General features: G+C 62.9%; 57 protein-coding genes and 1 pseudogene. 51 read left to right on the top strand and 7 right to left on the bottom strand.

Translation table 11 applies throughout. The features are described 5' to 3' along the window. The 5 genes and pseudogenes from IT540_RS14840 to IT540_RS14860 form a co-directional block, all read left to right on the top strand. Positions 1-452 (top strand): annotated as a pseudogene (locus IT540_RS14840) (hypothetical protein); the annotation flags it as partial. A 111-nt stretch (positions 453-563) separates the two neighbouring features. Then, a complete protein-coding gene (locus tag IT540_RS14845) occupies positions 564-971 on the top strand; it encodes a cytochrome c (RefSeq protein ID WP_291179474.1) in 408 nt (135 codons plus the stop codon). A 305-nt stretch (positions 972-1,276) separates the two neighbouring features. Then, positions 1,277-2,617 carry an amidohydrolase family protein gene (locus IT540_RS14850; RefSeq protein ID WP_291179477.1) on the top strand — a complete coding sequence of 447 codons (1,341 nt, stop codon included), beginning with the start codon at positions 1,277-1,279 and terminating at the stop codon, positions 2,615-2,617. A 115-nt stretch (positions 2,618-2,732) separates the two neighbouring features. After that, positions 2,733-3,137, top strand: coding sequence for a DUF6152 family protein (locus tag IT540_RS14855; RefSeq protein ID WP_291179480.1), 405 nt, complete (start codon positions 2,733-2,735; stop codon positions 3,135-3,137). Positions 3,138-3,152: 15 nt separating this feature from the next. Next, entirely contained in the window at positions 3,153-3,623 is a 471-nt protein-coding gene (locus IT540_RS14860; RefSeq protein WP_291179483.1) for a DUF6644 family protein, read from the top strand. Between the two features lie 49 nt (positions 3,624-3,672). Here the strand turns inward: IT540_RS14860 and IT540_RS14865 are convergent, their stop codons facing one another. Further along, positions 3,673-4,812: a LuxR C-terminal-related transcriptional regulator gene (locus tag IT540_RS14865; RefSeq protein ID WP_291179486.1), complete on the bottom strand. Its 1,140-nt coding sequence runs from the start codon at positions 4,810-4,812 to the stop codon at positions 3,673-3,675. 182 nt (positions 4,813-4,994) lie between these two features. Here IT540_RS14865 and IT540_RS14870 point away from each other — a divergent pair, with 182 nt between their 5' ends. Further along, positions 4,995-5,396 (top strand): GFA family protein, encoded by a 402-nt coding sequence (locus IT540_RS14870; RefSeq protein ID WP_291179491.1) that lies wholly within the window; start codon positions 4,995-4,997, stop codon positions 5,394-5,396. Positions 5,397-5,418: 22 nt separating this feature from the next. Here IT540_RS14870 and IT540_RS14875 read toward each other — a convergent pair whose 3' ends face one another. Next, positions 5,419-5,853 (bottom strand): hypothetical protein, encoded by a 435-nt coding sequence (locus IT540_RS14875; RefSeq protein ID WP_291179493.1) that lies wholly within the window; start codon positions 5,851-5,853, stop codon positions 5,419-5,421. Positions 5,854-6,305: 452 nt separating this feature from the next. Here IT540_RS14875 and IT540_RS14880 point away from each other — a divergent pair, with 452 nt between their 5' ends. The 10 genes from IT540_RS14880 to IT540_RS14925 all read left to right on the top strand — a co-directional run bounded on the left by IT540_RS14880 (position 6,306) and on the right by IT540_RS14925 (position 12,581). Beyond that, positions 6,306-6,653, top strand: coding sequence for a hypothetical protein (locus tag IT540_RS14880; RefSeq protein ID WP_291179497.1), 348 nt, complete (start codon positions 6,306-6,308; stop codon positions 6,651-6,653). A gap of 113 nt (positions 6,654-6,766) precedes the next feature. Further along, positions 6,767-6,961: a hypothetical protein gene (locus tag IT540_RS14885; protein ID WP_291179500.1), complete on the top strand. Its 195-nt coding sequence runs from the start codon at positions 6,767-6,769 to the stop codon at positions 6,959-6,961. A 267-nt stretch (positions 6,962-7,228) separates the two neighbouring features. Next, positions 7,229-7,636, top strand: coding sequence for a MarR family transcriptional regulator (locus tag IT540_RS14890; RefSeq protein WP_291179503.1), 408 nt, complete (start codon positions 7,229-7,231; stop codon positions 7,634-7,636). 71 nt (positions 7,637-7,707) lie between these two features. Beyond that, entirely contained in the window at positions 7,708-8,904 is a 1,197-nt protein-coding gene (locus tag IT540_RS14895; RefSeq protein WP_291179506.1) for an MFS transporter, read from the top strand. Then, complete coding sequence (locus tag IT540_RS14900) at positions 8,901-9,035, top strand: hypothetical protein (protein ID WP_291179509.1); 135 nt, start codon at positions 8,901-8,903, stop codon at positions 9,033-9,035. Before IT540_RS14895 ends, IT540_RS14900 begins: the two co-directional genes overlap by 4 nt. 190 nt (positions 9,036-9,225) lie before the next feature. Beyond that, the gene (locus tag IT540_RS14905; protein ID WP_291179512.1) at positions 9,226-9,699 is read left to right on the top strand and encodes a VOC family protein; all 474 of its coding nucleotides are present in this window, start codon (positions 9,226-9,228) and stop codon (positions 9,697-9,699) included. Positions 9,700-9,880: 181 nt separating this feature from the next. Next, complete coding sequence (gene mtnB, locus IT540_RS14910) at positions 9,881-10,531, top strand: methylthioribulose 1-phosphate dehydratase (protein ID WP_291179515.1); 651 nt, start codon at positions 9,881-9,883, stop codon at positions 10,529-10,531. Then, positions 10,528-11,076 carry an acireductone dioxygenase gene (locus IT540_RS14915; RefSeq protein ID WP_291179517.1) on the top strand — a complete coding sequence of 183 codons (549 nt, stop codon included), beginning with the start codon at positions 10,528-10,530 and terminating at the stop codon, positions 11,074-11,076. The genes mtnB and IT540_RS14915 overlap by 4 nt, the downstream gene beginning before the upstream one ends. Further along, complete coding sequence (mtnC, locus tag IT540_RS14920) at positions 11,076-11,807, top strand: acireductone synthase (protein ID WP_291179519.1); 732 nt, start codon at positions 11,076-11,078, stop codon at positions 11,805-11,807. The genes IT540_RS14915 and mtnC overlap by 1 nt, the downstream gene beginning before the upstream one ends. A 129-nt stretch (positions 11,808-11,936) precedes the next feature. Beyond that, a complete protein-coding gene (locus IT540_RS14925; RefSeq protein ID WP_291179522.1) occupies positions 11,937-12,581 on the top strand; it encodes a methyltransferase in 645 nt (214 codons plus the stop codon). Here IT540_RS14925 and IT540_RS20845 read toward each other — a convergent pair. Next, a complete protein-coding gene (locus tag IT540_RS20845; RefSeq protein WP_366030001.1) occupies positions 12,485-12,802 on the bottom strand; it encodes an alkaline phosphatase D family protein in 318 nt (105 codons plus the stop codon). The genes IT540_RS14925 and IT540_RS20845 overlap by 97 nt on opposite strands. An 89-nt stretch (positions 12,803-12,891) precedes the next feature. Between IT540_RS20845 and IT540_RS14930 the strand changes: the two genes are divergently transcribed. The 22 genes from IT540_RS14930 (at position 12,892) to IT540_RS15030 (ending at position 30,296) form a co-directional block, all read left to right on the top strand. Continuing rightward, positions 12,892-14,355, top strand: coding sequence for a sigma-54 dependent transcriptional regulator (locus IT540_RS14930; protein WP_291179525.1), 1,464 nt, complete (start codon positions 12,892-12,894; stop codon positions 14,353-14,355). Next, positions 14,342-14,587 carry a hypothetical protein gene (locus IT540_RS14935; RefSeq protein WP_291179528.1) on the top strand — a complete coding sequence of 82 codons (246 nt, stop codon included), beginning with the start codon at positions 14,342-14,344 and terminating at the stop codon, positions 14,585-14,587. Before IT540_RS14930 ends, IT540_RS14935 begins: the two co-directional genes overlap by 14 nt. Before the next feature lie 220 nt (positions 14,588-14,807). Beyond that, positions 14,808-15,770, top strand: a complete 963-nt coding sequence (locus IT540_RS14940; protein ID WP_291179531.1) for a hydrogenase — start codon at positions 14,808-14,810, stop codon at positions 15,768-15,770. Between the two features lie 51 nt (positions 15,771-15,821). Continuing rightward, complete coding sequence (locus IT540_RS14945) at positions 15,822-17,420, top strand: nickel-dependent hydrogenase large subunit (protein WP_291179533.1); 1,599 nt, start codon at positions 15,822-15,824, stop codon at positions 17,418-17,420. A 92-nt stretch (positions 17,421-17,512) separates the two neighbouring features. Beyond that, positions 17,513-17,830, top strand: a complete 318-nt coding sequence (locus IT540_RS14950) for a hypothetical protein (RefSeq protein WP_291179537.1) — start codon at positions 17,513-17,515, stop codon at positions 17,828-17,830. A 27-nt stretch (positions 17,831-17,857) separates the two neighbouring features. Further along, positions 17,858-18,187 carry a hypothetical protein gene (locus IT540_RS14955; protein WP_291179539.1) on the top strand — a complete coding sequence of 110 codons (330 nt, stop codon included), beginning with the start codon at positions 17,858-17,860 and terminating at the stop codon, positions 18,185-18,187. Between the two features lie 32 nt (positions 18,188-18,219). Further along, a complete protein-coding gene (locus tag IT540_RS14960) occupies positions 18,220-18,717 on the top strand; it encodes a hydrogenase maturation protease (protein WP_291179542.1) in 498 nt (165 codons plus the stop codon). Next, a complete protein-coding gene (locus IT540_RS14965) occupies positions 18,714-19,025 on the top strand; it encodes a hypothetical protein (protein ID WP_291179545.1) in 312 nt (103 codons plus the stop codon). The genes IT540_RS14960 and IT540_RS14965 overlap by 4 nt, the downstream gene beginning before the upstream one ends. 109 nt (positions 19,026-19,134) lie before the next feature. Next, positions 19,135-20,163 carry a hypothetical protein gene (locus IT540_RS14970; RefSeq protein ID WP_291179547.1) on the top strand — a complete coding sequence of 343 codons (1,029 nt, stop codon included), beginning with the start codon at positions 19,135-19,137 and terminating at the stop codon, positions 20,161-20,163. Then, positions 20,160-20,369: a hypothetical protein gene (locus IT540_RS14975; protein ID WP_291179550.1), complete on the top strand. Its 210-nt coding sequence runs from the start codon at positions 20,160-20,162 to the stop codon at positions 20,367-20,369. The genes IT540_RS14970 and IT540_RS14975 overlap by 4 nt, the downstream gene beginning before the upstream one ends. Before the next feature lie 11 nt (positions 20,370-20,380). Continuing rightward, positions 20,381-20,605 (top strand): hypothetical protein, encoded by a 225-nt coding sequence (locus tag IT540_RS14980; RefSeq protein WP_291179553.1) that lies wholly within the window; start codon positions 20,381-20,383, stop codon positions 20,603-20,605. 5 nt (positions 20,606-20,610) lie between these two features. Beyond that, positions 20,611-21,507, top strand: a complete 897-nt coding sequence (locus IT540_RS14985) for a NifU family protein (RefSeq protein WP_291179556.1) — start codon at positions 20,611-20,613, stop codon at positions 21,505-21,507. 116 nt (positions 21,508-21,623) lie between these two features. Beyond that, entirely contained in the window at positions 21,624-22,700 is a 1,077-nt protein-coding gene (locus IT540_RS14990) for an NHL repeat-containing protein (protein ID WP_291179559.1), read from the top strand. Further along, positions 22,697-25,171, top strand: coding sequence for a carbamoyltransferase HypF (gene hypF / locus IT540_RS14995; protein WP_291179562.1), 2,475 nt, complete (start codon positions 22,697-22,699; stop codon positions 25,169-25,171). The genes IT540_RS14990 and hypF overlap by 4 nt, the downstream gene beginning before the upstream one ends. Beyond that, positions 25,141-25,422 (top strand): HypC/HybG/HupF family hydrogenase formation chaperone, encoded by a 282-nt coding sequence (locus IT540_RS15000; protein ID WP_291179565.1) that lies wholly within the window; start codon positions 25,141-25,143, stop codon positions 25,420-25,422. Before hypF ends, IT540_RS15000 begins: the two co-directional genes overlap by 31 nt. 11 nt (positions 25,423-25,433) lie before the next feature. Then, a complete protein-coding gene (locus tag IT540_RS15005; protein ID WP_291179568.1) occupies positions 25,434-26,126 on the top strand; it encodes an SIS domain-containing protein in 693 nt (230 codons plus the stop codon). After that, positions 26,123-27,253 carry a hydrogenase formation protein HypD gene (gene hypD, locus IT540_RS15010; RefSeq protein ID WP_291179571.1) on the top strand — a complete coding sequence of 377 codons (1,131 nt, stop codon included), beginning with the start codon at positions 26,123-26,125 and terminating at the stop codon, positions 27,251-27,253. Before IT540_RS15005 ends, hypD begins: the two co-directional genes overlap by 4 nt. Next, entirely contained in the window at positions 27,250-28,317 is a 1,068-nt protein-coding gene (hypE, locus tag IT540_RS15015; protein WP_291179574.1) for a hydrogenase expression/formation protein HypE, read from the top strand. The genes hypD and hypE overlap by 4 nt, the downstream gene beginning before the upstream one ends. A 1-nt stretch (position 28,318) precedes the next feature. Continuing rightward, on the top strand, positions 28,319-28,657 hold the full coding sequence (locus IT540_RS15020; RefSeq protein ID WP_291179577.1) for a hydrogenase maturation nickel metallochaperone HypA: 339 nt from the start codon (positions 28,319-28,321) through the stop codon (positions 28,655-28,657). Positions 28,658-28,771: 114 nt separating this feature from the next. Then, a complete protein-coding gene (locus IT540_RS20850; RefSeq protein ID WP_366029991.1) occupies positions 28,772-28,996 on the top strand; it encodes a hypothetical protein in 225 nt (74 codons plus the stop codon). Then, complete coding sequence (gene hypB / locus IT540_RS15025; RefSeq protein ID WP_366029993.1) at positions 28,942-29,652, top strand: hydrogenase nickel incorporation protein HypB; 711 nt, start codon at positions 28,942-28,944, stop codon at positions 29,650-29,652. Before IT540_RS20850 ends, hypB begins: the two co-directional genes overlap by 55 nt. Before the next feature lie 38 nt (positions 29,653-29,690). Then, entirely contained in the window at positions 29,691-30,296 is a 606-nt protein-coding gene (locus IT540_RS15030) for a HupE/UreJ family protein (RefSeq protein WP_291179582.1), read from the top strand. A gap of 53 nt (positions 30,297-30,349) precedes the next feature. Here the strand turns inward: IT540_RS15030 and IT540_RS15035 are convergent, their stop codons facing one another. Together IT540_RS15035 and nikR are read right to left on the bottom strand one after the other, a co-directional pair. After that, positions 30,350-30,784 (bottom strand): CBS domain-containing protein, encoded by a 435-nt coding sequence (locus IT540_RS15035; protein ID WP_291179585.1) that lies wholly within the window; start codon positions 30,782-30,784, stop codon positions 30,350-30,352. A gap of 278 nt (positions 30,785-31,062) precedes the next feature. Beyond that, the gene (gene nikR / locus IT540_RS15040; RefSeq protein WP_291179588.1) at positions 31,063-31,527 is read right to left on the bottom strand and encodes a nickel-responsive transcriptional regulator NikR; all 465 of its coding nucleotides are present in this window, start codon (positions 31,525-31,527) and stop codon (positions 31,063-31,065) included. A 105-nt stretch (positions 31,528-31,632) separates the two neighbouring features. On the opposite strand from nikR, the gene IT540_RS15045 reads away from it, so the two are divergent. The 13 genes from IT540_RS15045 (at position 31,633) to IT540_RS15105 (ending at position 44,518) form a co-directional block, all read left to right on the top strand. Further along, entirely contained in the window at positions 31,633-33,819 is a 2,187-nt protein-coding gene (locus IT540_RS15045) for a TonB-dependent receptor (RefSeq protein WP_291179591.1), read from the top strand. A gap of 456 nt (positions 33,820-34,275) precedes the next feature. Beyond that, positions 34,276-35,508 (top strand): site-specific integrase, encoded by a 1,233-nt coding sequence (locus tag IT540_RS15050; RefSeq protein ID WP_291179594.1) that lies wholly within the window; start codon positions 34,276-34,278, stop codon positions 35,506-35,508. Beyond that, complete coding sequence (locus IT540_RS15055) at positions 35,505-36,308, top strand: hypothetical protein (RefSeq protein ID WP_291179597.1); 804 nt, start codon at positions 35,505-35,507, stop codon at positions 36,306-36,308. Before IT540_RS15050 ends, IT540_RS15055 begins: the two co-directional genes overlap by 4 nt. A 65-nt stretch (positions 36,309-36,373) precedes the next feature. Continuing rightward, positions 36,374-36,619: an AlpA family transcriptional regulator gene (locus IT540_RS15060; RefSeq protein WP_291179600.1), complete on the top strand. Its 246-nt coding sequence runs from the start codon at positions 36,374-36,376 to the stop codon at positions 36,617-36,619. A gap of 191 nt (positions 36,620-36,810) precedes the next feature. After that, a complete protein-coding gene (locus IT540_RS15065) occupies positions 36,811-37,203 on the top strand; it encodes a RusA family crossover junction endodeoxyribonuclease (RefSeq protein ID WP_291179603.1) in 393 nt (130 codons plus the stop codon). Then, positions 37,200-37,430 (top strand): hypothetical protein, encoded by a 231-nt coding sequence (locus tag IT540_RS15070; RefSeq protein ID WP_291179606.1) that lies wholly within the window; start codon positions 37,200-37,202, stop codon positions 37,428-37,430. The genes IT540_RS15065 and IT540_RS15070 overlap by 4 nt, the downstream gene beginning before the upstream one ends. 65 nt (positions 37,431-37,495) lie before the next feature. Continuing rightward, the gene (locus IT540_RS15075; RefSeq protein ID WP_291179609.1) at positions 37,496-38,722 is read left to right on the top strand and encodes a virulence-associated E family protein; all 1,227 of its coding nucleotides are present in this window, start codon (positions 37,496-37,498) and stop codon (positions 38,720-38,722) included. A gap of 394 nt (positions 38,723-39,116) precedes the next feature. Beyond that, a complete protein-coding gene (locus IT540_RS15080) occupies positions 39,117-39,446 on the top strand; it encodes a hypothetical protein (protein WP_291179612.1) in 330 nt (109 codons plus the stop codon). Then, a complete protein-coding gene (locus tag IT540_RS15085; protein WP_291179615.1) occupies positions 39,443-41,002 on the top strand; it encodes a hypothetical protein in 1,560 nt (519 codons plus the stop codon). Before IT540_RS15080 ends, IT540_RS15085 begins: the two co-directional genes overlap by 4 nt. 51 nt (positions 41,003-41,053) lie before the next feature. Beyond that, complete coding sequence (locus IT540_RS15090; RefSeq protein ID WP_291179618.1) at positions 41,054-41,929, top strand: hypothetical protein; 876 nt, start codon at positions 41,054-41,056, stop codon at positions 41,927-41,929. Between the two features lie 68 nt (positions 41,930-41,997). Then, a complete protein-coding gene (locus IT540_RS15095; protein WP_291179621.1) occupies positions 41,998-42,546 on the top strand; it encodes a hypothetical protein in 549 nt (182 codons plus the stop codon). A gap of 14 nt (positions 42,547-42,560) precedes the next feature. Beyond that, a complete protein-coding gene (locus tag IT540_RS15100) occupies positions 42,561-44,258 on the top strand; it encodes a hypothetical protein (RefSeq protein ID WP_291179624.1) in 1,698 nt (565 codons plus the stop codon). Then, positions 44,258-44,518, top strand: coding sequence for a hypothetical protein (locus IT540_RS15105; RefSeq protein WP_291179627.1), 261 nt, complete (start codon positions 44,258-44,260; stop codon positions 44,516-44,518). Before IT540_RS15100 ends, IT540_RS15105 begins: the two co-directional genes overlap by 1 nt. Positions 44,519-44,728: 210 nt before the next feature. On the opposite strand, the gene IT540_RS15110 is transcribed toward IT540_RS15105, so the two are convergent. Together IT540_RS15110 and IT540_RS15115 are read right to left on the bottom strand one after the other, a co-directional pair. Further along, positions 44,729-45,163: a transcriptional regulator gene (locus IT540_RS15110; protein ID WP_291179630.1), complete on the bottom strand. Its 435-nt coding sequence runs from the start codon at positions 45,161-45,163 to the stop codon at positions 44,729-44,731. 9 nt (positions 45,164-45,172) lie between these two features. Continuing rightward, entirely contained in the window at positions 45,173-45,475 is a 303-nt protein-coding gene (locus IT540_RS15115) for a type II toxin-antitoxin system HigB family toxin (protein ID WP_291179633.1), read from the bottom strand. Between the last annotated feature and the right edge of the window lie 231 nt (positions 45,476-45,706).

The raw sequence follows: 45,706 nt of genomic DNA on the forward strand, positions 1-45,706 counted from the left end.
CGGACGGCCTGCCGCTGTTCAAGCCGCCGTTCTCGACCATCACGGCCATCGACATGAACACCGGCGAGCACAAGTGGCGTGTTCCCGCCGGAAAGGGCCCTATCAACCACCCCGCCGTCAAGGCGGCCGGGCTTGATGCCGTGGGTGCGACGCACCAGAGCTTCATCGTGATCACGGACGACATCGTGTTTACGGCTCCCAACGGTGCCTATGACGTGCTCGGCCTGAACACGCGCGGCAATGCGCTGATCGCGCAGAACAAGGAGAAGCAGGACGAGTCGGCGCTTTACGCGTACGACGCCAAGACCGGCAATCTCCTTGGCGAGATCGAGCTGCCGCTCGGCGTCTTCGGGGCCCTGATGTCCTACACCGTCGACGGCAAGCAGTTCGTCATCGCCCCTGTGGGCGGCGCCGGCACGCCCTCGGAGCTTGTCGCGGTCCAGGTGAACTAGCTACAACTAAGACGCGTTTGGCCCGCCCCGCTCGATGGGGCGGGCCAAACGTCCCCTACAGGCGGTCTCCGATCGCCGATACCGCGTGCATGCAAACGGATCGACGGTGATATGAATCAGCACGACACGCAACGTTCACGAGTGGCCGTCATGGCATTGGCGGTGGTCGCTGCCACGTTTCTAGCTCTTCCGGACCTTGCGAAAGCCGGCGGAGTTCCGCGCAGCGATGAAGCGGAAGCCCCGCCGACGAAGATTGCAGGAACGCCGCCGTTCGATCTCTCGGACCCGAAGAAGATCAAATCCGGCGAGAGCACCTTCAATTCCACGTGCGCCGCGTACTGCCACGGCCAGAACCCGACCCTGTTCGTGGATCGCACGGGACTGACGGAGGAGTACGTCTACAACACCATCCGCGACGGCGGAAAAGGCGCCACCCCGATGCCGCCCTGGGGCGACGTGTTCTCCCACGAGGAGATCTGGGAGCTCGTCGCCTATCTGAAGTCGCTCGGGAAATGGTAGTGCGGGGATGATGCGCGTTGCCACCGCGGGAGCGCGCATTCGACACCGCGCAGCGATCTAACTTGAGTTGAGCGGAACCCCGTCCGCGACACGTTCTGTGACGTTATCCAATCCGAATCCTCTCCCCGAGGACAACTGCGGAGCGGCTCGCAAATTCCCTTCCTCCAACGCGAGCCGCTCCCTCTTTTCTTAACGGATGTTGAGCCTCCGCACGCTGCCGGTCTCGCTCGATGATGGCGTCTGGGCATACGGGTGCGTAAGATGCCGCGTCATTTCCGTTGAGGACATGTCCTGCGAGGTGGAGGATGAGACTGCTCGCTTCTGCACTCATGGTTCTTGCCGGCGCGCCTGCGGCCGCTGAGACCGTGGCACTCACCGGCATCCGCCTGATCGACGGGCGCGGCGGGGCGCCTGTCGAGGATGCGACGATCGTCATATCCGATGGCCGTATCGTCGGCGCGGGGCGTAACGTGGCGGTGCCCGACGGGGCGCGCCGCATTGCGCACGCGGGGCGGACTGTCATCCCGGGCCTCATCACCGCTCACAGCCACGTCGGCCAGGTCGGCGGCGTCGAGATGGGTGCCAAGAACTATACCCGCGAGATCATCACCGCCGAGCTCGCGCAGTTCGGACGCTACGGCGTCACCACCGTGGTTGCGCTCGGCAACAATGGGCCGTTGTTTCAGGGCGTGCGCGCCGATGCCCACGCCGGGAAGTTGGACGGCGCCGATCTCTTTGGCGTCTCGCAAGGCATCGGCGTTCCGAACGGCGCGCCGCCCCAGGCGATGATGAAGGTCGGCCCCGACCAGCTCTTCCGCCCCGCGACGGCCGAGGAGGCGCGCCAGGCCGTGGACAGGATGGCCGCGGCGAAAACCGATCTCGTCAAGATATGGCTCGACAACTTCGGCGGGCTGCTTCCTGTGAAGATGGCGCCGGAGGTCTATCGGGCGGTCATCGACCAATCCCATCGCCATGGACTGCGGGTCGCAGCGCACGTCCACGACCTCGTCGATGCCGAGGCGATCATCGATGCAGGGGCCGACATCATCGCCCACGGCATCCGCGACAAGCCCGTCCCACCGGAGCTGATCGCCAAGATGAAGGAGAAGGGCGTCTGGTATGTCGCGACGCTCGCACTCGACGACGCGACGTTTGCGTGGGCCGATCAGGCACCGTGGACGCTGACGCCGTTCACCCAGGCAGCCCTCTCGCCCGCCGTGGTCGAGCGGACCGATGATGCAGCGTGGAGGGAAAAGGTGCTTGCCGAGCCCCGCACGGCAGCGGCGCGCCGGTCTCTGGCGATGAACCTGCGCAATCTCAAGACGCTTCACGATGCCGGAGTGAGGATCGGGTTCGGCACGGACAGCGGCGCGACGCCCCTGCGCGTCGCCGGCGTGGCCGAGCATCGGGAGCTGGCGCTCATGGTCGAGGCCGGGCTCACGCCCGCTGACGCGCTGATCGTCGCCACGGCCAATACCGCGAAGCTTCTGGAGCTCTCCGATCGCGGAACACTGGAAGCCGGCAAGCGCGCCGATCTGCTCGTTCTCGAGGGCGATCCTTTGGCTGACATTGCGGCCAGCCAGCGCATCGTCGAAGTGTGGACGGCCGGACGGCAAACGGCCGGCCCGTCGGAGGCTGCGCGCTGACCGACGGCGCCGGCGGCTTTTGCATTGAGCGCGGCGATCCTAAGTAGGAGGTTCAGGCGGAGGCGAACGATGAGCTTGGATCGCCTCGCGGGCAATGGGCACAAGGAGGCAAGCAATGAAGAACACGAGCAAGCGGAAGGGTTTTTATGGCCTCGCCGGCCTCCTGGTCGCCGCGGTCGCGCTCCTGTCGACGGCGCCGGCCGTCGCGCATCATGGATGGTCCTGGGCCGTCGACGAGCAAACCGAGCTTACAGGTACGATCCAGGAGATCTCGATGGCGCCCCCGCATCCGACGCTTCGCGTCGCGGATCTCGACGGCACGGTGTGGCAGGTGGACCTCGGCAATCCCGGACAGACCGCCCGTTCCGGGTTCACGGGTGAATCTGCGAAGCCTGGCGATGCCGTCACCGTGCTCGGCAACAGGCACCGCGACGAGACAAAGAAGCACATGAAAGCCGTGCGCATTACGATCGGCGGCATCAACTACGATATGTATCCCGATCGCATTCGCGCCAAGTAGGCTCCGTTGTCGGCTATGCAGGTGCTCGATTGGCTGGCCGCCTGGCCGGGAGCCGTCTGGCTTCAGGGATCTGGCACCGCGTATTTGTTTGTGAACGCGGCCCATATCCTGGGCATCGGTCTGCTGCTCGGCGCCATTCTGCCACTCGACCTGCGCCTAGTCGGAGTGCTGAGATCGTTCCCCATTGCGGTGGTTGGGCCGTTTCTTCTGCGCGTCGCTTCGACGGGCTTGGCGCTCGCGCTGTTGACTGGACTTTGGCTGTTCACAGTCCAGCCAAAGGACTATGTCACGAACGCGGCCTTTCTCAGCAAGCTCGTTCTGCTCGCGTTGGCTCTCGCCAACATCGGCCTGCAGCACTATGGCCGGCACTTCCGTGCAGCCCTTGACGGACAAGCCATCCATCTGAGCGTTCGCATTCTCGCGGCCGTGTCCGCGATCCTCTGGCTCTCGGTTCTTGTGGCCGGCCGTTGGATAGGATTTATCTAGCGGTACCGGCTCCGCACCTCGCTTGATCCATTGCGGTCCACGTGTTTTCTCACGCGGCAGGAGAAAGCACGCTCATGGCAAGACGCACCAGCTCTGCCTGACGCCGGGTTCCGGTCTTCTCGAAAAGGCGCGCTAGGTGAGTCTTGGCTGTCGGAAGTGAAATGCCGAGGGACGCTGCGGTCTCGGCGAGTGTCATGCCCTGGGTGACCAACATCATGACGCGGGCCTCGGCAGGCGTGATGCCGTAGCGGCGAACGAAAAGCTCGGCTGGAAACGGAGACGTGTCGCCGAGTGCGCGCACGAACACCGCGACGCGTGCCTCGAAGCTGCCGCCGAGATCGCGTCGGAGTCCGCTGTCGAGCGGCAGCACCCAGGCTGCGAGATCGGATCCGCGGGCATCGCCTATCGGGATCACGAAGCCGCCGCTGGGAATATCAACGGTCGTCCCGCTCGCGGCCGATTGGATGGCGCGCGCGAGGTCCCGTGCCGCCTCGGGCGCGCGCGCGGAGAGCATGTCGCCATCCCGCCGCAAAGCCGTTGCCGCCTCGAGGTGATGCTGTGCAGCTGCGTTGGCGTGCGCGATGCGCCCCGTGCCATCCGTCAGGATGATGCCCGCACGCATATGATCGAGCGTCGCCGAGAGCGTGTCGCTTTCCAGTGCGCGTACTTCGAGAAGATCGGCGATCATCGCCGCGCGCCTGACGTGCGGCACGAGCAGGCGCAGGACGTCCACGTCGGCGGCGGAGAACCCCCCGAGGTGTTCCTCCCGCAGGATCGCGAGGGAGCCGAACCGCTCCTTGGACTTGGCCAGAAAGGCGAGTGCGGAGTCGCCGTAGCCATAGGCGGACTGAACGGTCTTGTACCAGTCGCCGTGCTGGTATTCCGGGCCGCCAAAGGCGTAAGCCGTAAACGGCTCGTCGACGCCGTAGTACCAGGCAGACGGTAGTATCGGGTTGGCTGAAAAGTTTTCCCGCAAGGCGTCTTCGTGGTCCGGATTGACGTTCCACTGTGCCTTGAGCCTGAACGCGCCCTTGTCGAGAGGGTTTACCGTGACCACCGCGCAGCACCCGTTGACCGTAGCGGCAAGGCGCTCGAGAGCCCCCGTCCATTTTGCAGGCTCGATGGCACTGTCGTAGATCTCCCCGACGAGATCGAGGAGCGCGCTTGGAAAACTCAAATCACTAGCCATGCGAACCCTTGCGAGATCAAGTGAATTGCGTTGCGATTTCAGCAGACGGTCATGGTCTCGGAACAATCGCATGAGATCATGCCAAAAGACGCGCAAAAAACCGAGATAGGATTGTCAGTATACCGAGGCGGCAGCGCGGCCCCTTGCCAGCCCCGAACTCGCAAACCAGCGGAAACTGCTCGATGCTCGAAGGCACATGTCACTGTGGAGCGCTCACCTGGACCTTCGATGGCGAGCCGGAATCCGCCACCGCCTGCAGCTGCACGCTGTGCCGCCGCTATGGAGCCCTGTGGGCCTACGACTACGAGAACGAGAGGATCAAGCTGTCGGGCCAGAGCACCGTTTACACCCGAAAAGAGAAAGCCAAGCCAGCGCTCGAGATCCACTTCTGCCCGACCTGCGGCAGCGTTGCCTGCTGGCGTGGCCTGGGACTGACCGACGACGGCCGGCGCCGCATTGCCGTAAACCTGCGGCTGGCCGAGCCTCATGCCGTGGCCCACATCGTGATCGACCACTTCGATGGTCTCGACACCTTCGACGATCTTCCGCGCGACGGCAAATGTATCGCCGACATGTGGTTTTGAGCGCTTCCGACGCGGCCGCTGGCTATTTCAATGTAATCGCCAGTCCGCTCAGGTCCGCGTTTGCCATCAGGCCGACCTGCCGGCCTGTCAGCTCGAGCACGGCGCCCTTCTGGTTGGTCAGCACGATTGCGCGGGTGCCGGTTCCCACCGCGAGCCCCGCACCCGCCGCGCCGTACACGCCGGCGACGTCCGAAGGCCGGTAGATGTTGCGCACTCTCCCGCGTAGCACGGTCTTTGAGCCACCGAAGACGAGACCGTAGTCCAGTCCGCCGGTCGATAGCGCATAGCGCCTGCCGCGGAAGTGGAGGGTCCCGCTGCCGCCGGAGCCGCCGATGAACCACCCTGCCTTGTAAATCGTAAGCGTCACGCTCCCGCTGTCGGCATGGCTGGCGGCGGACAACCCGACCGACGCAACAAGAGCCGTCAGCGCAGCACAGATGAGCGACGAGATTTTCATGAGGCGTCCCTCCTCGAAAGGTTTAGAGCTGGCGCGGTGACACGGACCGAATCGAACCATGCAGCCCGATTGGGGAAGCAAGATGGTCACGGCGCGTACGCCGGCACCCCTAAGTAAATCAGTAGGCAGTGTCCGCCCCATGCATCGCGATTGGCGGATTGTGCGTTGTCGGAGAGCAACGCCTGCTGGTGATTGTTGTGTCTTTAGCTCCTTGTCGTCCGTTTGAATGATGCGGGATTTTGCAGTTTCGGTTTCGATCGCCCCCAGCACGCGTCCGAGTGTCTAGAGGTAAGAAAAAGTTCGATCTTTCAGCCCCCAACGCCTCGCTGGTTTCTGCCGAAGCCAGCGCGATTTCAGAACGCGATGGCGGGCGAGGTTCTAAGGAGTCCACGTCAGGCGCCGGACGTTGCGAGGGGGTTGGCCGCAGTCGTTGAATGAGTTTGGGAGGTGCAATGGGTATCACGGGGGTGCGGGTTGTGACGTGCGCAGATGTGTCCCGCCGTGACTTTCAGGTGGGCTTGCGCAGTTGCCTCACAGTGGGCCTGTCGCTCGCCTGCGACCAGGTGTTCGAGGATGGCGCGGCTGCGGTAGCGAGGATTGATGAGTTGATGAAGACGCACGGCGCTGATGGCACGCTCGAGATTATCGGCAAGTCTCCGGAGAGCATCGGTGCGTTAAGACCGAACCCCCGCTGCTCGGCGCTGCCGCGCATGGGGGTGGCCGAGATGCGGCTGATGGTGTTCCAAATGCAGTTGTTCCGCGTGATCCAAGACGGCGTGGTGCGCAACACGCCTAGCTGATGCTGGTAGCGGCCAAGCCGCAGGTGACTGCGATGCCGGTGGGAAATCGGCCGCGTCTCGTTTTTTGGGGTCCAGCTTTATTGAGCAGCCGTCCGTAGGTGATGGAGGCACGCGTGCCGATCTACAGGATGGAAGTCTTCGGGGCCCCTGATGACCGGCTTCGGGAGCGCCGCAATATCCAGGCATCGGACGACGCGGAAGCGATCCGGATCGCCACCGATATCTACGACACGCTTGCCGCTCGTGCGGCCCTAAGCGGGTACGTCCTGTATGACGGCGAGCGCGTCGTACATGAGGGGAAGAAGTAAAGGGCCTGGGCCAGCATATCGCCAACGCCCGGCTTGCTTACGACGAGCACGTGCCGTCCTCCTCAGCAACGACGCGTCCCAACACAAGAAGCATGCACTCGATCGATCCGCCGGGAACGGCAGCGCAGCCGTCCATGGCGCACCGGCAGCCAGGGCCGGATCTGCTCGACCGCGTCATCGACGGTTTCGATCACCCGCCAGTGCGCAGAGTTGATCGAGGCAAGAATAGGGTATATACCCACATTATCATGTCTGGAGATTGCTGCGATGTTGGAAGTGGAGTGCTATTGCACGCTGGTGCGCCGGTCGGCCCGCGCCCTGACGGAGTTCTACGACATCGCGCTGGCTCCCTCCGGCTTGAGAGTGACGCAATATTCTCTGCTTCGTGCCATCGAACGCCTGGAGAAGCCGTCCTTGACCCTGTTGGCCGAGTCCACCGGACTTGATCGTTCCACACTCGGCCGCAACCTGCGTGTCCTCGAAAAGGCTGGGTTCGTTGTGATTCGTCCCGGTATTGACGAGCGGACCCGCATCGTGGAACTGAAACCCCAGGCGCGACATGCCCTTAAGGTTGCGCGCCCTCTATGGACGAAAGCGCAGACCAAGGTGGCAGCAGCCGTCCCGGCACAAGCCAGGCAGTATCTTCGGACCCTCACCAAAGCCGTCGAGAACTGAGCCCCTGTGAAAGGGCTGCGGAGCAGCCTTTATCCCGTTTAGCGGGTATATGCCCGCAAGGAGGTTGCAGCATGAGTTTGTCGTCCAGGGCAAAGGCCATTCTGATCTGCGGCGCGATGATCATCTCCGTGTCGCTCGGGGTTCGTCATGCCTTCGGCCTTTTCCTTCAACCGATCATTCTTGAACAGGATTGGGGCAGAGAGGTCTTCGCCTTCGCTATCGCGCTGCAGAACCTCGTCTGGGGCATTGCTCAACCCTTTGCAGGGCTCGCGGCAGATCGCCGGGGCGCGGGGCCGGTTATCCTCGTGGGTGGAGTGCTGTTTACATTAGGCGTGAGTCTGATGTCGGTGGCGGAATCCGTTCCGATGTTCGTGATCGCGGCAGGCATCCTAGTTGGTCTGGGGCTGTCGGGGACAACTATGCCGGTGGTCTTCGGAGCGATCAGCCGCTCCATGCCGCCCGAGAAGCGCAGCATGGCCTTCGGGATCGCCATGTCGGTCGGGTCGTTCGGCCAGTTTGTCCTGCTTCCCGGAACTCTTGCACTGATCGACGGCGTCGGCTGGGCGAACGCGCTCTTGCTGCTTTCGGCGCTCTCCGCCGTGATCCTGCCGCTTTCCTTCGCCCTGCATGAAGACCGCAAGGGCCAAGTCGCTAGTTCGGGCCTCCAGGCGGGAGATGCCGCCAGACTGGCACTCGGGGACAGAGGCTTTCAGCTACTGTCCTTCGGGTTCTTCGTATGCGGATTTCATGTTGCCTTCATTGCGACCCATGTTCCTGCCTACCTGCTTGACGTTGGCCTGAGTGCGGCCGTCGGCTCGACCGTCCTCGCCTTGATCGGCCTTTTCAACATTTTTGGCTCGCTCGCCGCGGGTTGGCTGGGCGGGAGATTCCCCAAGCCCCAGGTCCTGTCGTTCCTTTATCTCGGGCGTGCTATGGCGATCGCGGCCTTTGTCCTGCTGCCCACATCACCGGCTTCCGCATATGCGTTTGCGATGTTCATGGGTCTCTTCTGGCTCTCCACGGTTCCGCTGACGAACGGTGTCGTCGCGTCAATGTTCGGGGTCACGAACATGTCGATGCTGGGAGGAATCGTCTTTCTCGCCCATCAGATCGGATCATTTCTGGGAAGCTGGCTTGGCGGTGCGGTATATGACAGGTTCGGAAACTACGACGTCGTTTGGGGCTTTGCCATCGGACTGAGCCTCCTTGCGGCGCTGGTGAACTGGCCAATCAAAGAACGACCGGTCGAATGGCAGGTGGCGGCATGAACGGGGAGGCTCGCTGGGTCGCGGTCGTTGTGGCCTTCGCCTTGGCGTCCGGTCTGCTGATCGCCGCATGGAACGGGTATCGCGCCGCGGCATGGCTCCTCCTGATCGACGCACTGCCCCTGTGCGGCTGAAACGGCAATCGGTCAGACCAAGTCGCGCATGCCATCGCAAACGCGTGACGAGCGCCTGGTACGCGCACCAGGAATCGAACGAACACCGAAAAAATGATGGGGCATGTCGGATAGGCTTCGGCTGCTACGTCCTTGTTGCACGGGATCCCTCTTGATCCAGCCGATCGGCACCTGAGTGAAAGGACAAGCAATGGCCAAGAACACGATCTGCCTTTGGTACGACAAGGACGCCGAGGCTGCTGCCCGCTTCTATGCCGAGACCTTTCCCGACAGTGCGGTCGGCGCCGTCCATCGTGCACCCGGTGACTACCCGTCCGGCAAGGAGGGCGACGTGCTGACGGTGGAGTTCTCGGTCGCCAGGATCCCATGTCTCGGCCTCAACGGCGGGCCGGCTTTCAAGCACAACGAAGCCTTCTCGTTCCAGATCGCCACCGACGATCAGGAAGAGACCGACCGTTACTGGAACGCCATTGTCGGCAATGGCGGCCAGGAGAGCGCGTGCGGCTGGTGCAAGGACAAGTGGGGCATCTCCTGGCAGATCACGCCACGCGTGCTGACCGAGGCGCTGGCCGTGGGCGGCGATGAGGCAAAGCGCGCGTTTGCTGCGATGATGACCATGCGCAAGATCGACGTCGCTGCAATAAAGGCGGCGCGGCGGGGCTAGCCTCTCCGCATCGCCGCACCAATGCAGCGATAACGCCTGCCGTCTTTCGGCGAGCTTAACGCATGGATGTCTGCTTTCTTGTGCAAGGCTGTGTGGGTAGCCACGCGATTTCCTCTAACTGATGCGGCCAGCGCCCCCGACCTTCATCGAACTATCACAAACGCAGTGAACCATTGTCGTCATGACAGTGGCATTGGCTATCAAGAAGACCGATCCCGTTGAGGCTGCCGTGGACGCGGTGATCGCGGCGGGGCGTGCAGCGTCCTGCCGTCATTGGGTGCCGGCCACATCGGGAAATTTTTCCGTCAGAGTTGACGGATCGCGAATCGCGATCACGCGGAGCGGTGTCGACAAAGGCGCACTCACGCGCGCCGACGTCCTTATTCAGGAGCTCGACGGTCCGCTGCTTGCCGGCTCATCGGCTGAGGCAGCCCTGCACGTGCGCCGCTATCAGTATGATCCTGATATCCACGCCGTCTTTCATACGCACGGTCCTGCCTCAACGGTCATCGGACAAGCCCATGCTGCCAGAAGATCGGTGCGGATCCGCGGCTGGGAGCTCCAGAAGGCGCTGGCGGGAGTGACGACGCACGAAGCGACGGTGGACGTTCCCGTGTTCGCCAACGACCAGCATGTCGCGGCCCTTTCGGAACGAGTGGCGCGGCGATTGGCGCGACCCGCGCCCAAGGGATGCCACCGCGCGCCAGGCTATCTCCTTGCCGGTCACGGGCTCTATGCCTGGGGCCGAAGCGCAGACGAAGCCGCCCGGCACCTCGAAGCTCTCGAAGTCCTTTTCAGTCAGATGCTCGCACTCAGGAGTTACCAGCCATGACCCAGCTCATTGTCTATTCCGCGAAAGCCCCCAGCACTATCCTGCTCGACACGACCGACTTCGACGTGATCGCTCGCGAGATCGCGCCGACGGGCGCAAGCATCGAGCGATGGAAAGCGGCAACGCCTCTTTCGGCAGAGGCGACCTCCGAAGAGATTCTTGAGGCCTACAAGCCGCAGCTCGACCGCTTGAAGTCCGAGCGAGGCTATATCAACGCCGACGTCATTCACGTCCGCCCCGGCAATCCGAATTGGCCCGCGCTGCGCCAGAAGTTTCTGAGCGAGCATACGCATGACGAGGACGAGGTGCGCTTCTTCGTCGAGGGAAGCGGCGCGTTCTACCTTCACGTTGGCGAAAAGGTCTACCAGGTGGTGGGCACGGCCGACGATCTGCTGTCCGTCCCGCAGGGCACCAAGCACTGGTTCGACGGCGGCAATGAAGGCAACTTCACCGTGATCCGTCTCTTCAACGATCCGAAGGGTTGGGTTGCCCACTATACCGGAGACAGCATCGCGGACGGCGTCCCCAACTACGAAGCCGCGTAATGGCGCTGGCCGCATCGAAACGCAGGCATGCCAAACCGCGGCCGCTGAGCCTCGAAGGCGAAGCCGTGTTGCTCGACATCGAGGGGACGCTGGGCTCGATCAGTTTCGTTCGCGATGTGCTGTTCGCCTATTCGCGGGAGCGCCTTTCTGCGTTTGTCGAGACCCATCGGGAGGATCCCGTCGTCGGGGATATCCTTGCGCAGGCATCAAGCCTCGCAGGTGGAGGCGACGCCGTCGCTGCGCTGCAACGGTGGCAGGACAGAGACGAGAAGGTCCCGCCGCTGAAAAAGCTGCAGGGGCTCATCTGGGAGGACGGTTACAGCACCGGCGCGTTTCAGAGTCCGATCTTCCCGGACGCCCTCGCTGCGTTGAAGCGCTGGAACTCAGCCGGGTTGCCTCTCTACATCTATTCGTCGGGATCAACGCAAGCCCAGCTCCTGTTCTTTGCTCACAGCACCGCAGGCGATCTTCGTGCTCTGTTCTCCGGCCACTTCGATACCGACGTCGGCGCAAAGACAGAGGCTGCTTCCTATGCGCTCATCGCCGCGCAGATCGGCGTGACGCCGGGCCGTATCATCTTCTTCTCCGACAATGCGAAGGAGCTCGAGGCGGCCCAAAGCGCGGGCCTGCAGGTCCTGCACGTGGTCAAGGAAGATACCCGGCCGGTGCCAGGCTTGCGGAGGATGGAAAATTTCGATCGGGTCGAGATCCGCCGGCAGTCGAGCGCCTGATCGGCGCAATATCGCCTCTTGGCCCGGCTTGACCACAAGCTCCAATGTGCTTCCGGAACGAGCTGACCGTGGCTCGCGTTTAGACCGGTTGAGACGGGGCGTTTCATCTTGCATCCTTGGCACGCCACCATGAGCTATCTATCCCAATTCGTCTTCGTGACAGGTCTTGCATCGTCGCTGATCCTGGTCGTGTTGCTCGGCGTCTCCAGGTTCCAAGGGACGGTGACCATCTGGCCCTGCCCGGACCACAGGTCCTGGCAAGCCCTCACGTTCTGGTCGCTGTTCCGGCTTGCCAACGTCAGCACCATCATCACGCTTGCCGTCTCGTGCGCTCCGGGGCTCTTTCAATCCATTCCGCGCCTCATCGCCCTTGCCATCGGAGCTGCATGCTTCATCTGCTACGTTCTGGCGTGCCTCGAGCTCGGACATAAAAACCTCTACGGCGGCACAGGCGGGCTCAAGACGCAGGGCATCTATCGCCTCAGCCGAAATCCACAGTACGCAACCGCGATACCCGGCTACCTCGCGCTTGCGATCGCGGCGTATTCTGCGTCGGCGCTGACCCTGTCTGCGCTTCTGAGCGTGGCGTTCTGGCTGATGGCCACGCTGGAGGAGAAATGGCTGGACACCGCATATGGTAGCGCGTACGCGCGCTATCGCGGCAGCGTGCCGAGGTTCTACAACGTCGGTCGGTTTCGGGCCGCAGCGCGCCGCACACTGAGCGTCGCCAAGCGCAACGGGATAAGGGCGGTCGCTCTATCCGGCCGAGAATGACAGGCCACGACTGAGCAGGTTCCGACGGCGTCCGAGCTGACCGCCACGTCTTGCGACCATTCGTTCGCATAGTCGTTCTCGACCTCGTGGTCATGCCAGGTCACCAGACACGGGGCAGCCGCGTACAGCGTCTGCAGGTCGGGATCGGTGCGATAGAGGGCGTGGCAGTCGCGATAGCCGATGAGATCTGTCGCGGTCGGACCGTCGGCGTAGCTCCAGATCCCTTCTTGAGCCTCAAAAGAGTACGCCCGTGACTACCAAAGGCACGGCGGATCTGCTAAAGGATTATGCAAATTGGAAACTAGGTTGCATGGAGCGCATCAACACCGTTCTGGTGATCGCACGCCTTGATGCGTCGTGGTCAGCGCTTGTCGGCCTGCTGTCGGAACGGCAGGGATACCGTGCGCTCGCGGCAACGAGCGAGCAGGACGCCCTGCAACTTGCGCACGACGTTCATATTGATCTTGTCATAGCGGAGGAGAGCAATCCGGACTTCGACGGATGTGCCTTGCTGGCGGGTCTGCGGCTGTCCCATCCGGACGTGATACGTGTCCTCGTTCTTTCCAAGAACTCGAAGCTCACCGCCCGCGCGCTGCGAGATGCCTCGGTCTATCAGTATCTTCGCAAGCCGCTTGATCCCGAGCAGGCGGCCCTGTTGGTCGCGCGCGGGCTTGAGACGCGGGAGCTTGCCAGGCGCCACCGTCTCATATCGCGCGAGTTCAAGATGACGGACGAGGGATCGACTTTCTCGGTCCCGCCCGATCTGCGCTTCCTGCAGCAGAGCCAGCGTTTCGAGAAGCTCGTCTATGTCAGCGAGAAGATGGCAACGCTCTGCGATCTCGCAAAGACCGCGGCGAAGACCGATCTGCCCGTTCTCATCCAGGGCGAGACCGGGACTGGCAAGGAGCTCCTGGCGCGCGCCATTCACTACAATTCGTCCCGCAAGACGAGCCCGCTTCTGGTGCAGAACTGTGGCGGCATGAATGACGAGCTTCTGCAGTCGGAGCTTTTCGGCCACCGGCGCGGCGCGTTCACGGGCGCCGTTTCGGATCGGCTGGGCCTGTTCCGTGCCGCGGACGGCGGGACGGTGTTTCTCGACGAGATCTCGGATGTCTCGCCGTCCTTCCAGGTCAGCTTGCTGCGGTTCCTGCAGGAAGGGGAGGTCAAGCCGCTCGGGGCGGACCAGACCACGCAATCGAACGTCCGCGTCATCGCGGCCTCCAACCGCCCGCTGGCGCAGCTCGTCACGCGTGGGGAGTTCCGGCGCGATCTCTACTATCGGCTCAAGGGATTCGAGTTTGAGGTGCCGCCGCTGCGCGAACGCACGGAGGATATCGCCGCCCTTGCCGAATTCTTCGCGGCCAAACACAGCGAGGCAACCGGCCGCAAGATCCTCGGATTGTCGGCCAGCCTTGTCGAGAAGCTATCCCACTACGATTTTCCGGGTAATATCCGCGAGCTCGAGAACGAGATCCGCCGCCTTGTCGTGCTGACCGGCGATGGAGAGTATCTGACGACGCGCCATCTTTCGCCGGCCGTCCAGGCGGCCATGAAGCGCCAGCCGGTCGAGCGCGGCAACGGCTTTATGCCGACGGGCGGAACACTGAAGGATCAAGTCGAGAGCCTCGAGCGCCACTTGGTCGAGAAAACACTGGCCAGGCACAGATGGAACCAGAGCAAGGCCGCCGATGAGCTCGGCCTTTCGCGCGTCGGGCTTGCAAACAAGATCCGCCGCTATGGCCTCAATCAGGAGGAGCCTCGTGACCGGCGATGACAATCACGACGAGCCCGAGCGGGACGCGTCCGTCGTTGCCTTCCCGTTTTCCCGCGTGAGGCCGTCGCAAAGCGCTGCCATGCAGCCGGGCGAGGTCTTCGGCGCATTTGCGAAGACGTTCGGCATGCCGCGTGAGCAGACGACGGGCCATTGGTGCAGCCGCTGCCAGATGATCTGGTATGGATATCTGCTCGAGGTGACGTGCCCGGTGTGCGGCAATCGGCACGGATGAAACCTGAAATTATGCGTATGCAATAAACTGCAAACACGCTTGCCACAGCAAAGATACTTTGCAGGTTTCGGTAAAAACAGTACGTTTATCGTCAATAAATACACGGCCCATAGAATATTGAATTAGCAGCCTCTTTTCGTTTTCTCGCGAACTGGCGCGCGACTTGCTTTCGTTAACGAAACGAAAGCGCTCACAAGCTTTGCGGGTAGGGAGAAAACGAATGGCCAATCTTTTGTGGCTCCAGGGCGGAGCATGCTCGGGCAATACGATGTCGTTCCTCAATGCGGAGGAGCCGAGCGCCTGCGACCTCGTCACGGACTTCGGGATCAACGTGCTCTGGCACCCGTCGCTCGGCATGGAGCTGGGCGAGAATTTGCAGCACATGCTGCGGGGCTTGGTCAGCGGCGAAATCCCACTCGACATCTTCGTTTTCGAGGGCACGGTCGTGAACGCCCCGAACGGCACCGGCGAGTGGAACCGCTTTGCCGGCCGGCCGATGAAGGACTGGGTACGCGACCTCGCTGCCGTGGCCGGGTTCACCGTCGCCGTCGGCGATTGCGCCACCTGGGGCGGCATTCCGGCGACGGCGCCTAACCCGTCCGAAAGCGTCGGCCTTCAATTCCTGAAGCGCGGACACGGCGGTTTCCTCGGCAAGGACTACCAGTCCAAGGCAGGACTCCCCGTGATCAACATTCCGGGCTGCCCCGCGCATCCCGATTGGATCACCCAGATCGTTGTGGCCGTCGCCACGGGCTGCGGAGGCGACCTCTCGCTCGATGATTTCGGTCGGCCGAAGACGTTCTTCACGAGCTTCACGCAGACCGGCTGCACCCGGAACATGCACTTCGCCTACAAGGTCTCGGCGACCGAGTACGGTCAACGCAAGGGCTGCCTGTTCTACGACCTTGGTTGCCGCGGACCCATGACGCACTCGCCGTGCAACCGCATCCTCTGGAACCGCCAGTCGTCGAAGACGCGGGCCGGCATGCCCTGCATGGGCTGCACCGAGCCCGAGTTCCCCTTCTACGACCTTGCGCCCGGCACCGTCTTCAAGACGCAAACCGTCATGGGTGTGCCGAAGGACATGCCCACGGGCGTGGACAAGACGGGCTACGTCAAGCTCACCGCGGCTGCGAAGGCGGCATCTCCGAGATGGGCCGAGGAAGACATCTTCGTCGTCTGATCGTCTGGCCCACCAAAACAAGCTCAGGTCTCTTAGGGAGAGAAACCTCCAATGTCAGCAGCAGTGCAAACACTCGATATTTCGCCCGTCGGACGCGTCGAGGGCGATCTCGACGTTCGCGTCGACATCCAGGACGGCGTCGTCGTCAACGCATGGACCAATGCGGAGCTGTTCCGCGGCTTCGAGATCATCCTGCGCAACAAGGATCCGCAGGCCGGCCTCGTGGTCACGCCGCGCGCCTGCGGCATCTGCGGCGCCTCGCATCTGACATGCGCAGCCTGGGCGCTCGATACGGCATGGAAGACCGAGGTCCCGCGCAACGCGATCCTGGCTCGCAACCTGGGGCAGATCGTGGAGTCGATCCAGAGCCTGCCGCGCCACCACTACGGCCTGTTCATGATCGATTACACGAACAAGAACTATTCCAAGTCCCCGTTCTACGAGGAGGCCGTCAAGCGGTGGGCGCCTTTCACCGGCAAGAACTATGAGGTCGGCGTCACCATCTCCGGCCGTCCCGTCGAGATCTATGCCCTGCTCGGCGGGCAGTGGCCCCATTCGAGCTACATGGTGCCTGGCGGCGTCATGTGCGCCCCGACGCTCACCGACGTGACGCGCGCCTGGTCGATCCTCGAGCACTTCCGCCGCAACTGGTTCGAGCCCATGTGGCTCGGCTGCTCGCTCGAGCGCTACGAGCAGATCCGTTCCTACAACGACTTCCTGGCCTGGCTGGACGAGCGGCCGGAGCACGCCAACTCCGATCTCGGCATGTTCTGGCGCATGTCGAAGGATATCGGCCTCGATAAGTACGGGCGTGGGCACCATAAGTATGTCTCCTGGGGCTACCTGCCGCACGAGGACCGGTACAACAAGCCGACCATCGAGAGCCGCAACGCATCCGTCATCATGAAAAGCGGCGTGTTCGACGGTGCCGCAGGCACGCACAAGCTGATGGATCAATCCTTCACGCGCGAGGACCTGAAGCACGCCTGGTATGACGAACCGCAGGCGCTCCATCCGTTCGACCGCACGACCAAGCCAATCCAGAAGAACGCCGTCGACCACGACGGAAAGTACTCATGGGCATCGGCCGTGCTGCATTCCCAGGACGGGCGCCTCGAGGCCGGGCCGCTGTCCCGCCAGTTGATCGCCGGCGGCAAGCACGGAGAGAGCTGGCAGCACTACGACCCGCTCGTGCTCGACATGTACAACAACATGGGCGGTGCGAGCGTCATGCTTCGCCACTTCGCGCGTATGCACGAGGGCGTGAAGCTCTATCGCGAGGCCGAGCGCATCCTGCGCGAGTTCCGGCTCAAGGACTCCTGGTACATCAAGCCGACCGAGAAGGACGGTCGCGGCTGGGGCGCCACCGAGGCCATCCGCGGCGCGCTTTGCCATTGGATCGAGGTCGAGGGCGGCAAGATCAAGAACTACCAGATCATCGCCCCGACCACATGGAATGTCGGCCCGCGGACATCAGACGGCGCACGCGGCCCGATCGAGGAGGCGTTGATCGGTACACCGATCTCGGATCCTCATGATCCGGTCGAGGTCGGCCACGTCTGCCGCTCTTACGATTCCTGCCTCGTGTGCACGGTCCATGCTTACGACGCCAAGTCCGGCAAGGAGCTTGCACATTTCCGGACAGCCTGATGACAGGCTACCCTTCGCTGCGCCGCCCGGTTGCGAGCGAGTCGGATCGGGGGGCGCGAGACATCGGGTCGCGCCGGAAAGAAAGCAGTGACATGAGCGGCAAGGGCAAGGACGAGGCGCTCCTGCAAAGGATTGCCGACATGATGGCGGCCGGGCTCGAGACGCAGACCGAGCCCTTCCCGGAAACCGAGAAGGAGTTCGGCGAAATCCTTACCGAGTTGCGGCAACTATCTCCTGACGATCTCAGGTCCAAGCTCGTCATCAGCGGCTTCGTCGATCATCCCTACGGACCGGAGCAGCAGCGCTGCTTCGAGTGCATGTACTATCTCGTGCATCGCAAGTGGTGCGACCTGCCGGAGCTTTCCGTGCCGGTGGAGCCCGACTGGTGGTGCCGTCTCTGGAGGATCTGAGTCGCGCGCAAGCTGTCGAGGTGCCTCATGGCCGAAGACGCTCAACTGCAGAACGATGTGCAAGAACGTCAGGAGATCGCCGCTCTTCTCGCCTCGGGGCTCGAGACGGAGGTGTTTCCGCGGGCCGATACCCATGAGGGCGTGCAGGAGATCATCGCGCGACTGAGGCGCGCCGATGGCGACCTCAAGTCCAAGCTCGTCATTGCCGGGTTCACCGACTATCCGGTCGAGCACGGCGGCATCGAGCAGCCGTGCGAGACCTGCATGTACTATCTCGTCCACCGCAGGTACTGCGAGCTTCCGGAACTCGACTGTCCGGTAGAGCCTCAGTGGTCATGCCGGTTGTGGCGCATCTAGCGAGGCAGGCTCATGTCCGGGGCTCGGGTTCAATGATCGCTGTCATCGGGTGTGGAAACGCCAACAGAACGGACGACGCAGCGGGGCTTGAGGTCATCAGGCTCCTCAAGGGATCGGAAGCGCTCCGTCGGCGCCCCGATGTTCAGTTGCTCGATGCCGGGACCGACGGGATGGCCGTCATGTTCGCGGCCCGTGGATGCACGACGCTGATCGTGGTCGATAGCTGTCGGACCGAGGCGGAGGCTGGCGCCATTTTCGAGGTGCCCGGAAGCGAAGTGGAGACGAAACACACGCCCTCCCTCAACTTGCACGATTTTCGCTGGGATCACGCACTCTACGCAGGCCGGCAGATCTACCGCGACGCGTTTCCCAAGGACGTGACGGCTTTTCTCATCGAGGCGCACTCCCTCGAGCTCGGTTGCGAACTTACTGCGGACGTTGCCCGCTCCGTTGCCGTCGTTGCGCAGCGGATCGAGGCTCGCATCATGGCGCGCACGGAGAGCAGACCTTGTCCGGAGACCCGATCATGACCGACGGCTGCGTTCTCGTCGTGCGGCGCGGGGCGCTGCATCTTACGCGTCAAGTCTATGAGCGCTTCTTCGATCGTTTGGACAACGTCGTGCTGCTGCGCGACGGCAGCAATCTCGTGATCCTTCCCGTGCGCCATCAAGCGGCGGGCGGCTATGTGATCAAGCTCCGCTCGGGCTCTGGCGACCGCGCCGTCGTTGCCGCGGACTTCTTCCGAGACAACGGCGTGGATGACGACATCCAGCTCACCCTTTCGGCGGCGTGGGACGAGCAGCGGGCCGCTCTGATCGCAGTGGGCGCATTCGACTGATAACTAAGTTTACATTATGCAATTTTCATAGACAATTTTGATGTAATGCGCTTACTCTATTGCCAATGAACTTTACCGCTCGAAGAAGCGGATCACGGGAGGGTGTGGCGTGGCAATCGGAGTCGAGGAGCAGGTCAACGCCGCTCTCGCTGCTGCCGAAGCAGAGACGGCAAGCCCCGCCGACCGCGCCGAGATGCTGATGGAGATTGCCATCGGCCTGCAGGTGAAGCCCAGGTCTCCCCAAGAGCTGATCGTTGCCGTCGAGCTATACGAGCGCGCGCTCACACTCTGTCCGCCCGAGCAGCCGCTGCTTGCCGCACGCATCCGCGCACGCAAGGCCACGGCCTTGCAGGCATTGCCTGAGGCGGGCACGGATTCGCTCGACAAGGCGCGTGAGGCGCTTGACGAGGCACTTCCCGTCATTCGCACGGACGGCGCGCCCGAGGAGCTGGCCGAGATCGAGATGAACCTCGGCCTCGTGTTGCAAAGCCTTGCCGGCGCCGGGAAGGCGCGCATCACCGACGCCATCTCCGCCTATCAGCGCGCGCTCCGTACCTTTGATCGCGCTCGGTTCCCTAAGGAATACGCGATCCTTCAGAACAATCTCGCAACGGCTTTTCTATCCATCCCCTTTGCCGATGAACGCGCGAAAATGCGCGAGGCCCTCGCCGTTCAGGCCTTCGAAGAGGGGCTTAAGGTCGTCAACCTGATCGACCATCCTGCCGAGTACGCGATGTTGCAGAACAACCTCGGTAACGCGCTTCAGTATGCGTCGTCGAGCCACGCCGTCGAAAACAACGTGCGCGCGCTCGAAGCCTACGACGAGGCGCTGAAGGTGCGTACGCGCGAGGCCATGCCCGTCGCCTATGCAAATACCATCGCCAACAAGGCGAACTGCGTCTGGAATCTTCCTGACGATCCCGAGAATCAGGACGCCGGCAACCGGCAGAACCTCGCAATAGCTGCAAGGCTTTATGCGGAGGCACGCGAGATCTTCAATGCCGCGGGAGAGCAGGAGAAGGCCCGCATTATGGCCGAGGCTATCGACCAGATCAGCCGCGAGAGCCTGTCGGTCGCGCATACGAATCGCACCGGATCAGCGAACGGACACCGCAGAGAAGGAGACCAGGTGCAATGATGGAAGGGGCTCTCTTGGATTCAACGGCGCTCGCGCTCGTCGCCGGCATTGTCGCCGCGTTGCTGGGCGGAACTGTGGGCGGCATCGTGACAGGCGGCAAGGCGTTGGGGACGGAGCTCGCGGCGTTCATGGGTGCCTTCTACGGCGTCGTCGCAGGCACTGTCGGTGTCGTGCTCGGTCTCCTCGCAACCGCGTACATCGGCTAGGGAGACGAACGATGCTTGAGATGGTCAGGAGCTCGGCGAGCCTCTTCTTTCAAGGCAAGCTCTTTGCCGAGCCGTTGAAAGCCTACACGCAGCTTGCGCTCGGCATTCTCATCGCGGCGATCGTCCTCGTCGCGGCCCGCGAGGGCGGCCTCGCTTTGGTTCCCGCCGCCGCTCTCGCGGGGTTCATCGCCGGCGCGCTGCAGCCATATCTCTTCCGCAACCTTCGCTATCGGTAGGTCAGGTGTCCGCGCTCGGGGCCATATCCACTGCGTCCACAGCGCCCGAGAGCGAGCGCAACGATTTCGCTCATCTCGTTGGCGACGTCGAGCGGCTGGAGATGATCTTCGACGGCTGGGATGAGACGGCCCGTGGCGCCGCGCGCGCTTACGGTCTCGCCTTAGAGACGCTCAACGGCGAGGCGTTGCGCCGCCTCGTAGCCGCTCTCAAACGCGACCCCGCAGCGCTCGCAGCCATGAAGCAGGCCGTAACCGACGAGGTCGTCTATGCCGTTATGCGCCGGCACGGCCTTGTCAAGCCGAGCCTCACCGAGCGCGTCGAGGCGGCGCTGGAGAGCATTCGTCCGATGCTCGCCTCTCACGGCGGTGACGTGGAGCTCGTCGGCATCGCGCCGCCCGCCATCGAGGTACGCTTCACGGGATCGTGCGACGGCTGTCCAGCTTCTGCACTCACCTTCCACGCCGGCGTGAAGAAGGCGGTCGAGGAGGCCTGTCCCGAGATCACCGAGATCCTCCAGGTGAAGGGTATGGCTTCCTCGCCAGCCAACGGCGAGACTGTGCGGTTCGTGAGCCCATTCGCGCTCGGAGCGGGCGGACAATGGCACTACGCTGCAAAGCTCTCGGACATACCCGAGGGCGGCATCAAGGCGCTGTGTCTCGAAGGCGAGAAGGTTCTGCTCTCTCGGCGCGGCTCTATCGTGACGTGTTTCCAGAATGCCTGCGCGCATCTCGGGCTGGCGCTCGACGACGGAGACATCGAGGACGGCATCATCACCTGTCCCTATCACGGCTTCCGCTATGACCTTTCGAGCGGCGAATGCCTGACCGCCCCCGCCGTGCAACTTCAACCGCATGCTGTCCGTGTCGTCGGATCGCGTATCGAAGTGAGGTTGCAAGAATAGCGATGCGCGTCTCGTTGAACCCAGTACGCCGGAAAGACAGGGAGCGCACACCGCTCCCCTCCGCGTTGCTGGACGCGAGCGGCGCCCGCATCATTCTCGGCCAGCGGGTTCCTCGAATGGGGCTCGTCGAGCCGATCGCGCCGTCGGATGGAACGCTGTTCGGGCCGCGCGGTGCAGCGCTTGGCGGCGAGGCTGGCCCGCTGTTCGTGTGCGACACGGGCCATCACCGGCTGATGGTCTGGAATGCGGCTCCAGGACACGACGTAACGCCCGCGGATCTCCTCATAGGCCAGCCCGACTTCAGGTCTGAGGGGCGAAATGCTCGCGGCCCTGTGGGAGCGTCGACTCTCAATGTGCCGACCGGCCTCGCCGCGCGGGATGGTGTGCTAGCCGTCGCCGACGCGTGGAACCATCGCGTCCTCATCTGGCACGGGTATCCCACAAGATCGAACCAGCCCGCGGATGTCGTGCTTGGACAAAGCGACTTCGTGAGCAATGCGCCGAACCGCGGCAGCGATGCACCCACCGCCGCCAGCCTCAACTGGTGCTATGGCGTCGCGATCGCGGACGGTGCGCTCTACGTGGCCGACACCGGAAACCGTCGTGTGCTCAAGTGGAACGGCATTCCCGAGGCCAGCGGCACGCCGGCCGATCTCGTGCTCGGGCAGGACGGTTTCGAAACGCGCGACGAGAACGGGGGACGCGTGCCCGGTGCCGCCGGAATGCGCTGGCCCCACGGCGTGGCGACGGACGGTGATCGTCTCTTCGTCGCCGACGCGGGCAACAACCGTATCATGGTTTGGGAGACCCCGCCGGGCCGCAACGGCGCACCATGTGCGTTCGTTCTCGGCCAGCGCCATACGGCAGGCGTCGATCACAACCAGGCGGCCTACTACCCGACTGCTGCATCGCTGAACATGCCCTATGGCGTCGCCGTGCTCGGCCGCAAGCTCGTGGCAGCGGACACTGCCAACTGCCGGATCGTCGGCTATGACCTCGACGGTCTCGCCATGGAGGCGGCGGCGCTCTGGCTCGCGGGTCAATCGACTTTCGAAGACAAGGGCGAGAACCGCTGGGGCGTACAGCAACGCGACAGCCTGTGCTGGCCGTACGGGATTTCGGCCTGTGGCTCGACAGTTGTCGTCGCCGACAGCGGCAACAACCGGGTGCTGATCTGGGAGGCCGCGCCATGACCGCAGCCACTCCTGCTTCCGCTCTCGTTGGCGCCCCCGGAACCCAGGCGCTTCAGATCCGAGTGCGGGGGCGTGTGCAGGGCGTCGGCTTCCGTCCGACAGTCTGGCGTCTGGCGCGCGAGCTGAGTTTGCGCGGAACGGTGCTCAACGATGCCGAGGGCGTGTTGATCCGCGCTGCCGGAGAAACCGCCACGCTTTCGACGTTCATCGCTCGCCTCGAGACCGAGTGTCCGCCTTTGGCGGCGATCGAAAGCATCGATGTGCTCCCCTATGCGGGGCCTGTTCCCGACCATTTCGACATCGTCGAAAGCCAGCATGGCACAGCCGATACCGAGGTGCCGCCGGATGCGGTCGTGTGCGCGGATTGCGCTGCCGAAATCCTCGATCCGTTCTCGCGCCGCTATCGCTATCCGTTCGCGACCTGCACCAATTGCGGTCCGCGCCTCACCATCATCGCCCGTATGCCCTATGACCGCACGGCGACCAGTATGGCGGCCTTCGATCTTTGCCCTGCGTGCGCGGCCGAGTATGGCGATCCGGCCGACCGCCGCTTCCATGCCGAGACGACGGCGTGTCATGTGTGCGGGCCGCGCGCTCGGCTCATCCGTTTCGACGGACGCGCCGTAAGCTTTGATCAGAGCTCGATGCTGGACGACGTCGACGCGACGCTCGGGCTCATTCAGAAAGGCGAGATCGTCGCCATTAAGGGGCTCGGCGGCTATCATCTCGCTTGCGATGCGACACAGGCTGTTGCTGTCGAACGACTGCGTGCCTTGAAGCAGCGTGACCGCAAACCGTTCGCGCTCATGGCGCGTGACCTCGACGTCATCCGCGATTACGCCGCCGTCGGAACGGAAGAGGAAGCGACGCTCACGAGCGCGGCCGGGCCTATCGTTCTGCTTCAGGCCGCGGGCGGCAAGCGCCTTCCCGATGCGATTGCACCGGGTCTTTCCACGCTCGGCTTCATGTTGCCTACGACACCGCTGCACACGCTGCTCCTGCGCCGCATGAGGCGTCCTGTCGTCATGACCTCGGGCAACATCTCGAATACGCCGCAGGTCATCTCAGATGAGGACGCGCGCGAAAGGCTCGGGACGATTGCGCCGTTCGCGCTGGTGCATGACCGTGACATCCTCAACCGCGTGGACGATTCCGTCGTACGGTTCGCGGCTGGCGCGGTCCGCGTTCTGCGGCGCTCACGGGGTTACGCGCCCGCGCCTGTGCGCCTGCCGCGCGGATTCGAGACGGCGCCTGAGCTGCTTGCGCTGGGCGGCGATCTCAAATCGACCTTCTGTTTCGTAAAGTCCGGCAACGCGGTGCTGTCCCAGCACATCGGCGATCTCGACGACGTGCAGACATTCGACGACCTCACGCGCACGATCGCTCTCTTCCGCGAGATGCTTGCAGCATCCCCTGGCATGATCGTGGCGGACCTGCATCCGACCTACCGTAGCACCGCGCTCGCCAGGAAGATGGCCGCAGCCGACGGGATGCCGCTTCTCCACGTTCAACATCATCACGCGCACATTGCGAGTTGCCTTGCCGAAAACGGCCACCCGCTGGATGCGTCTCCCGTGCTCGGGATTCCGCTCGACGGCCTCGGCTACGGATCGGACGGCGAAATCTGGGGTGGCGAGTTCCTGCTGGCTGACTACGTCGGCTTTACGCGGCTCGGAACATTCAAGCCTGTTCCGATGCTGGGTGGCGACAAAGCCTCCCGCGAGCCCTGGCGCAATCTCTATGCACACCTGATGGCCGAGATGGGCTGGTGCAACTTCGCGATGAACTTTGCGGAGCTCGACATCCATCGCGCGCTGGCCGCGAAGCCGCGCAAAATCCTCGACGCAATGCTGGCGGATGGCGTGAACGCGCCCAAGGCATCGTCGTGCGGCCGGCTGTTCGACGCCATGGCGGCCGCCCTCGGGCTCGCGTTCGAGCGGCAAAGTTACGAAGGCGAGGCTGCGGCTCAGCTCGAGGCCACCGTCGACCGGGATGCACTCGACAACGAGGATCGCGCTCTCGACTATCCGTTCACCATCCCGAACCTCAAACAGTCGGGCCTGCCTTACATCGAGCCGCTCGCCGTGTGGAACGCTGTGTTCGGCGACCTCATCCTCAAGACTCCGGCCGGCGTTATCGCTGCCCGACTCCATCGCGGCCTCGCGCGCGTTCTTTGCGCAATGGCCGTCAAGCTCGCCCGGCGCGACAGCGAGACAGGAGCTCGCTTCGACACCGTGGCGCTCTCCGGCGGCTGCTTCCAGAATCGCATTCTTCTGGAGCTGACCGTCCGCCTGCTCGAGGAGCAGGGTTTCTCCGTCCTGACGCAGAAGGTTGTCCCCGCGGGAGATGGGGGACTAGCGCTCGGTCAGGCGGCGATCGCTGCGGCGCAAATCATAAGAAACGGCACGCAAGACATAAGACCAATCGGAGGAAGCAACCCATGTGCCTCGGAATCCCAGGGCGCATCGTAGCCATCGACGATGCGGTGAGAAAGCTGGCTACGGTCGACGTCTCCGGCGTCAAGCGCCAGATCAACGTCGCCTGCATCGTGTCGGAGGACCATCCGGTCGAGGCCTGCGTCGGCGACTGGGTGCTCGTCCACGTCGGATTTGCGATGAGCCGCATCGACGAAGCAGAAGCCGCTGAAACCCTGAAAGTGTTGACCGAGCTTGGCGAGGCGCAGGCCGAGATGGAGGCCATGCGTCTCTCCGGAGCAGCATAGGAGGGCGTGCCATGCCCAATGAGACCGAACTTTCGAGTCTCTATCCGTTTCTACACGGCAAAGCGCAGGATCCGGAAAAGCTCGATGCTGCGCTCTTGCATTCCGTTGCCGAGAAGGCGCGCGAGAGCCGAGACACGAACGCCGCATTCTTCGCCGAGAGCGGGACGACGCTTGTCGCGGCGGCGAAGGCCCTTGCGGATCTCTATCGCCGCGGCGGGCGGCTCTTCTCGATGGGCAATGGCGGGTCGAGCTGCGATGCCTCACACGTTGCCGTCGAGTTCGTGCATCCCATCACGGCCGGCCGGCCGGCGCTCGCCGCGACCAATCTGGTCGCCGACCTCGCCATGATCTCCGCCGTCGGCAACGACGTCGGATTCGAGCACGTCTTCGTGCGCCAGATCATCGCCCAGGGCCGCGCAGGCGACGGCCTCATCGGGATCTCGACGAGCGGCAACTCGACGAACCTCATCGCGGCGTTCGCCAAGGCGAAGGAAATGGGGCTCGTGACTATCGGGCTGGCCGGCGGCGACGGCGGGCGCATGAAAACGTCGGGTGCCGTCGACTACTGCCTCGTGGTGCCGACGCAATCGATCCATCGCACCCAGGAATGCCACGTCACGGCCTACCACATCCTCTGGGATCTCGTTCATACGCTGCTGGCCGACGACCGCGGGTCCGCAGCCAGCAAAGGAGCGGCGGCATGAAATACGTCGAGGAGTTCCGTGACGCCGAGAAGGCGAAAGTGCTGGTCCACGAGATCGACAAGCTGGTCGCCGAGATCGACGTGGCGAAGGAGCGGCCGATCGCGATCATGGAGGTGTGCGGCGGACATACCCATTCGATCTTCCGCTATGGCCTCGAAGGCATGCTGCCGAAGGAGATCGAGCTGGTGCACGGACCCGGCTGCCCGGTCTGCGTGCTTCCGATGGGGCGCGTCGACGATTGCGTTGCCATCGCGGAACGCCCGGAGGTGATTTTCACGACATTCGGCGACGCCATGCGCGTGCCGGGATCGAAGAAAAGCCTGCTGCAGGCCAAGGCCGACGGCGCCGACGTGCGCATGGTCTATTCGCCCATGGACGCGCTCGCGCTTGCCAAGAAGAACCCGGATCGCGAAGTGGTCTTCTTCGCCATCGGCTTCGAGACGACGATCCCGTCGACGGCGCTGACGATCCTGCAAGCCCAGGCCGAGGGCGTCGAGAACTTCTCCGTCTTCTGCAATCACATCACCATCGTACCAACGATCAAGGCCATCCTCGATAGCCCTGACCTGCAACTCGATGGCTTCCTTGGGCCGGGCCACGTTTCCATGGTGATCGGCACGGCGCCTTACGAGTTCATATCGCACCACTATAAGCGGCCGATGGTGGTTGCGGGATTCGAGCCTCTCGATGTCCTGCAGTCGATCTGGATGGTGCTGAAGCAGATCAAGGAGGGCCGGGCCGAGATTGAGAACCAATACGCGCGCATCGTCCCGGACGCAGGCAACAGGGCCGCGCTCACGGCTTTGAGCGAAGTCTACGAGCTGCGCGAGTTCTTCGAGTGGCGGGGCCTTGGATCCATCGATCACTCGGGCGTCCGGATCCGCGCGGCATACCGCGCCTTCGATGCGGAAGCGAAGTTCGCTACCCCCAACATCAAGATCGCCGATCCGAAATCCTGCCAGTGCGGCGAGGTTCTGAAGGGCGTGATCAAGCCCTGGCAGTGCAAGGTGTTCGGGAGCGCGTGCAATCCCGAGACGCCGCTCGGCGCGCTGATGGTGTCGTCGGAAGGCGCCTGCGCGGCCTATTACCAGTACGGCGGTGTCAAGAAGCGCGAGGCCGTGTCGTGAACGTCATGCCCACGCCCCGCCGTCGCAGCTTCGGCCACATCTCGGTCCCGAAGGTCACGCTGGCCCACGGCGGCGGCGGCAAGGCCATGAAGGATCTGATCGACGATGTGTTCGTGTCGACTTTCGACAACGCGGCGCTGGCACCGCTCGAGGATCAGGCGCGCTTCGATCTCTCGGACCTTGCCCGATATGGCGATCGGCTCGCCTTCACGACCGACTCATTCGTCGTCCATCCGCTGTTCTTCCCGGGAGGCGACATCGGCAAGCTCGCGGTGTGCGGCACAGTCAACGATCTGGCCGTAGGTGGAGCGCAACCGCTCTACCTGTCCTGCGCGGCAATCGTGGAGGAGGGCGTCGAGGTCGACCTGCTGCGGCGCGTCGCGGCATCCATGGCGGCGACGGCGCGTGAGGTAGGCGTCGAAATCGTCACCGGCGACACCAAGGTCGTCCAGAGAGGCGCCTGCGACAAGATCTTCCTGACCACCACCGGCATCGGCGTCATCCGGACCGATGTGACACTCGGCGCCGACAGGGCGCGTCCGGGCGATGTCGTGCTTGTCAACGGCGTACTCGGCGATCACGGTGCCGCCATCCTCGGCGCGCGCGGCGACATGGCCCTCGACAGCCCTATCGAGAGCGACTGCGCACCGCTCAATGGCATGATCGATGCGCTCCTCGCTGCGGCTCCGGGAACGCGCGCCATCCGCGACGCGACAAGGGGCGGTGTCGCCACCGTGCTCAATGAGATGGCGCAGGCATCGCAAGTATCCATCGCTATCGATGAGCGCGTGACGCCTCTGCGGCCGGAGGTCCGCGCCTTCTGCGAGATTCTTGGCCTCGATCCTCTCTATCTCGCCAACGAAGGGAAAATCGTCGCCATCGTTCCGCCGGACGAAGCCGACGCCGCGATTCAAGCCCTGCGCTCGCATCCGTTCGGGCAAGAAGCCGCAGTGATTGGAGAAGTAAAAAACGGCGAGCCGGGACGTGTGGTTATGAGCACGGTGTTCGGCGGAACCCGCATCGTCGACATGCTGGTCGGCGACCAACTGCCGAGGATCTGCTGACATGCACGAGCTTGGCATCACGAGAAATGTCGTCGCCATCGCCTCCGAGGCCGCTCAAGGGCGCCGCGTGCTCAAGGTCACGCTCGAGGTCGGACGGTTGTCGGGTGTCATGACGGAAGCCATTCGCTTCTGCTTCGACACTGTGGCTGAGGGCACCGCGCTCGATGGCGCGGAGCTCGAGATTCGCGAAATCGACGCCCAGGCGCGTTGCCTGGCCTGCGGAACCGTCTACGCGATGCCGACGCTTTTCACTGCCTGTGCCTGCGGCAGCCGCGAGTGCGAGCGCCTGGCCGGCGAAGAGCTGAAGATCAAAACCATCGAGCTTGAGGAGGCTGCGTGATGTGCGGAACATGCGGATGTAGCGGCACCAATAGAGTCACGATCACCAATCTCGAGTCCGGCTTGACGGCAACGCTCGACCGAGACGCGCGCGATCATGACCACGAGCATGTGCATGAGGACGGAACACGGCACAGCCATCCGCACCATCATGGCCACCACCATGATCATCATCACGACCATGACCGCCACCACCATACCCACGAGCACGCTGGCCACCATCACCATCATCACCACGCTCATGAGCACACACATGCCGATGGCACGACGCACAGCCACCCGCATGTGCACGGCTACGCCCATGATCACGCGGCCAAAAGCGAGCAAGAGACCATCGTAACTCTCGAAGCCAGGCTTCTCGCGAAAAATGACGCCTTGGCCGAAAGGAACCGTGCGTGGTTCCGAGGTCGCGAGATCCTGGCGCTCAATCTGGTCAGCTCTCCGGGGTCCGGAAAGACGACGTTGCTCGAGCGCGCGATCCGCGATCTGGGGAGCGAGGCTTTCATTGCCGTGATCGAGGGCGATCAGGCCACCGTCAACGACAGCGAGCGGATCCGGGCCGCCGGAGCGCCCTGCGTGCAGGTCAACACCGGCACGGGATGCCATCTCGAAGCGGACATGATCGCGCGCGGGTTGGCGGAGTTGAAGCCGCCCGTCGGATCCATGGTCTTGATCGAGAATGTCGGCAACCTCGTGTGTCCTGCTCTGTTCGATCTCGGCGAGCACGCGAAGGTGGCCATCCTCTCCGTCACCGAAGGCGAGGACAAGCCGCTCAAATACCCGCACATGTTCCAGGCCAGCCGGGCTGTGCTGCTCAACAAGATCGACCTTGTTCCGCACCTCGATTTCGATGTCGAGAAAGCCGTCGAGAACGCCCGCGTCGTGAACCCCGACATTGCCGTGTTCCGGGTATCCGCCCGTACGGGCGAAGGGTTGGCGGCCTGGTACGGCTGGGTTCGCGAGCAGGCTGCGGCCGTGCGCGCAAGCCCGTTCTGAACGCCAACGTCAATCTTCAACTGGGAGGACTTGAACAGATGAAAATAAGGACTTTCGGGCAGTGGCTTGGCGCTGCCACCATAATCGCCATGGCGCTCGCCACGCCCGCCGCCGCGCATGTCGGCGCGGGTGACGCGCACGGGTTCATGCACGGCCTTGCCCCTCCGATCGGTGGCCTAGACCACGTGCTTGCGATGGTCGCCGTCGGCCTCTTGGGCGCGAGCCTCGGTGGACGCGCGATCTGGATGGTGCCGGCGGCGTTCATCGTCATGATGGCGGCCGGTGGCCTATTGGGCATGGCGCACGCGTCGCTGCCCTACGTCGAGCTCGGCATCGCCGCGTCGGTGGTCGTTCTGGGGCTTGCCGTTGCATTGCGCCTGACGATGCCGACAGTCGCCGCCATGGCGCTCGTTGGCTTCTTCGCGATCTTCCACGGGTTCGCCCATGGCGCGGAGATGCCCGCCGATGCCTCGGCGGCCGGCTATGCGTTCGGGTTCATGCTGGCAACGGCCCTCTTGCATGCGATTGGCATCGCATTGGGGCTCGGGATCGGCCGCATTGGCCGGGCCGGGGAGAATGTCAGCCAGGTCGGAGGGGCCGCGTTGTCTCTGGCCGGTGTGGCGCTGATCGGCGGCTGGCTTTAGGGGGTGGATCATCGGGAGCGGCGCAGGAGGAAAGCAGCCTGCGCCGCGACCGGCTAGTCCGTCAGCGTCACCAAGTGCTCGACGGAGCTGTATCGTCGCTCCATTTCGTTCAGGCGATGCTCCATCATGTCGCGTATGCTTACAATGCCGACAAGTTGGGTGCCGTTGACCACCGGGACGTGCCGAATGTGATGTTGCTTCATCAGGCGCATCACCTCCGATAGATGGCACTCAGGCGTGCATGTGACCACGCGGCGCGTCATCAACGCCGACACTGGCAAAAGGTGCAACTCGCCACGGCGCTCGGCCAGGCTGTAGGCAATGTCGCGTTCGGAGATGATGCCGTCTGGCGTTCGGCCGTCGTGGCTGACAACCATCACGCCGACGCGGTGCCGCTGAAGCAAGCGTGCGAGCGTGCCGATTGTTTCATTCGGCTTTACCGTCAGCACATGATTTTCTTTTCCATTGAGAAGATCGCAAACTTTCATCGCGTCTCATCCCTTTCAGATTATATTGCGTCGCATTATTGATGCGGAATTTGCCGGTGCTGCAGAGCGGCTTTTCATTGAAAAGCGAACCTCAAATTGTGGGTCCGGCGCCTTTTATGAAGGCACTCGCCCGCAGTTCCCGCAATCTTGAGATTGTCGCGCGACATCATGTGCATTGACGGCGCGAAAGGAGCAGGGGCGCCGTAGAATGCAAAGGACGGAGTATTTTATTCGGAAGTACGTAATTCTACGTGAGGCGTGCACACATTCGTGCGCGCTCAGCGGACGCGGATGTGCTCGTGCGCATGCGTGTGCCGGTCACCGTGTCTGTGGCGCGTGGTCTCGATCGTTGCCGGGATCATCGTGATCCGCCCATGGCGGGCGCCGCGCTCGGCGATAATCTCGTTTGCAAGCTGCTGGACTGCCTTGGATTTACCTCTTAGAACCGCAACCTCCATGCAGCTCTCATGATCGAGAGAGATACGCATGGTCGCCACCGAAAGATCATGGGCGCGTTGGAAGGCATGCGCGAGTCGTTGGGGCAGGTCGCGCGTTTCCTGGTCGTAGACGTAGACGACGCTCGCGATACAGTCGCCGGAGGACGAGGCTTCGTCCGTTTCCGATATCCCGGCCCGGACGAGGTCTCGAATTATTTCGGATCTGTTTTGATAGCCCCGCGCTTCGGCGAGCTTTTCGATTGCATTGTAAAGTTGATTATCAATCGTGATCGTTATCCGTTGCACGCACGCCTCACTCGCCGAAAACGGCTCACAGTATGAGGATTGGAAATAGACTTCATACTTTATCACGCCTTGACTGAATGAAAAGATCAATTCGGGAGGCGTGTCATGCGTTTTGTTGTGGCGGCTGAGTCTGTTCTCGTAGTCGCGTTGCTTGGCACGGCGGCGCGCGCACAGCAGGTGCAAGAGCTCCCGACCGTAACGGTAACGACAACGCAGCCGAAAGCGACAAAGAAGGCGACGAGTAAAGCGCCGTCAGGACCGCAGGCGCCGCCATCGTCCGCATCAAGCGAAGAGGAAGCGAGCGCGCTCGAGTTCGCGCCGGCCGATGAGTTGGATCCGCGCGCCGCCAAGATCGGTGTCGCACAGGCTGCGAGCCAGGGTTTGGTCACGGCGTCGGAGCTGGCGGCACGGCCGGTCTACAGAACGGGCGAATTGTTCGAGGCCGTGCCAGGATTGATCGTCACGCAGCATAGTGGCGAGGGTAAAGCCAACCAGTACTTTCTGCGCGGCTTCAATCTGGATCACGGAACGGACCTTGCGATCACCATCGACGGCATGCCGGTGAACATGAGGACTCATGGCCATGGCCAGGGCTACGCGGACACCAACTTCATCATTCCTGAGATCGTTCGGGGGCTCGCGTTTCGTAAAGGCCCCTACTTCGCCTCGGAGGGCGATTTCGCGTCGGCTGGCGCCATCCATCTCGATGTGTTCGATATGCCGAAACCTAGCTTCGCCAAGGTCGAGATTGGAGAGTTCGGACATCGACGTGCCGTTGCCGCGGCATCGGCTCCTGTAGGAGTGGACGGGACGCTGATGGTTGCAGGCGAGATCGCACGTTTCGACGGCCCGTGGGAGAACCCCAACGACGTGCACAGGCTTAACGGTGTCGTGCGCTACTCCAATGGATCATACAACAACGGCTTCGCGCTGACGGCGATGGCCTACGAGGGACACTGGAACGCGACCGACCAGATCCCCCTATACGCCGTCGAGTCCGGCATCCTCAATCGCTTCGGCGCCATCGATCCCACGGACGGCGGCACCTCGCACCGCTACAGCCTATCCGGGCGCTGGCACGCAACGGACTCGGACTCCGCAACACGCGTCAATGCCTATCTTGTGAAAAGCGATCTGGCGCTGTTCAACAACTTCACGTACTTCCTCAACGATCCCGCCAACGGCGATCAGTTCCAGCAGGCTGATGACCGCGTGCTCGTGGGCGGTAGCGCAAGCAAGACCTTTTTCTCGAGCGTGGCGGACGGCGTGAAGAGCGCGACGACCATCGGTTTCGACACGCGCTACGACGACATTGATGTTGGATTGTACAATACCAAAGAGCGCAAGCGGCTTTCGACCGTGCGCGAGGACTCGGTCAGGGAGGCGAGCGCCGGTGTCTTCGTCGAGAATACGCTGCGCTGGACGGACTGGTTGCGTACGACCGTCGGCCTTCGCGGAGATCTCTTTCACGTCGATGTGTCGAGCGATCGCATCGAGAACTCGGGGGACGAGACCGATGCGATTCTGAGTCCCAAGGCAGGGCTCGTGCTTGGCCCCTGGGCCAGCACAGAGCTGTACCTGAACGCAGGAACCGGCTTCCATAGCAATGACGCGCGCGGCACGGTGACGACGATAGATCCGGGGAGCACGCCCCCGCAGCCGGTCGATCCGGCGCCCCTGCTGGTGCGCTCGGAAGGTGCCGAGGTTGGGATCAGGACGCAGCCGACGCGCGGCATCACAAGCACGCTTTCGGCGTTCCTTCTCGATTTCGATTCCGAGATCGTTTTCGTTGGCGATGCGGGCACCACGGAGGCCAGCCGGCCGAGTCGCCGTATCGGCGCCGAGTTCACGCTCCAGGCCGAGCTCTTGCCCTGGCTGTTTCTCGACCTCGATGCCGCCTACACACGCGCGCGCTTCAAGGATCACTCTCCCGACGGAAGGCGAATTCCGGGTGCTATCGAAGGCGTCATAACGGCTGGGCTCTCGTTTCAAGACGTCTGGGGCGGCTTCTTCGGCGGCATCAACGTGCGCTACTTCGGACCGCGTCCGCTCATCGAGGACAACAGCGTCCGCTCCGAGTCCAGTACGCCGGTCTCGGCCCGGCTCGGATACAAGTTCGGCGACGGGCTGATCGTTCAGGTGGACGCCTACAACCTCTTCGACGAGACCGCGAGCCAGATCGATTACTTCTACGAGTCGAGCTTCCCGTCCGGAGCGTCGGCGGTCGAAGACATTCATTTCCACCCGCTCGAGCCGAGATCGTTCCGCCTCGCCATAACGAAGGAATGGTGACCGGACCTAACGACTGGCCCGAAAAGGTACCGGCGACCTTTTCGTTGTCGCCAAGCAGCGACCGACTTCACCAGCGACATCGGCTATAGGCTCAACCCAATAGACGCCCCTCTATGCAACCACATGATTAAAATAGATAATCTGCAAGAATAGAGGGCTCAATCTCTGCCCATGGGGCTGTCGGTTGCAGCTGGCGGAAACCCGAGGAGCGAGTGCGAACTTGAGTCCGAAGGGTTCGGGAGCAAAGCTACCCGGCCGCGAGCCCATGCGGAGCGCGAAAAAAATTGGCGGAAGGGGTGTCTAGAAGCACTCCATCCGGCTCCGTCCAGAACGCTCCAACAATGCGCTGATGTACAACGCCGATTCCCGCATTTTCCGTCTGGACGTGTCCGGAACATTCCGGCACCATCCAACTCTGCTTTGTAGGCAGGGTGACGGCTAGAAAGGTGGCGGACGGTGCGGGAATCGAACCGACTCAGCGCGGTGAAGGTCGCCAAGCTCAAGGAGCCGGGCCGCTACGCGGACGGGCATGGCCTCTATCTGCAAGTTTCCCAATGGGGTACCAAGGCGTGGATCTTCCGCTTCATGAAGAACGGCCGCGCCCGGCACATGGGCCTGGGTCCGCTCCACACGCTTACCCTTCAAGAGGCCCGTGAACGCGCCAGGAAGGCGCGCCAGGCCCTTCTCGACGGCATTGACCCCATAGAGGACCGGACAAGCCTCCGCCTTGCGGCACGCGCCGAGGCGGCCAAGCGCATGACGTTTAAGGAGGCGGCAGAGAAGTACATCGCCGCGCACCGGGCGGGCTGGAAGAATGAAAAGCACGCCGATCAGTGGGAGGCGACGCTTTCCACTTACGCCTATCCTGTTATCGGCAACCTATCCGTGGCCGACATCGAGATCGGGCACATTACACGGATCCTCGAGCCGATCTGGACCGAGAAGACTGAGACAGCGAGCCGTGTCCGCGGCCGTATCGAGGCGGTTCTTGATTGGGCGTCCGTTCGCGGTCATCGCACCGGTGAGAATCCGGCCCGCTGGCGCGGCCACCTCGAAAAGATCCTGCCTTCGAAAACCAAGGTGCGCGCGGTTCGACACATGCCGGCCATGCCGTATGCCGAGGTCGGCGCTTTTGTTCGGGAGCTTCGCGACGTGAACTCAATCTCAGCGCAGGCGCTCGAGTTCACGATCCTCACAGCTTGCCGCACGGCCGAGGTGACCGACGCGCGCTGGGACGAAATCGATTTCGCAAAGAAGATCTGGACCGTTCCCGGCGAGCGCACCAAATCCGGTCGGCCGCACCGCGTGCCCCTGTCCCCGCGGGCGATCGAGATCCTCAAGACGGTGCCGCGGATAAAGGGCAATCCGTTCGTGTTCCATGGTGCGCGCGAAGGCCAGCACCTCTCGAACATGGCCATGTTGGAAGCCCTGCGAGAGCGGAGGGACCGAACTTTCACCGTTCACGGCTTCCGATCGACCTTCCGAGATTGGGCGGCCGAGCAGACCAACTTCCCCCGTGAGATCGCGGAGGCTGCTCTCGCTCACGTCCTCGGCGACAAGACCGAGGCTGCGTACCAGCGCGGCGATCTTCTCGAGAAGCGTCGCAAGTTGATGGAGGCCTGGGCGGGGTTCTGCGCACGGCCGGCGCCGATCGCAGGGAACGTCCGCGGGTTGAGGGCGATCCGATGAGCCCGAGCAAGAAAACCCTCGGCTCGGGCATCACCCAGCGAGAGCATGTCACCTATGTACCTGGCGTGCCGCTTCCCGAAGGCGGGTTGCGAAATGTCATCGCGCCGCCGATCGAGGAAGTTTGGGAGGAGTATCGGGTCGCGTGCCAGAAAACACTCCGCCACTTCGGCCTGCCGGACGATCTGCGGCCGGTGCTCTGGCTCGACAAGGAAAAGTGGGAAGAGCTACGCCCGGACCTCCGCGCCGCAGTGGAAGCGGTTTGGGAACATCGTGCTGACAACGGCGCTTGGGCGCTTTTCAACTCGGCGGAAGAATGGAAGCGCGGCACGATAATGAGCGTCGACAATGCGGCGAAGCACGACGAGTTCCTATTGAGTGACAGCCCCGCCGGTTATGCGGCACGCCTTCTTTTTTTGATTGAGGCCGCAACACGGATCCTGAGGGAGCTCGAGAGCATTGTCCCGAGCGGGCAAGAGCTTAGGCCGCTGCGTCTCTGCGAACTCATGCGAACAATAGGCGGGCTGGAAACGGAAATCAGAATAAAGAAGGTTTGGGAGCCGACCGCGCTTGTCCGCGTGGGGCAGCTCAGCGCATTCATCCCCGCCCGCGACGCACATAACCGGCAGCGGCGAAATGCCAGAAGCGAAGAATGGAGAAAGTGGCAGAACGTCGCCGACAAATATTGGAAAAAGCATCCGCAGTGGGGATGTCGCGCGGTCGCCAAGCTCGTAAAGAGTGAATTAGGTTCGGACGCCTCCACGGAGACTATTCGGCGGCGCATAAAGCGTGGGCAAGGCTGATTTGAGATACCCGCCGCATCACTCCACACTTGGCTCTGGATACTACATCCGGAGGACACAGCACCATGGCTCTGGCCATCGTCGACGACACCCCATCGCCTGCCGCGCAGCGTCTGATCCTGCGCCGCGATGTCGAGTACCGCACGGGCCTGCCGAGATCGACACTCTATGAGATGATCAAGGCGGGCCTCTTCCCACGGCCCGTTCAGCTCACGCCCCGCCTGTCAGCCTTCGTCGAGTCTGAGGTGGACGAGTGGATCGCTCAGCGGATCGCCACTCGGGGAGGAGACGAGCGCACAACGCCGTCATGAGGCGGCGTGGGAAGTCGGCCTAGAGACGAGAGACCCCGGAGGAGCGTTTCCGCGCTCGACCAGGGCCTATGTGTGTGGCGTCCGCGTAGAGGCATCTACAGGGACAGATCTATGACACGCCATTTATACCGCGCTTCGCATGCGCGCGCAACGGCGCCATCGGCCCCTGTGCATGGAGTCATCGGGGCACGATGGAGACCGAAGAGGCGGCTATCGCCGCCGGAGTGGGCGCGCATGTAGCGCTGCCTGTACCGCCATCCGTAAACAGGTGCTGGCGGAACGTCCGCGGCGTCGGGCGTGTCCGGACAGCGCGTTACCGCGCATGGGTCGACGAGGCCGGCTGGGAGCTCCTGGGCCAGCACCCGCGCGCCATACCTGGACCAGTCGCCATCACGATACGAGCTGGGCGACCACAACGGCGACGCGATCTCGATAACGTCCTAAAACCGCTTCTGGATCTGCTGGTGGCCACGCACGTCATCCAGGATGACAGCTTTGTCGTGGCACTCAGCGCGGCGTGGGACGATGCCATAGCGTCCGGACGCTGCACGGTGACTGTCGAGTCGATCGGAGGTGCCGCATGAGCGCCCCCGATGCGCGCACCGCGAGGATCCTGACGGCACTAAAGATCCGCATTCTCGGCCTGGAGGAGGAGTACGACGCGCTCGCAGCAGAGATGGATGAACTCGCGGCGCGCATGGACTGGCTGCTCGCTGAGGCCTGGGAGCGACACGATCGGCTGGTCGATATGCGCGCACTCGCGTTCCGCCTCTCAGATCAGAACGATCAGCAGCGGCGAGAGGCGGCATGACAGTCGCCGCGCTGCCCACCCGAAAGAGAAAGTCGCGACCCGGGGCACCCCCTGAGGACGTAGAGTTGTGGCGCAACGGATTGATTGTGGGCCCGACCGGGCCCCGCGCCAACGTCGCAAATGCCATTCACGCCCTCCGCTACTGTCCGCTGTGGGCAGGTGTTCTCGCGTTCGACGAGCACGCCATGCGCACCGTTGCGCTCAAGGCCCCGCCCTGGGATTCCGTTGCCCATGACCATCCGCCGCGCACCTGGACGCCGCGCGACGACGTGCTGGCAACGAAATGGTTTCAGCATGCCAACATCGGCGTCGCTCTGAACATCGCACAGCAGGCGATAGAAACCGTCGCGCAGGACGCAACTTTTCATCCGATCCGCGACTACCTCGGATCGCTCGAGTGGGATCGCAAGCCTCGGGTCGACCGATTCGCCGGCCGCTATCTCGGCGCCGTCGACACCCTCTTTGCCCGCTCGGTCGGGCGCGCATTCCTCGTCTCAGCCGTCGCCCGGGTCTATCGGCCCGGCGCCAAAGCGGATCACATGCTGATCCTCGAGGGGCCCCAAGGGCGCGGCAAGTCCTCCGCCCTCGCCGCCTTGGCCCAGCCCTGGCACTCCGACGAACTGGCGGATCTGGGCAGCAAGGATGCCGCGATGCAGGCCCGCGCCGCATGGCTCATCGAAATCGCCGAGCTCGAGTCGATGAACCGGGCCGACGTCTCAAAAATCAAAGCCTTCCTCTCCCGCACGACAGACCGCTTCAGACCGCCATACGGCTCGCGCATCATCGAGGTGCCGCGCCAGTGCGTGTTCGCCGGTTCGACCAACAGCGATACCTACCTCCGCGACGAAACCGGCGGTCGGCGCTTCTGGCCGATCAAGGTCGGCCGCATTGATCTCAACGCCATCCGGCGCGATCGCGATCAGATCTGGGCGGAAGCCGTGGCGCTATTCAAGGCGGGCGAACGGTGGTGGCTCGAGGGATCAGCGGCCACGCTTGCATCTCACGAGCAGATGGCGCGGCTCATTGACGATCCATGGGACGCCCTGATCGATGACTTTGTGCACACCCGGCAAAACGTCAGCATTCCCGAGATACTGCAAAGTGCCCTGAAACTCGACGAGGCCCGGTGGGATCAAACCAACCGAAATCGCGTCGCTCGCTGCCTGCTCAGCCGCGGATGGGAGCGCTACCAGTTCCGCGCAGAGTCGGGGAAACGCGAGTGGCGCTACAAGCGGGGCGCGTTGCAGTCCGATCTCGATCTTCACTCTCAGTCACCAGTGGAAGACCGGTGACAAGGATGAACCGGTGACAGGAAAAACGTCCGGCAATCAATCACGTCACCAGTGTCACCAGTGTATGGGCACACAAGGAAAGAAGCGTGATCTGTTCTCATAGAAGTTTGCGAAACCGGTGGTGACAAGCGGTGACTGGTGACAAGGGGGCTCTTGGAACACTCGTCGATCATCATTTTTACGCGGTCCACTTGGCAGCGCACTCGACGGATCGAAAACGGAAGATATGTCCGCCAAAGATAAGAAAAAGACAAGCATATATTGACACTTACTGAGAACAGCTCATACTACCATCAATTCTACCTACAAACTTGAGTGACAAAAGTAGCTCATGGACAGACCACGGATATGGCCTGCTAGGCCGCAGGGTAAATCGAAGATCGGGACCGGAAAGGTGATCCTGTCGAATGTCGACGGACGGTCAACGGCGATGCGCCGCTACAAAGAGGTCTTGGCTCAGCTTGTGAGCGATGCCGGCGGCGATCCATCCGAAGCAGTCATGCTGATCATGCGGCGCGCCGCGACGATCGCCGTTTGGTGCGAGCAAGCTGAGGTGGCCATGGCCAACGGGGGCACCCTCGATATTGCCGAGTTCACGACCGCAACGAACGCGCTGCGCCGCCTCTTGATCGACATCGGCCTTGAACGCCGGCCGAAGGACGTCACTCCGACCCTGGATCAGTACCTGCGCGCTAAGGCGGCAGATCGCGAGGTCGCGGCATGAAGACCAAGGTCACCATGCGGCAGGCCCTCGCCGATCCCGCTTTGCTCGGCAAGGTGCTCCAGGGTGATAGCTGGCGGTCCTGGCGCATCGTACTGATCGCGATGATGGGCGAGGCGCTCGAGACCGACGAGATCGAGATCTATCAGCGCATCGCCGGAGGCCGGAAGCATCCGCCGCCAAGGATGGTCGCCGAGCTGTTTGCCATTATCGGCCGGCGAGGCGGCAAGTCGCGAGCGATCGCCGTGCTGGCCACGTACATCGCCTGCCTTTGCGAGCATCCCCGCTTGGTCCGCGGCGAGCCTGGCGTCGTGCTCTGCATCGCTCCCGACCAGCGGCAGGCCGCCGTGGTCTTGGGCTACGTCCGCGCCATCATCGAGGACACCCCGATCTTCGTCGAGCTGCTGGCCAAGGAGCAGACCCAGGACACGGTTCGGCTGACCAACGGCGTTGTGATCCAGGTCCGGGCGGCGAGCTTCCGGCGCCTCCGCGGCGTCACCTGCGTTGCTTGCATCGCCGACGAGGCAGCGTTCTTCTACTCGGACGAGGGCAGCGCGAACGCGGACACCGAGATCCTGGCTGCGGTGCGCCCTACACTCGCGACGACGGGCGGCCCGCTGATCATCATCACCTCACCCCATGCTCGCCGCGGCGAGGTCTGGGAGACGTTCCGGGCCCACTACGGCCCCGATGGCAGCGACGAGATCCTGGTTGTCAAGGGCACGTCGACGGAGTTCAACCCGTCGCTTGACCAGGCGGTGATCGAGCGGGCTTTGCAGAAGGACGAGGCGGCTGCGCGTGCCGAATACATGGCCGAGTTCCGCAGCGACATCGAAGCATTTGTGACGCGCGAGGTTGTCGAGGGGTGTATGTCCTTCGGGGTCCGTGAGCGGCCCCATGTGTCAGGCGTGGCGTACAAGGCATTCGTCGATCCCGCCGGCGGCAGCGGCGGGGACGAGATGACTTTGTGCATCGCGCATGGAGAAAGGAATCGTGTCGTGATCGATGCTGTTCGCGGACGACGACCGCCGTTCTCGCCCGACGACGTCGTCTCCGAGTTCTGCGCGCTCTTGAAGTCCTATGGCATCACGGAAGTAACGGGTGACCGCTGGGGCGGTGAGTTTTGCCGTGAGCCATTCCGCAAGCAGGGCATCGCGTTCAAGCTCGCGGGGCAGGTCCGCTCGGAGCTCTATCGCGATGCGCTGTTGCCGAGATTGAATTCCGGCACCGTCGATCTTCTCGACGATAAACGGACCATTGATCAGATCGTCGGTCTCGAGAGGCGCGTGGCGCGTGGTGGTCGCGAGACGATAGATCATGGCTCCGGCAAATCCTGTCACGACGATCGGGCGAATGCGGTGGCGGGTGCTGTGTCGCTTGTGGTTCGGCCTGTCGTCGAGCAGCCGACAGCGGCATTCGGGACCTATGGCCGCGCTGGTGACGATCCTTGGAGCCAGAGGCGAGCGGCGTGTCATCCGTATGTCGGCCAGACGACCCGCGGTGCCGTTCCTCGCGATGACTTCGCGGAGAGCGAGGGCGGTCAACAGATTGGATGGTGAGCGTTGCGTTGGAGTCCGCGTGCCAGAGTCAGAGCACAAGGAGTGCGAGAGATGCAACAGATTCCAGGGCGCGAAGGACGCGTCACGGTAGACGATAATTTTGTTGGCCTGTGGCGATGGAGCGACAAGAAGGATCCGGTCTTCGCGAAGTTGCGTGAGAGCTACGATGCGGCGCTGAAGGTCGCGAGCGAGTTCGCTGCGAAGCGTGGAGCGTTGGCGCGAGATAAGCGCCTCACCGCGGACGGCCAGGTCGACGAGCTCATGCGGTGGACGAAGGCGAACGCGTTGGGAGCGATCGCGAAGGGCCGCAAGGTGGCCGTGCAGGCGGCGCGGAAAGAGATCGATCAGCGGCGCGAGAAGCTGCAGCTCGAGGGGCCCGACAAGACGGATCTCGCCGGCGTGATGATGCGGCAGGAGATCAGGACCTGGCTCCGCGGCCTCTCGATCGACGAGCGATCGAAGTTGCTCGGTACCGATGTGGATCCGCTGATCGCTCTCGCCGTCGTCGAGGCGCCGGCGCCGCTGTCGGGTGTAAACGAATTCACGCATGACCGGTTGGTCAACAGGGCCATCGACGCACTGCATCCCGGTGAACGCGATGAGATTGCCGAGCTCGAGCAGGCCGTTGAGACGGTAGAGCGGGCGATCGGGGCGGCGAGGTCGGGGATTGTCGCAGGTCTCCGGCTTTCCAACCGGGAGTTCGAGCGCATGCTCGAGGGCGCGCCGCTGGAGGGTATGGAGCCTGTCTATCTGAAAAGGCAAGAGAGCGGCGCAGTGCTTGCGATTTTCAAAGGTCCCAGCGGCATGGCGGAAAGACGGCCTGCGACGAACGAGGATCTCGCGCATGGCCGTTGGATCATCGAGGACGATCCCAGCACGCAGCTGCCGTCGGAATGGCTTGGAATGCATTCGGGCAAAGCGGCGTGATCGTTTCGCGTCGTTGAAGGGCGGTCGGCGGGGCTTAGCCGACCGCCCGTTGGAAATGAGCGGAGCGGATGACACAGAGTTTCTCAGCGCAGATCTCGGCTTGGGCGGCGAAATGCGAGAAGCGAATGCTTGCTGTGTTCCGTGATGCTGCGCAGACAGTTGCGAATGAAGTCCGTCGCCCGGTTGCGGCAGGTGGCAATATGCCGGTGAAAACGGGCAACCTAAGACGGTCGCTGATGGCATCAACGAGCGCGATGCCACTTGTTCGAACCGGCGACGATCAGGTGTTTTCTGACAACGAGGAGCAAATCAACCTCGTAATCGCAGGCGCAAACATCGGCCAGACCATCTACCTCGGCTTCCAGGCCAATTACGCCAGGCACATGGAGTACGGAACTCAGCCCCATGTCATCGAGCCGCGGAACGCGGAAGCACTTCGTTGGTACGCGGGCGGAGCGAGCGTGTTTGCGAAGCGGGTCCAGCATCCGGGTACGCAGCCTTTCGCTTTCGTCAGGAAGACAGCGCAGAACTGGCCACAGATAGTCGCGGAATCTGCGCAGCGGATGCAGCGTCGCGTCGAGGCGCGTGAAGCATTCCGTTCCATGAAATTGGAATAGGGGAAGGCAGGAACATGTCCGACATCGCACAGTTGGGATTCGAAATCCGCAGCCAAGAGCTCGAGGAAGGCACGAAAGCGCTCGAACGTCTTAAAGCCGCAGCAGCGCGCGCCGAAGCCGCCGTGATGGGCCTGGCGACCGGAGCGCAGAACGCAGCGAAGCGGGTTAGCTCGTCATTGAGCGATGCCTATCGGAAAGCTGAGCAGGTCGCCTCGTCGGCGTTCGGAGGCATTCAGAACGCGGCAGCCCGCGCGGCGAGCGCGATGCAAGGCGTTTTCGATACGGCATGGAAATACATGCGATATGCTGCGATGGGCGCAATCGCTGCAATCGGCGTCGGCCTTGCGGCCGCGGCGCGTAACGTGCAACCAATTCAGGGGGAGGTTGCGAAGCTCACCGACTACCTGGGCGTGGCTTGGGATACATTCGTCGCAGCGGCCGAGCCTGCATTGCGCAGCGTGGTGAAATGGGCACTGGAGACGGCGGCCGCAATCGTTCAGGGATTCCAGTACGCCTTCACGCAGGCGCAGACGTTGTGGAACAGGCTCCCCTCTGCGATCGCGGACGCGATGACGAGCGCAGCGAACCGCGTGATCGCTGGCGTCGAGCGCATGGTGAATAGCGTCGTCGGCTCCATCAATCGACTGCTCGAGCTCGCGAACAAGATTCCCGGCGTCAACGTCGGTCAGCTTGGCTCAGCAGACTTCGGACGTCTCGCCAATCCGAATGTGGGCGCCGCGGCGGGACTATCATCAGAGCTCGCCGCGAACTCGGAAGCCAACGCTAGTCGCAACCTCTTCGACGAATGGGGTACTGCGGCGAATGCGCGGGCCTGGGCGTCGAGCACGACAACGAAGGAGGCGAGCGGCCGGGATCGCATGAGCGAATACGACCGCCTGCAGAAGTCGATTACCCGCCAGGTCGAGGCGATGAAGATCGAGGCCGCGACCTACGGCATGACGACGACCGCTGCCGTTCAGTATAGGGCGGAGCAGGAACTCATGCGGGCAGCGATCGAATCCGGCGTCCCCATCACTGGCGATCTGGTCGAGGCGAACCGGAACCTTGCGGCGTCTCTCGCTGACATGACCGCGAAAGCGGAGGGGATGCAAATCCTCGAGGATCTACGAACGCCGGCGGAGCTGTTCAATAATGAAATGACGCGCCTCGACGATCTGCTCAACCGCGGCGTATTTTCCTGGCAGCAGTACGAGAACGCAGCGGCAAAGGCTGCAGAGCGTGCGGGGAACACTTGGCTCCAGGCATCTGATCAGATCGCGGCAGCCATGCAAATGGTTGTCGACGCCTCGGGTTCGAGCAATAAGACGCTAATTCGCATCAACCAGACTGCAGCGCTCGCTCGGGCTATCGTCAACGTTCATGAAGGCATCACAAAAGCCCTGACCTTGCCATTTCCTGCGAACATCGCTGCAGCGGCGACAGTGGCCGCCCAGGGCTTCGCCAGCGTCCGGGCGATCCAGGCGATGAGCAAAACGGCCTCAGTATCGTCTGCGCCGACGCTGCCCTCCCGGTCGGAAAGCACAACAGTGACAAGCGCGCCGGGATCCGGGCCGCAGCAGGCGCAGCAGCAGCCGCAGACAATTATCATCAAGGCCGAGGGCTCACGCTATTCCAGAGACGAACTGAGGGAAATCATACGGGGGATCAACGAAACCATGCGCGATGGCCCCATGCTCGAGGTGAGCTACTGATGACGATGGACAACAGGTTGCGCCGTGAACTGTTCGGCGAGCCCGGCCGGCCGCCGGACATTGAGCACGTTGTCGGCATCCTCCAGGCACAGCTCGACGAGATCGCCGCCTCGATCGTGGACCTGTCTCGGAAGCCGATCACCAGGGCAGAGCAGGACAAGTTGATGAGCCTCATGCTCGGCTACCAGGCGGCCGGGTTCTCGCTCGTGGCGGCCGGATACACTCTCGCGACAGCACCGCCCGCGGAGGAAGCGCCGTGATCGACCTCCTCACTCTATACGTTGCGTACCGCAACAGCCGTTTCGGCTTGGCGCTCCTCTGGCTAGATGGCTCTCGCTGACCCACAGTGAGTGAGTCGCTGGCGGCCGTTTGGCCTTGGTGAGCCGCCTTGGGACCAGGAAACCTCAAATCGCTGCCCACGAGCGAATTTGAGTCAGCACAGGCCTACGTGAGGACACTTTCACTTCCCATCATGCTGCAAGCGTGCGGCGACGTTGGCCTTTAGCTGCGTTTTTCTTGCGCTGCTTAGTCCGCGTCACACCTTTCACCCGATAGGATGATATCAAAACCTCGGCAGGGAGATGCCACTCCGACGCCAACCCACGAATCATGTTGATTGTGAGCGCACGCTTGCGAGCCATAACCTCGGAAGCTCGCGAGCGTGAACCGAGTATGTCGATCAGTTCTGCACGACTACGCCCCGTCGCCTCCATGTGAGCTTTGATTGTGTCGATGGGATCGAGCACTTTAATGGGCCAATGCGCGTTCTCGTAGGCTTCCACAAGCGTAGTAAGGACATCGAGTTTGTCACCTTCCGGCGTCCCGACCGGGGCCCCCCAGAGACGCTCGATCTCCTTGAGTGCCGCGGCATGATCCTCCTCAGTGCGAATCGGGCGGATGTTCATGTGTTCCTCCTAGTACAAGGATACTGTGAGAGCATCGATGCGGTCGTAGTCGGCGTGCGTGCCGATGAATTTGATGAAGGCGACCTTGCGGCTGAAGTCGAAAGCCACGATCAGCCGGTAGTTCCCACCTGCAACCTCGAAACGCACCCGCTCGTCGTTGAGCGCTTTCGCCTTCGAGAACGTCTCTACAACGGCGTTAGGCGATCCCCAATCCGCTGCTTTCGCCACGCTTAGCCAATGCTCGAGCGACGCCATAGTTTCAGGGTGTTTCTCCCAGAACTTGACCAGCGTGCTGCGGGCTATGATCCTCATGCGCGCAACATAGCGTGTTCCCAATTTGGGATCAAGGAAAATCCCATAATGGGAACTCGGCTATTTCCCTTGCCCTATCTGCCCACATAGGCAGATGCGAAACTGGAAATCCGGGAATCCGGCTTTCGACCGCGGCGCCCGCCTTTGGGCGGCTTTGCATTTCCCGGACTTGCCGGACTCGATTCCCGGAATGTGCACCCGGCCGGACGGTTGCCCGCGAACGCGAATCCG

This window comes from Hyphomicrobium sp. (assembly GCF_020852195.1).
In the GTDB taxonomy this organism is placed as follows: Bacteria; Pseudomonadota; Alphaproteobacteria; order Rhizobiales; family Hyphomicrobiaceae; genus Hyphomicrobium_C.

Excerpts from the sequence above, each read along its gene's own strand:
- IT540_RS14845 (WP_291179474.1), top strand. The coding sequence starts at position 564 with ATGAATCAGCACGACACGCAACGTTCACGAGTGGCCGTCATGGCATTG.
- IT540_RS14850 (WP_291179477.1), top strand. The coding sequence starts at position 1,277 with ATGAGACTGCTCGCTTCTGCACTCATGGTTCTTGCCGGCGCGCCTGCG.
- IT540_RS14855 (WP_291179480.1), top strand. The coding sequence starts at position 2,733 with ATGAAGAACACGAGCAAGCGGAAGGGTTTTTATGGCCTCGCCGGCCTC.
- IT540_RS14860 (WP_291179483.1), top strand. The coding sequence starts at position 3,153 with ATGCAGGTGCTCGATTGGCTGGCCGCCTGGCCGGGAGCCGTCTGGCTT.
- IT540_RS14865 (WP_291179486.1), bottom strand. The coding sequence starts at position 4,812 with ATGGCTAGTGATTTGAGTTTTCCAAGCGCGCTCCTCGATCTCGTCGGG.
- IT540_RS14870 (WP_291179491.1), top strand. The coding sequence starts at position 4,995 with ATGCTCGAAGGCACATGTCACTGTGGAGCGCTCACCTGGACCTTCGAT.
- IT540_RS14875 (WP_291179493.1), bottom strand. The coding sequence starts at position 5,853 with ATGAAAATCTCGTCGCTCATCTGTGCTGCGCTGACGGCTCTTGTTGCG.
- IT540_RS14880 (WP_291179497.1), top strand. The coding sequence starts at position 6,306 with ATGGGTATCACGGGGGTGCGGGTTGTGACGTGCGCAGATGTGTCCCGC.
- IT540_RS14890 (WP_291179503.1), top strand. The coding sequence starts at position 7,229 with ATGTTGGAAGTGGAGTGCTATTGCACGCTGGTGCGCCGGTCGGCCCGC.
- IT540_RS14895 (WP_291179506.1), top strand. The coding sequence starts at position 7,708 with ATGAGTTTGTCGTCCAGGGCAAAGGCCATTCTGATCTGCGGCGCGATG.
- IT540_RS14900 (WP_291179509.1), top strand. The coding sequence starts at position 8,901 with ATGAACGGGGAGGCTCGCTGGGTCGCGGTCGTTGTGGCCTTCGCCTTG.
- IT540_RS14905 (WP_291179512.1), top strand. The coding sequence starts at position 9,226 with ATGGCCAAGAACACGATCTGCCTTTGGTACGACAAGGACGCCGAGGCT.
- mtnB (WP_291179515.1), top strand. The coding sequence starts at position 9,881 with ATGACAGTGGCATTGGCTATCAAGAAGACCGATCCCGTTGAGGCTGCC.
- IT540_RS14915 (WP_291179517.1), top strand. The coding sequence starts at position 10,528 with ATGACCCAGCTCATTGTCTATTCCGCGAAAGCCCCCAGCACTATCCTG.
- mtnC (WP_291179519.1), top strand. The coding sequence starts at position 11,076 with ATGGCGCTGGCCGCATCGAAACGCAGGCATGCCAAACCGCGGCCGCTG.
- IT540_RS14925 (WP_291179522.1), top strand. The coding sequence starts at position 11,937 with ATGAGCTATCTATCCCAATTCGTCTTCGTGACAGGTCTTGCATCGTCG.
- IT540_RS14930 (WP_291179525.1), top strand. The coding sequence starts at position 12,892 with ATGGAGCGCATCAACACCGTTCTGGTGATCGCACGCCTTGATGCGTCG.
- IT540_RS14940 (WP_291179531.1), top strand. The coding sequence starts at position 14,808 with ATGGCCAATCTTTTGTGGCTCCAGGGCGGAGCATGCTCGGGCAATACG.
- IT540_RS14945 (WP_291179533.1), top strand. The coding sequence starts at position 15,822 with ATGTCAGCAGCAGTGCAAACACTCGATATTTCGCCCGTCGGACGCGTC.
- IT540_RS14950 (WP_291179537.1), top strand. The coding sequence starts at position 17,513 with ATGAGCGGCAAGGGCAAGGACGAGGCGCTCCTGCAAAGGATTGCCGAC.
- IT540_RS14955 (WP_291179539.1), top strand. The coding sequence starts at position 17,858 with ATGGCCGAAGACGCTCAACTGCAGAACGATGTGCAAGAACGTCAGGAG.
- IT540_RS14960 (WP_291179542.1), top strand. The coding sequence starts at position 18,220 with ATGATCGCTGTCATCGGGTGTGGAAACGCCAACAGAACGGACGACGCA.
- IT540_RS14965 (WP_291179545.1), top strand. The coding sequence starts at position 18,714 with ATGACCGACGGCTGCGTTCTCGTCGTGCGGCGCGGGGCGCTGCATCTT.
- IT540_RS14975 (WP_291179550.1), top strand. The coding sequence starts at position 20,160 with ATGATGGAAGGGGCTCTCTTGGATTCAACGGCGCTCGCGCTCGTCGCC.
- IT540_RS14980 (WP_291179553.1), top strand. The coding sequence starts at position 20,381 with ATGCTTGAGATGGTCAGGAGCTCGGCGAGCCTCTTCTTTCAAGGCAAG.
- IT540_RS14990 (WP_291179559.1), top strand. The coding sequence starts at position 21,624 with ATGGGGCTCGTCGAGCCGATCGCGCCGTCGGATGGAACGCTGTTCGGG.
- hypF (WP_291179562.1), top strand. The coding sequence starts at position 22,697 with ATGACCGCAGCCACTCCTGCTTCCGCTCTCGTTGGCGCCCCCGGAACC.
- IT540_RS15000 (WP_291179565.1), top strand. The coding sequence starts at position 25,141 with ATGTGCCTCGGAATCCCAGGGCGCATCGTAGCCATCGACGATGCGGTG.
- IT540_RS15005 (WP_291179568.1), top strand. The coding sequence starts at position 25,434 with ATGCCCAATGAGACCGAACTTTCGAGTCTCTATCCGTTTCTACACGGC.
- hypD (WP_291179571.1), top strand. The coding sequence starts at position 26,123 with ATGAAATACGTCGAGGAGTTCCGTGACGCCGAGAAGGCGAAAGTGCTG.
- IT540_RS15020 (WP_291179577.1), top strand. The coding sequence starts at position 28,319 with ATGCACGAGCTTGGCATCACGAGAAATGTCGTCGCCATCGCCTCCGAG.
- IT540_RS20850 (WP_366029991.1), top strand. The coding sequence starts at position 28,772 with ATGAGGACGGAACACGGCACAGCCATCCGCACCATCATGGCCACCACC.
- IT540_RS15030 (WP_291179582.1), top strand. The coding sequence starts at position 29,691 with ATGAAAATAAGGACTTTCGGGCAGTGGCTTGGCGCTGCCACCATAATC.
- IT540_RS15035 (WP_291179585.1), bottom strand. The coding sequence starts at position 30,784 with ATGAAAGTTTGCGATCTTCTCAATGGAAAAGAAAATCATGTGCTGACG.
- IT540_RS15045 (WP_291179591.1), top strand. The coding sequence starts at position 31,633 with ATGCGTTTTGTTGTGGCGGCTGAGTCTGTTCTCGTAGTCGCGTTGCTT.
- IT540_RS15055 (WP_291179597.1), top strand. The coding sequence starts at position 35,505 with ATGAGCCCGAGCAAGAAAACCCTCGGCTCGGGCATCACCCAGCGAGAG.
- IT540_RS15060 (WP_291179600.1), top strand. The coding sequence starts at position 36,374 with ATGGCTCTGGCCATCGTCGACGACACCCCATCGCCTGCCGCGCAGCGT.
- IT540_RS15065 (WP_291179603.1), top strand. The coding sequence starts at position 36,811 with ATGGAGACCGAAGAGGCGGCTATCGCCGCCGGAGTGGGCGCGCATGTA.
- IT540_RS15070 (WP_291179606.1), top strand. The coding sequence starts at position 37,200 with ATGAGCGCCCCCGATGCGCGCACCGCGAGGATCCTGACGGCACTAAAG.
- IT540_RS15085 (WP_291179615.1), top strand. The coding sequence starts at position 39,443 with ATGAAGACCAAGGTCACCATGCGGCAGGCCCTCGCCGATCCCGCTTTG.
- IT540_RS15090 (WP_291179618.1), top strand. The coding sequence starts at position 41,054 with ATGCAACAGATTCCAGGGCGCGAAGGACGCGTCACGGTAGACGATAAT.
- IT540_RS15095 (WP_291179621.1), top strand. The coding sequence starts at position 41,998 with ATGACACAGAGTTTCTCAGCGCAGATCTCGGCTTGGGCGGCGAAATGC.
- IT540_RS15100 (WP_291179624.1), top strand. The coding sequence starts at position 42,561 with ATGTCCGACATCGCACAGTTGGGATTCGAAATCCGCAGCCAAGAGCTC.
- IT540_RS15105 (WP_291179627.1), top strand. The coding sequence starts at position 44,258 with ATGACGATGGACAACAGGTTGCGCCGTGAACTGTTCGGCGAGCCCGGC.
- IT540_RS15110 (WP_291179630.1), bottom strand. The coding sequence starts at position 45,163 with ATGAACATCCGCCCGATTCGCACTGAGGAGGATCATGCCGCGGCACTC.
- IT540_RS15115 (WP_291179633.1), bottom strand. The coding sequence starts at position 45,475 with ATGAGGATCATAGCCCGCAGCACGCTGGTCAAGTTCTGGGAGAAACAC.